The sequence below is a fragment of the Candidatus Magnetominusculus xianensis genome (assembly GCA_001541255.1).
Classification (GTDB): Bacteria; Nitrospirota; Thermodesulfovibrionia; order Thermodesulfovibrionales; family Magnetobacteriaceae; genus Magnetominusculus; species Magnetominusculus xianensis.
This window is the reverse complement of the sequence record LNQR01000031.1, coordinates 1-48,784: the sequence shown is the minus strand read 5'-3', so window position 1 is coordinate 48,784 and position 48,784 is coordinate 1. Positions and strand designations below refer to the sequence as shown.

45 protein-coding genes are annotated in these 48,784 nt (G+C 42.5%); 26 read left to right on the top strand and 19 right to left on the bottom strand.

Annotated features, from left to right (window positions below):
• Positions 1 to 205 precede the first annotated feature (205 nt).
• From ASN18_RS04365 to ASN18_RS04275, 19 genes are all read right to left on the bottom strand, one after another.
• Complete coding sequence (locus ASN18_RS04365; RefSeq protein WP_085051402.1) at positions 206 to 1,330, bottom strand: anti-sigma factor family protein; 1,125 nt, start codon at positions 1,328 to 1,330, stop codon at positions 206 to 208.
• The gene (locus tag ASN18_RS04360; RefSeq protein WP_085051400.1) at positions 1,327 to 1,920 is read right to left on the bottom strand and encodes an RNA polymerase sigma factor; all 594 of its coding nucleotides are present in this window, start codon (positions 1,918 to 1,920) and stop codon (positions 1,327 to 1,329) included. The genes ASN18_RS04365 and ASN18_RS04360 overlap by 4 nt, the downstream gene beginning before the upstream one ends.
• A gap of 47 nt (positions 1,921 to 1,967) precedes the next feature.
• On the bottom strand, positions 1,968 to 3,503 hold the full coding sequence (locus ASN18_RS04355) for a hypothetical protein (RefSeq protein ID WP_157072824.1): 1,536 nt from the start codon (positions 3,501 to 3,503) through the stop codon (positions 1,968 to 1,970).
• 15 nt (positions 3,504 to 3,518) lie between these two features.
• The gene (gene ftsY / locus ASN18_RS04350; RefSeq protein WP_236861508.1) at positions 3,519 to 4,424 is read right to left on the bottom strand and encodes a signal recognition particle-docking protein FtsY; all 906 of its coding nucleotides are present in this window, start codon (positions 4,422 to 4,424) and stop codon (positions 3,519 to 3,521) included.
• A 5-nt stretch (positions 4,425 to 4,429) separates the two neighbouring features.
• On the bottom strand, positions 4,430 to 5,515 hold the full coding sequence (gene aroB / locus ASN18_RS04345; protein WP_085051395.1) for a 3-dehydroquinate synthase: 1,086 nt from the start codon (positions 5,513 to 5,515) through the stop codon (positions 4,430 to 4,432).
• On the bottom strand, positions 5,515 to 6,024 hold the full coding sequence (locus tag ASN18_RS04340; RefSeq protein ID WP_085051393.1) for a shikimate kinase: 510 nt from the start codon (positions 6,022 to 6,024) through the stop codon (positions 5,515 to 5,517). Before ASN18_RS04340 ends, aroB begins: the two co-directional genes overlap by 1 nt.
• Before the next feature lie 29 nt (positions 6,025 to 6,053).
• Positions 6,054 to 7,253: a chorismate synthase gene (gene aroC / locus ASN18_RS04335; RefSeq protein ID WP_236861507.1), complete on the bottom strand. Its 1,200-nt coding sequence runs from the start codon at positions 7,251 to 7,253 to the stop codon at positions 6,054 to 6,056.
• Between the two features lie 113 nt (positions 7,254 to 7,366).
• Complete coding sequence (gene pilQ, locus ASN18_RS04330; RefSeq protein ID WP_236861506.1) at positions 7,367 to 9,820, bottom strand: type IV pilus secretin PilQ; 2,454 nt, start codon at positions 9,818 to 9,820, stop codon at positions 7,367 to 7,369.
• Between the two features lie 50 nt (positions 9,821 to 9,870).
• Positions 9,871 to 11,406 (bottom strand): AMIN domain-containing protein, encoded by a 1,536-nt coding sequence (locus ASN18_RS04325; RefSeq protein WP_236861511.1) that lies wholly within the window; start codon positions 11,404 to 11,406, stop codon positions 9,871 to 9,873.
• A gap of 5 nt (positions 11,407 to 11,411) precedes the next feature.
• The gene (locus ASN18_RS04320; protein WP_236861505.1) at positions 11,412 to 11,969 is read right to left on the bottom strand and encodes a pilus assembly protein PilP; all 558 of its coding nucleotides are present in this window, start codon (positions 11,967 to 11,969) and stop codon (positions 11,412 to 11,414) included.
• Positions 11,970 to 11,979: 10 nt separating this feature from the next.
• Positions 11,980 to 12,591: a type IV pilus inner membrane component PilO gene (locus ASN18_RS04315; protein WP_085051386.1), complete on the bottom strand. Its 612-nt coding sequence runs from the start codon at positions 12,589 to 12,591 to the stop codon at positions 11,980 to 11,982.
• Positions 12,591 to 13,178: a PilN domain-containing protein gene (locus tag ASN18_RS04310; RefSeq protein WP_085051383.1), complete on the bottom strand. Its 588-nt coding sequence runs from the start codon at positions 13,176 to 13,178 to the stop codon at positions 12,591 to 12,593. Before ASN18_RS04310 ends, ASN18_RS04315 begins: the two co-directional genes overlap by 1 nt.
• Positions 13,175 to 14,233, bottom strand: coding sequence for a type IV pilus assembly protein PilM (gene pilM, locus ASN18_RS04305; protein ID WP_085051382.1), 1,059 nt, complete (start codon positions 14,231 to 14,233; stop codon positions 13,175 to 13,177). Before pilM ends, ASN18_RS04310 begins: the two co-directional genes overlap by 4 nt.
• Before the next feature lie 87 nt (positions 14,234 to 14,320).
• Positions 14,321 to 15,196, bottom strand: coding sequence for a tRNA pseudouridine(55) synthase TruB (gene truB / locus ASN18_RS04300; protein WP_085051380.1), 876 nt, complete (start codon positions 15,194 to 15,196; stop codon positions 14,321 to 14,323).
• Positions 15,189 to 16,154: a DHH family phosphoesterase gene (locus ASN18_RS04295; protein WP_085051378.1), complete on the bottom strand. Its 966-nt coding sequence runs from the start codon at positions 16,152 to 16,154 to the stop codon at positions 15,189 to 15,191. The genes truB and ASN18_RS04295 overlap by 8 nt, the downstream gene beginning before the upstream one ends.
• Positions 16,151 to 16,522, bottom strand: coding sequence for a 30S ribosome-binding factor RbfA (rbfA, locus tag ASN18_RS04290; RefSeq protein ID WP_085051377.1), 372 nt, complete (start codon positions 16,520 to 16,522; stop codon positions 16,151 to 16,153). The genes ASN18_RS04295 and rbfA overlap by 4 nt, the downstream gene beginning before the upstream one ends.
• Positions 16,522 to 16,800, bottom strand: coding sequence for a DUF503 domain-containing protein (locus ASN18_RS04285; RefSeq protein ID WP_085051376.1), 279 nt, complete (start codon positions 16,798 to 16,800; stop codon positions 16,522 to 16,524). The genes rbfA and ASN18_RS04285 overlap by 1 nt, the downstream gene beginning before the upstream one ends.
• A gap of 45 nt (positions 16,801 to 16,845) precedes the next feature.
• On the bottom strand, positions 16,846 to 19,338 hold the full coding sequence (gene infB / locus ASN18_RS04280; protein WP_085051375.1) for a translation initiation factor IF-2: 2,493 nt from the start codon (positions 19,336 to 19,338) through the stop codon (positions 16,846 to 16,848).
• Positions 19,326 to 19,619 (bottom strand): YlxR family protein, encoded by a 294-nt coding sequence (locus ASN18_RS04275; protein ID WP_085051374.1) that lies wholly within the window; start codon positions 19,617 to 19,619, stop codon positions 19,326 to 19,328. Before ASN18_RS04275 ends, infB begins: the two co-directional genes overlap by 13 nt.
• A gap of 156 nt (positions 19,620 to 19,775) precedes the next feature.
• Between ASN18_RS04275 and tpx the strand changes: the two genes are divergently transcribed.
• The 26 genes from tpx (at position 19,776) to ASN18_RS04140 (ending at position 48,691) form a co-directional block, all read left to right on the top strand.
• On the top strand, positions 19,776 to 20,279 hold the full coding sequence (gene tpx / locus ASN18_RS04270; RefSeq protein WP_085051373.1) for a thiol peroxidase: 504 nt from the start codon (positions 19,776 to 19,778) through the stop codon (positions 20,277 to 20,279).
• Between the two features lie 1,015 nt (positions 20,280 to 21,294).
• On the top strand, positions 21,295 to 21,816 hold the full coding sequence (locus ASN18_RS04260) for a UpxY family transcription antiterminator (RefSeq protein WP_236861504.1): 522 nt from the start codon (positions 21,295 to 21,297) through the stop codon (positions 21,814 to 21,816).
• A 72-nt stretch (positions 21,817 to 21,888) separates the two neighbouring features.
• Complete coding sequence (locus ASN18_RS17765; RefSeq protein ID WP_085051370.1) at positions 21,889 to 23,451, top strand: Gfo/Idh/MocA family oxidoreductase; 1,563 nt, start codon at positions 21,889 to 21,891, stop codon at positions 23,449 to 23,451.
• A gap of 11 nt (positions 23,452 to 23,462) precedes the next feature.
• Positions 23,463 to 24,644: a DegT/DnrJ/EryC1/StrS family aminotransferase gene (locus ASN18_RS04250; RefSeq protein WP_236861503.1), complete on the top strand. Its 1,182-nt coding sequence runs from the start codon at positions 23,463 to 23,465 to the stop codon at positions 24,642 to 24,644.
• A 48-nt stretch (positions 24,645 to 24,692) separates the two neighbouring features.
• Positions 24,693 to 25,709: an NAD-dependent epimerase/dehydratase family protein gene (locus tag ASN18_RS04245; RefSeq protein ID WP_085051368.1), complete on the top strand. Its 1,017-nt coding sequence runs from the start codon at positions 24,693 to 24,695 to the stop codon at positions 25,707 to 25,709.
• Positions 25,710 to 25,737: 28 nt separating this feature from the next.
• Positions 25,738 to 27,660: an asparagine synthase (glutamine-hydrolyzing) gene (asnB, locus tag ASN18_RS04240; RefSeq protein WP_085051367.1), complete on the top strand. Its 1,923-nt coding sequence runs from the start codon at positions 25,738 to 25,740 to the stop codon at positions 27,658 to 27,660.
• Positions 27,657 to 28,496 carry an ABC transporter permease gene (locus ASN18_RS04235; protein WP_236861502.1) on the top strand — a complete coding sequence of 280 codons (840 nt, stop codon included), beginning with the start codon at positions 27,657 to 27,659 and terminating at the stop codon, positions 28,494 to 28,496. The genes asnB and ASN18_RS04235 overlap by 4 nt, the downstream gene beginning before the upstream one ends.
• An 8-nt stretch (positions 28,497 to 28,504) precedes the next feature.
• Positions 28,505 to 30,301: an ABC transporter ATP-binding protein gene (locus ASN18_RS04230; RefSeq protein ID WP_236861501.1), complete on the top strand. Its 1,797-nt coding sequence runs from the start codon at positions 28,505 to 28,507 to the stop codon at positions 30,299 to 30,301.
• Between the two features lie 21 nt (positions 30,302 to 30,322).
• On the top strand, positions 30,323 to 31,090 hold the full coding sequence (locus tag ASN18_RS04225; protein WP_157072823.1) for a class I SAM-dependent methyltransferase: 768 nt from the start codon (positions 30,323 to 30,325) through the stop codon (positions 31,088 to 31,090).
• Entirely contained in the window at positions 31,087 to 32,457 is a 1,371-nt protein-coding gene (locus tag ASN18_RS04220) for a polysaccharide deacetylase WbmS family protein (RefSeq protein ID WP_085051365.1), read from the top strand. The genes ASN18_RS04225 and ASN18_RS04220 overlap by 4 nt, the downstream gene beginning before the upstream one ends.
• Positions 32,390 to 33,250, top strand: coding sequence for an amidohydrolase family protein (locus ASN18_RS04215; RefSeq protein WP_085051364.1), 861 nt, complete (start codon positions 32,390 to 32,392; stop codon positions 33,248 to 33,250). The genes ASN18_RS04220 and ASN18_RS04215 overlap by 68 nt, the downstream gene beginning before the upstream one ends.
• A 45-nt stretch (positions 33,251 to 33,295) precedes the next feature.
• The gene (locus tag ASN18_RS04210) at positions 33,296 to 33,934 is read left to right on the top strand and encodes an RraA family protein (RefSeq protein WP_085051363.1); all 639 of its coding nucleotides are present in this window, start codon (positions 33,296 to 33,298) and stop codon (positions 33,932 to 33,934) included.
• 26 nt (positions 33,935 to 33,960) lie between these two features.
• On the top strand, positions 33,961 to 35,118 hold the full coding sequence (locus ASN18_RS04205; protein ID WP_236861500.1) for an ATP-grasp domain-containing protein: 1,158 nt from the start codon (positions 33,961 to 33,963) through the stop codon (positions 35,116 to 35,118).
• A gap of 18 nt (positions 35,119 to 35,136) precedes the next feature.
• Positions 35,137 to 36,321 (top strand): radical SAM protein, encoded by a 1,185-nt coding sequence (locus tag ASN18_RS04200; RefSeq protein WP_085051361.1) that lies wholly within the window; start codon positions 35,137 to 35,139, stop codon positions 36,319 to 36,321.
• A gap of 3 nt (positions 36,322 to 36,324) precedes the next feature.
• On the top strand, positions 36,325 to 37,509 hold the full coding sequence (locus ASN18_RS04195; RefSeq protein WP_085051360.1) for a radical SAM protein: 1,185 nt from the start codon (positions 36,325 to 36,327) through the stop codon (positions 37,507 to 37,509).
• Positions 37,493 to 38,953: a B12-binding domain-containing radical SAM protein gene (locus tag ASN18_RS04190; RefSeq protein WP_085051359.1), complete on the top strand. Its 1,461-nt coding sequence runs from the start codon at positions 37,493 to 37,495 to the stop codon at positions 38,951 to 38,953. The genes ASN18_RS04195 and ASN18_RS04190 overlap by 17 nt, the downstream gene beginning before the upstream one ends.
• A gap of 46 nt (positions 38,954 to 38,999) precedes the next feature.
• The gene (locus tag ASN18_RS04185; protein WP_085051358.1) at positions 39,000 to 39,722 is read left to right on the top strand and encodes a class I SAM-dependent methyltransferase; all 723 of its coding nucleotides are present in this window, start codon (positions 39,000 to 39,002) and stop codon (positions 39,720 to 39,722) included.
• A 14-nt stretch (positions 39,723 to 39,736) separates the two neighbouring features.
• Positions 39,737 to 41,359, top strand: coding sequence for a glycosyltransferase (locus tag ASN18_RS04180; protein WP_085051357.1), 1,623 nt, complete (start codon positions 39,737 to 39,739; stop codon positions 41,357 to 41,359).
• A gap of 47 nt (positions 41,360 to 41,406) precedes the next feature.
• Complete coding sequence (locus ASN18_RS04175; protein ID WP_085051356.1) at positions 41,407 to 42,534, top strand: DegT/DnrJ/EryC1/StrS family aminotransferase; 1,128 nt, start codon at positions 41,407 to 41,409, stop codon at positions 42,532 to 42,534.
• A gap of 88 nt (positions 42,535 to 42,622) precedes the next feature.
• Positions 42,623 to 43,192, top strand: a complete 570-nt coding sequence (locus ASN18_RS04170; RefSeq protein WP_085051355.1) for a hypothetical protein — start codon at positions 42,623 to 42,625, stop codon at positions 43,190 to 43,192.
• A gap of 128 nt (positions 43,193 to 43,320) precedes the next feature.
• Positions 43,321 to 44,298 carry an SGNH/GDSL hydrolase family protein gene (locus ASN18_RS04165; RefSeq protein ID WP_157072822.1) on the top strand — a complete coding sequence of 326 codons (978 nt, stop codon included), beginning with the start codon at positions 43,321 to 43,323 and terminating at the stop codon, positions 44,296 to 44,298.
• A 38-nt stretch (positions 44,299 to 44,336) separates the two neighbouring features.
• A complete protein-coding gene (locus ASN18_RS04160) occupies positions 44,337 to 46,160 on the top strand; it encodes an HAD-IIIC family phosphatase (RefSeq protein WP_236861499.1) in 1,824 nt (607 codons plus the stop codon).
• Positions 46,144 to 47,055 carry a class I SAM-dependent methyltransferase gene (locus tag ASN18_RS04155; RefSeq protein ID WP_236861498.1) on the top strand — a complete coding sequence of 304 codons (912 nt, stop codon included), beginning with the start codon at positions 46,144 to 46,146 and terminating at the stop codon, positions 47,053 to 47,055. Before ASN18_RS04160 ends, ASN18_RS04155 begins: the two co-directional genes overlap by 17 nt.
• A gap of 4 nt (positions 47,056 to 47,059) precedes the next feature.
• On the top strand, positions 47,060 to 47,302 hold the full coding sequence (locus ASN18_RS04150; RefSeq protein ID WP_085051352.1) for an acyl carrier protein: 243 nt from the start codon (positions 47,060 to 47,062) through the stop codon (positions 47,300 to 47,302).
• Positions 47,295 to 47,711: a MaoC/PaaZ C-terminal domain-containing protein gene (locus ASN18_RS04145; protein WP_085051351.1), complete on the top strand. Its 417-nt coding sequence runs from the start codon at positions 47,295 to 47,297 to the stop codon at positions 47,709 to 47,711. Before ASN18_RS04150 ends, ASN18_RS04145 begins: the two co-directional genes overlap by 8 nt.
• Positions 47,712 to 47,731: 20 nt before the next feature.
• Positions 47,732 to 48,691, top strand: a complete 960-nt coding sequence (locus tag ASN18_RS04140) for an MBOAT family O-acyltransferase (RefSeq protein WP_085051350.1) — start codon at positions 47,732 to 47,734, stop codon at positions 48,689 to 48,691.
• The last annotated feature ends 93 nt before the right edge of the window (positions 48,692 to 48,784 follow it).

Here is a 48,784-nt window from a genome sequence, read left to right as displayed (position 1 = left end):
CGTTAGGTTACATTAAAATCTCGATATCCCTCATTGCCGCGTATTATTCCGCCAAGCAATTTCTATACCGGACAGTATTGGGACACATCCAATACTGTCCGGTATGATAATTGCGTAGAAATTGCCAGTGGTCGTGGAGGGCAGAGGGGAAACAACAGAGAAAATGTATTCATCGGACCTAAATAGGAAGTGTCACTATTTAAAACTAATTGGCAGTTAACTGAATCTGTACCCTGATGGTCTTATCGCCTTGTGGTCTGGGCAGCGGTTCATTATATACACCTATCGACTGAAGTTTTCTGAGAAAAGAATCATAGTTTTCTGCTGGTATATCAATTAATAGTCTATGACCGGTCTGTGGGGCTGCCACTTTTGCGCCGAGGGCGGGAAGGAGATCGACTATTTTCGATAGCGCTGCATCTAACGGGTTAATAGTTTCATTATTCACTATCATTTCGGGCCGACGGGCGCGTCCAGGTTCATGAGTATCAGAAATATCTGCAGATTTTTCTAATGTGTCCTTAGATTGCGAGCTTTTGGCGTCTGCCTCTTTCTTTTGTTCATCACTAACGCTGCCAACACTAACTGATGCGTCAGACTTTGCAGCAGTCTCTGGCATAGGGCTTACAGCTTTTGGGCGAGGTGCTGGCGCTCCCGCTGCGGCTGTTGTGTGGGACTCTGCCAGGGCCGGAGCTGGTGCTGATGCTGCCGGAGACGGTGGCTTTATCAGCAGTGCTATAAGTACTGGCCCCTTGTCTTGTCGTTCCTGTTTTAGTTTTTCCTCTTTTAGTTTATCTTCTTTTAATTTTTCGTCTTTTATTTTTTCTTCAGGGCGTTTGACCTGTGCTTGTAACTGGACTTTGGCCGCCTTCTTTTTTACTGCCGGAGCAGCCGGGACCTCAGGTTCGGCAGGCACAATCAACTTGTCTGTATGTAGTTCGTTTGTCGAAGGTACTGTTGCAATTTCAGCCTTTTTTTCCATCATACTAAGAGGTGGAAGCACTTGCTCTGACTTAAACACATAGATTGCTATAACCGCTGCTATGGCAAGCGCTGTAACACCAGCCGGTATTTTAAACGACAATGGAATGAAATCGAAAAAAGACCCAGGACGAGCGTCTATGCGTTCTTTAAGCCGCTTTGCAAAATCCGCAGGGGCATTCACCGGATCAAGCCCCCTCAGAGCCTCAGCCGCTGCCTGTAACGACCTAAACTCCATGTCACACACCCCGCACCCGGCTATATGCCCTTTAACTGCCCGCAGCGCTGTCTCGTCCAACTGGCCGTCTATATACGCCGACATCGACTCTCTCACCGCCTTACAGTTCATCCCACCACACCCTGTAGTTTATCTCTGAGGGCCTGCCTCGCCCTCGATATTTTTGATTTAACCGTGCCGGGGTTAAATCCCGTTATGGTTGAAATTTCCTCATATGAAAGCCCTTCTATGTCACGCAGTACGACAACCAGTCTTTGCGCCACAGGCAGCGCTGCTATTGCCTTTTCTACCGCCCTGGTAAGCTGAGCCTTTTCCATCTGCATATCAGGCAAAGGTCTGCTGTCTGTAATCTCAGGAAGCTCCTCGTCCGTAATACCGGCTTTAAAAGAGAAAAAATTCCTCCAAGTATATGATTTAAGCCTGTTTTTACAAGTATTTACGGCTATCCGGTAAAGCCACGTAGAGAACGACGCCTGAAATTTGAACTGGTTTATCGATGTATATACCTTCATAAAAACATCCTGCGCTGCGTCCTCAGCCTCAGCGTGAACGCCGAGAAAGCGATAGCATAGATTGTATATCTTATCTTTATACATAAGGACAAGCCTGTCAAATGCGTCGGAGTCCCCGCGCGAAGCACCAGCAGCAAGCGATTCTGCATCGTGTACAGCATTAGCCGTCTCATTTTCACCTCTATTCATTTAGACAATCCAAACCGATAGAAAGTTCCATTTGCATATTCCGCTGCTCATCTATTAATGATTTGCCTGAACTTGCCCTCATAAAGCTGAACCGGCAATAAAAACATTAAACTGAAATCAAACGCATACCACATCCACAGGAACAGGTACCAGAATCGCTCATGTGCATTAATTGATAGCGAGATAACTATATTAAGGCACAAGTTGTTCACAAATATGACAAATAAAAAAAACCACTCAGCCCTCCCAAATCTAAATCGCTTCAACATGGCTACAAAGGCAAGCACAATGCCAGCCATTAGAAAACACACCGAATATCCATTATCAAAAAACCACTCTAGCGGGTGTGAGAGTTTTTGTGGAAATACTAATAGCTCCTCCTTCGACATTGGGAGGCCGTATATCCTGGCAAAGTTAATGTACACGATTTTAAAATATTTTAATGGGTTATTATTCAGCACTTCCATGACTATGTCTTTTGCCACCATGTCACTTAAAACTATTTCCGGGATATTATTTGTGTCGTTTTGTTTGTATCTTGCCGCTACCACAGACTCAATTACACGGTAGTAGTAACTTGTCGTAAAGTAGTGGAACCAGAACAGTTTCCTGTTTTCGGTGATGCAAAAGGGATATTCCCTGTTTGACAGGCATGAGACAGATAAAACCTCGCGAGTGTCATGGACTTCCTGAATGAATCGTGTAGTAGTGTTAAAATCCTCGTATGGGTTGATATTGGTTTTTACGATTTCAAGTATTTCAGATTTAATGTCGCCAATAAAGGTACCTTTTTCAATATCTTTACCGTTGTAATATGGCATAACAAGTGTTGCCGTATTGTGCCAGCCATAGTTTGCATATGCCGCTTTTTGATTTGTCCGCAGCCCCTGATATCCCATCCATGAAAAAAGCACCCCGAAGATAACCGCAGAGGGCAATAACAGGTGCGTGATGAATTTTGCCCTTTTATCATATAAATTTCGATTTTGAATTACAAATATACCCAATAACAAGATATTTATCAATAAGGCTATAAAATTACCCCTCAGCAGAAGCGCCATAGACGTTAGAATCGAAAATGTAATGACAGATAATATGTCCCTCTTGTACAAATACCTCAGTATAAATGCAAAAACAAGGACTATTAACCCATAAGCAAGCCCTTCAGTAAGGATTTGATTAGGGAATTTGCTGTACTGATAAATAAAGAACAGGTAAAAGAGCGCCAGGGCCTTGTTGATGTACTCTCCTATGAAACAGGCAAGAATGAAAAATGAAACTATGTACAACAACTTTTGAATAAGAAACACTAACTCAAGCCTTTTGTCTATCATCGAGCAAAAAAGCAGAAATACTGGATATAAGGGCAGCTTATAGTCTTTTAAAACAATTTGGCCGCTTTTCTGGTATTGTTCGGCAACGCTGTAATATTCCTGGGCGTCTGCCTGTAAATATTTGCTTCGGTCAGCAGGGTGATTAAATGAGCGAATTATGTCCCACACGCGCAGCGAACTCATTGAGTAAACAAGCAAAAAGGACATTGCTGCCCAATAAAAAACATACCTTAAAGTCTTGGGTGTCATGCCCGGCACCACCGGTTAGTCAAAGAGCGCCGAGGTGAATTCCTCTGGAATGAAGTCGCGGCAGTCTTCAATCCCTTCTCCTACTCCTATCAGGCGTATTGGGATATTTAGTTCTTTCTTTATTGACAGGACAATGCCGCCTTTGGCTGTGCCGTCCATCTTAGTAAGGGCTATACCCGTTATGCCCACGGCCTCGTTGAATATTTTAGCCTGATGGAGCGCATTTTGACCGTTTGTGGCGTCAACAACGAGCAGTGTCTCATGCGGGGCGCCTGGGATAGATTTATTTATCACCCTCTTGATTTTTTTCAACTCTTCCATCAATGGACTTTTTGTGTGAAGCCGCCCGGCAGTATCTACGATGACAAGGTCCAGCGACCGCGCCTTTGCTGCTTCAATAGCGTCAAAGGCAACTGCTGCAGGGTCTGAGCCATGCTGGTGTTTTACTATTTGCGCGTGGCTTCTCGATGCCCATATGTCAAGCTGCTCTATGGCCGCAGCCCGAAACGTATCAGCAGCGGCAAGGATGACAGAATGGCCTTCTGAGACTGCCTTGCTTGCTATTTTCCCGATTGTCGTGGTCTTGCCAACCCCATTTACACCGACGCACAATACTACAAACGGCCTCTCCTGGTATAAGACAAACGGCTGCGGCAGTCCCAGGATGTCCACAATGCTTTGTCTTAGGAATGCCTTCACGTGTTCCACCGTTTTTATTGAGCCGCTTTCGTATTTTCCCCTCAGTCCTTCGACTATCTCAGTTGTTGCCTTAATGCCCATGTCGGAGGCAAGCAGCATTTCCTCGAACTCTTCTATTGTTGTGTCGTCTATTGCCTTGCCTTTAAATATGGTCTCAACATCCATGAGGAGGACTTCTTTAGTCTTTTTCAGACCGGACTTAAGTCTATCGGCAAATCCCATTGTTTTTATATCTCCGCGCTCAGGACAGAGAGGATTAACTCCTTTTCTATCCCTTTTAGTATTTTCACGCTGCCAATTCCTGTTGGCAGGACGAATTTTATTGCTCCGGCTACGGTCTTTTTGTCGTAATTCATGGCCTCAATGACAGATACAGGCGCTATGTCCTTTGGCATTGACACTGGCAGTGCATACCCCTCTATAAGTGCCTTAATCTCATCAAGTATCCCCAGTGGCAGCAGCGACAACGCCTCTGCAATCCTCGCCTCCACGTACATGCCCCAGGCTACTGCCTCACCGTGCAGGTATTTTTTGTATTGAGTAACAGTCTCAAGCGCGTGCCCTGCCGTGTGCCCATAGTTTAAGATTTCACGCAGGCCAGACTCTCTCTCGTCCTTTGAGACAATGTCTGCCTTGATGCGGCACGATGTATGGATTATATGTCTCAGTGCGGCGCTGTCTTGTGAGAGGATTTTTTCACGGTTGTCCTTTAAATATGTAAAGAGCTCAGGGTCCTGTATTATGCCGTACTTGATTACCTCGGCGATGCCGGCATTTAGTTCCCGCCCTGGAAGGGTACGTAGTGTGTCTATGTCAATGCAGACAAAACGCGGTTGATAAAACGTGCCTATCATATTTTTTCCAACAGGGTGGTTGACGCCTGTCTTTCCCCCAACAGAGCTGTCAACCTGAGAAAGAAGTGTCGTTGGCACCTGAATAAAACCTATTCCGCGCATATATATTGACGCGGCAAAACCGGCCAAATCACCCACAACACCTCCACCAAGTGCTACGAGGGCTGATTTCCTGTCAAGACCGATTTTAAACATCTCGCCAAGTACGATTTCCACATGTCTGAGGTCTTTATGTTCCTCTGCATCGGGGACAATGATGGGAAATACCTTAAATCCTGCCTTTTCAATGGATTCAGTCACGTGTGCCCCGTAAAGCGGGAAGACGGTCGTGTTGGAGACTAAGGCGATTTTCTTGTTAAATCCAAAGGATAAGAGACTTTCTCCAAGTGAATCGATTGCACCGTTTGCGATTGCGATTTCGTAGCTTCTTTCGCCCAGGTTTACTGTTAAATTATTCACTAGTTCATCAACTTCGCGGATTGAATGATTTCCTCTGCTGCGATAATCGGGGTCTTGTCCCCTGTGTCTATGATAATGTCAGCGTTTTGATAAAAAGGCCTCCTGAAATCAAGGAGTTCCATGATTTTAGCCAAAGGGTCTGCTACATTAAGAAGCGGCCTGTCATTGGCGCCAGAAAGACGTGCATATATAATCTCCGGGTCAGCCGTGAGATTTACGACAATGCCGTTTTTGCGAAGGAGTTCAATGTTTTCCTGTCTTAGGACAACGCCGCCGCCGGTAGATATGACTACGTTAGAGAGGGTGGAGATTTTATCAACCATTTCTGTCTCCATTGCTCTGAATGTGGCCTCGCCCATCGACTCAAATATTTCTGTGATTTTTATGCCCTTGTCTTTTTCAATTTCCGAGTCGATGTCTATCAGGTTTCTCCCCAGCGATTTTGCCAGCACCTTCCCTATCGTTGTCTTACCTGTTCCCATAAATCCGGTCAGTACTATGTTTTTCAATTATATTTTTCCTTGCAGCTTGGCTTTGATTATATGCCAGACAGATATTTCATATAATTATAATAGTTGGTCTTTATTTCGTCAATGGCGTCACCACCAAATTTATCTAAAAATGCGTCGGCAATAACAATTGCCATCATAGACTCGGCTATGATGGAACACGAAGGCACGGCGCAGGTGTCAGAGCGCTCATAGGCGGCCTCTATCGGTGATTTTGTTAGTAAATCTACTGATTTCAGAGGTTTTTTCCTCAGTGTTGGAATTGGTTTCATCGCGGCAGACAGCACTATGGGCATCCCGTTACTCATGCCGCCTTCTATGCCTCCAGCGTTGTTGGTCTTACGGTAGAAGCCGAATTGCGGCGTCTTAGGCTTTGTGTAGTATATCTCGTCCATAACCTGTGAACCATGAAGTGCAGCGGCATTAAACCCCATGCCTATCTCAACACCCTTGACTGCCTGTATGCTCATGATGGCCTGCGCTAGTCTGCCGTCAAGTTTTCTGTCCCACTGGATGTGTGAGCCTAACCCAACAGGGACATTTGTCGAAAACACTATGAACGTACCGCCCAGTGTATCACCAGCCTCTATTGCCTCATCAATGGCGCTGACCATTATCTGTGTATCGTGCGGTGCGCGCACGGGTGAGTCCTCCGCCATTTTGAATAACTCAATGAGGCCGCCGTTGTCTAACGAATAGGGTGAATCGGGCAGTGAGCTGGTTTTGACACTTCCAATGGAAGTAACGAAGCTGCCCGTAAAGATGTCGAATTCGCTTAGAAATCTTTTGCAAACTGCCCCAACCGCTACCCTTGTCGTAGTTTCGCGGGCTGAGGCACGCTCAAGTATATTTCTTATGTCCTTAAAGCCATACTTTGCCGCACCGGTAAGGTCTGCATGACCGGGGCGCGGCCTGGTTACTGCCTCGATTGAGCCTTCGTCCTCTGAGGATACGGACATCCCCTGTGACCAGTTGGCCCAGTCCTTGTTTGTAATCTTTATTGAGATAGGGCTTCCCAGAGTCTTACCCCATCTGACGCCGGAGAGGATTTCAGCCTTATCGGACTCTATTTTCATCCTGCCGCCCCTGCCGTAGCCCATTTGCCTGCGCTTGAGTTCTTTGTCTATGTCCTCCTGAGAAAGCGGCAGATTAGAGGGCAGCCCTTCTACAACACCAACAAGTGCCTGTCCGTGTGACTCACCTGCGGTTATTATTTTTATGCCTGACACTTATTTCCCTCGCTGGGGGTGGCGCTGCCTCCCCCATTATTCAGATGGGTGGCGCTGCCTCCCCCATTATTCAGATGGGTGGCGCTGCCTCCCCCATTCATACAGATATTATTCTACTGTACTTCCTCTGCTTCCCTGTTAACAATTCGTGGCGTTATGAAAATCAGATACTCGCTTAAAGATCTCTGCGTAGATTCAGTCTTAAACATCCATCCAAGAATCGGGATATCTTTCAGAAGGGGAAGACCCTCATCGCCCGTTGTCTCCTTCCATTTGAAAACGCCGCCCAGTACTAAGGTTTCGCCATCTTTTACCAATACCTTTGTATCTTCTGCAATCTTCGATGTCTGAGGGGCTGAACTGCCTCCGATTGTGACTGAACTCTCGAAATCCTCCTTGTTGATGGCCAACTGCAATATAACCGAATTGTCGGGGGTAATCTGTGGCGTGACGTCTATCTTTATCGTAACATCTTTAAAGTCTGCCGAGATTTCACCCTGCGCGTTCATCTTTGGATATGGAATGCTCTGACCCTGAGATATAGTGGCCTTCTGGAGATTCAACGTAAGAAGGCGTGGGTTTGTTAGGATTTTCCCCTGATTAGTTGACTCCAGTGCAGTGAGTTTCATGTCAAGACCAGCCGTCTGAGCGGCATTCATAAAACCAAGCGCCACGCCGCCAGCCAGCGAAGATACTACTGTTGGCAATGTAGCCAGATATGTATTACCAGACAGCGAACCCTCGGTTGCACCAATGCCAAGCCCGCTCCTTCTGCCTGTGTCTACTGCTGACTTATTATAGGTCAGCAAGCCCCAGTTTATGCCCAGAGAATCGTTGATGCCCTTAGATACTTCAACTATTCTCGCCTCTATCAACACCTGTTGCGGCGGCTTGTCCAACTGTTTGATCATTTTATCGATATTGTCCATAACGCGCGCAATGTCTACTACAATAATAGAGCTGGTCCTCTTGTCAACAGTCATCGAGCCGCGCGGAGAAAGTAATCCTCCAAATGCCGTAGGGGTGTACTTCGCTTCACTAGTTTTGTATGCTGCATCTCTCGTAGCATCTTTGGCAGACTGGTCCATAGATGGCGGGGCGATTGTGGTGAGAAGGGCCTTTATCTCATCTACTGTTGCGTAATTTATTCTAAATATTCTAGTTATGAGGGGCTCTAGTAGTTCCTGCGTATTTTTTATGCTGCTGTCTGTAGTTATCCTTTTGAGGTCTTCATCTCTCTCCTGAGCAAGTTTTATGGCTGGGGCAATTCTTATTATATTTCCATTGATGTCACAGCCCAGAGAATGAATCTTCATTATCAGGTCAACTATCTGAAACCACGGAGCTTCCTTTATTTGCATGGTTATCTGCCCCTGAACAGTTGGGTCAACAACTATGTTACAGCCGCTTTCCTCTGCCAGTACCTTGAAAACCGACACTATACCCGCGCTTTGAAAGTCAAGACTGAGCAGTTTATTGTTTGTGCCGCATGGTACTGTTTTACCGCAGAGAGAGCCCTTTAGTTCGGGAGCCTGAGGTTTCACCTCTGCTGCGTTTGCTGCGCTACTGGCTGCCTCATCTGTTGATACCGGCACGGTTGGTGAAACTTTCGGCGCTTGTGCCGGAAGTGGAGGGCGTGTACCTTGCGGGTTTGCCTTCGCTTCAGCTTGTTTTCCCTCTGCGATGGCTTCCTTATTTTTAGCAACTATGGCAGCCTTTTTCTTTGATAACGAATCGGCCATATCTGTCGTTGTCAGAGATACAATTATTGTGTCACTTACGGTTAACACCTTCGATGAGGTATCATTATCCAGCGTCATAATAATTCGAATCCCTGAGGGTCTGTCCTCCCAGTGGAGTTCCTTTACCGGGTAAATTAACTCTGTTGGCACAGCCGCTGCAAAGCGCACACCAGGTATGTCCATAGAAAAAGTCTCTCTCAGCGTCGAGTAGTTTGGTTTCATAGTGCCGTCGCCCTGGATTACTATATTTACTGCGCCGTCTTCTTTTTTGAATGTTACCCCAGTTATTGTCCTTGCATCAGATTTATATGAGGGAGGGGTGTTTTCCGCTGTTTCTGTCTCTGGCATTACAAATCCATCTCCGTCTGAGGGGATGCCTTGTGTCTGCTGCTGGTTGGACAGAGTATCTCCTAACCTATTGATATTAACTGCCAGTACGTTACCATTAATAAAATGGGCGACATCCAGTGGAGCAGATAAGGTTAGCTCCACGAGGGTTGCCTTTACGGGCAGGGTCTTACTCATAAATACAACTTCGCTGATGCCTTCTTTCTTAGGGATGATTCGTTCTGTAAAAACCCCCTGGCTGACCCCTTTTAGTTCGATATATATCTTAAACGGGTCTGAAGTTTTTGAAACTGAATACACAAAGTTTTCGTCTGCTGTGATTTTCAGGGAATAGTCCTCGATGCTGACTGTTTTTATCACGTTATCGACTACAGGGCGTACTGGTTCGTCACCCATTGTGGTGTTTGTGGTCGCACATCCCGAAATTAATAATACGGCTAATATGAACGAAGCCATCATGTTACTTCTTTTGATCATAACCTTTCCTCCAAGGTTCCTCCATGGGAGACTGCCCTTTATGAAATATGTCATCTTTTCTTTACCTTCTTCTTAAGAGAGCTTTTCGTTTTAGCAGGCTTTTTTTGAGCTGCTGCCGACTTTTGAGTTACCACTGGCTTTTGAGCCGCTTGAGGTGTTACGGCTGTTTGTACCTCTGCGGAAGCTAAATCCAGACATATGCTGCCGCTGCCTATCGCTATGTTCGCACGTTTGATAGTCTTAACTGCACCACCAGCGTCCGTGAATGTTATGATTAGGTCATGTGGCTGGCTGGACTTGACGTTGGCAGTTGAGTGAATCTCATCGCCCTGTATGATTTTTATTACGTCACCTTCAATGTGCTTCTTTAACTTATTGGATTCTATGACTAAATCCAGAGCCTTTTCCCATGGCATATCAGTGACATGAATTGTCACCTTGCCGCTTACGCGCGGGTCAACCACTATATTATAGTTGCTTACATAGGCTATGAGCTTTAGAACCGCCATGATATCAACATTATTATAGTCCAGCGTTATGAGGCCGTCTTTCTTTGGAGTTCCAGATTTGTCCGGCTTATTCGGCGAAACAGGGGCAGAAGTGAGGGGTTTGTCTTCGACATCTGAAGCTGCTGAAGTAACTTGGGCAGCAGGGGCGGCGGCAGGCTGTTTTTTCGCGGCAGGGACAGTCGTGCCAGCTTCAGCTATTAAGACAACGACTTTATCGCCTTGCGTATCAACTTGATATACCGCGTTTTTAGATAAATCCAACACTACGCGCACCTTATCCTTATGTTGTCCACCCCGGATTAATCTGATAGGCGGCACAGCATCTTTAGGCAGCGCAGCCGTTAACTTTAGTCCCCGAAAATCCACTATAACCTTGCCACTGAGAGTGGATACGTCTGGTGTCAACTGCCCGTCTCCTGTTATCTCTACTCTGGCAGATTTATCCTCGTCTTTGAAAAACTGAATACCTGTTATGGTTTGCCCAACGGGTAGTGGTCCTTTTTTCTGCTGAGGAACTGCCTCACCTGGCAAAGAATTTGTCTCCGGCGCTGGTTTACTAAACGACAGAGTCAGCGTGTTTTCTGTGTACTTATCCTTTATATCAACAACTGAAGCAAGCGTTAATACTACAACAGAGCCTGCCTTCTGAGCGTCAGCCGACTTCACATTTATATCAGCAACCTTTGTGCTTCCAGGCAGTATGATATCCTCGAAGCGCCCGGGGGAAACATCGAATAAATCAATCACCTTTTTGTATGGGTCGCTGGTGTCTGTAATTCTGTATACAAAGGGTTTGGATGCGGTAATGTTTATAAAGTCATTTGCTACCTCTATTGCTGTAACGGCATTGCCTGTCTGCCTATTTTTAGCTGATGTGTCAGCAGGTTTGGGCGGTGCCACAGGTTCCTTTGCCAAGTCTACGGCTGTGACGGACTCATCAGCAGGGGTATTTTTTGTGGTTTCAAGCGGTATTGTGCAACTGCAAAGAAACATAAGACACACTGCTGTTAGAATGAATCTTCCACTGTTCATATTCCTGCCTGTTTTCAGTCCTGTCAATCCTTTCAGTCCAGTCACTCTTTTCAATCTTGGCCCTCTTTCCTTAGCCGCAGCGAGTGATAAGATTTGTTCTCCACATCGTTTTCATCATACATAATCAGTTCTACAATTAGGTTGTCACTATTTATTTTGACAACCCTGCCGCCTTCTCTGCCCAGATACATCCTCTCGTAGATTACAAATGTCTTTCCGTCTACTTCAACAACTGCGTATTTTTTCTTTGCATCAATAATAATCCCCTTTAATACTATAGCCCTTAGCTCAGGAATTTCAAGAGGTGAAACTGCACGGGGCGGTTTGTTTGCCTTTTCAGCAGGCGCCGCCGACATCTTCTTTTTCTTTATTTCAACCAGTGACAGGAAAGGGTCTTTCCTGCCGCTTGACTCATATATGTACCGCTCAATTATAATGGGTGTTAGTGCCGCTGCAGTCTCGTTATCCATTTGAGCCGGTGGTGCGGGCGCCGGTGGTGGAGGAGCGGGCGCAGCCGGGGCAGCCTCCGCCGAACAGTGGTTTGGCTGACATGCTGCATAACATATTGCCCCAGTCAGCGCTGCCACAAGGCATATTTTCTTAATCATATAGTCCATGTCATTTACCCGGTTCTTTGCCCTGTGCGTTGTCAGGGGTTTCAGGTATAGCAGAAAAGGTTCGGGCCTCAAGGGTTATTGTCAGAACAGCCTCATCACCGGCTGGCTTTGGTTCGGTCAGGTCGATTTTCGATGTATTGACTATCCTGTCCAGTGCGGTTATCCTGCTCAGGAAATCGCCAAGTTTGTGGTATGAACCATTTACCTGCACCCTAACAGGAATCTCATATAGTATATTACTGGCATGGTTTTTCCGTGGCTGCGGTTCCCACAGGGCAACCTTCAATCCGGCATTTATCGCATTGTCCGACACCTGTTTAAGAAGACTTGTTATCTCATGTTCCTCGGGGAGATGCTTTCTGATTTTTTTGTACTCCTCTTCAGCCGCAGCCTGTTGTGCCTGTAAAGCTGGCAGTTTTGCCACCTTTTTTTCGGCTATGGCAATTTCGTCGTCCAGTTTTTTTACTTCAAGTATCAATTTATCGATTTGTTCGGTAGTTGGGCTATATACCAAAAAATAAAAAGGGATGGCTATTATGATAGCAGGCAATAGCGCTATCAATGCCTTAAGGCCAGGGTGCAGCTTGTTCAAGTCAGGAAGAACAAGTGCCACTACGCCGCCTTAGCCACTATTGTTATGGTCATTTTCATCTCAAAATTATACACAGCTAAGTCAGCCCGTCCTGCTCCCATACTTATGGCGCCGCTTTGGGATTTGCTCAGGTAGACGTTAGCAAACAGTTTTGAACTCTTCAAATTATTTACGAATGAGACTACATCGTCGTTCTTCTCGGCAGTACCGCTTAACGCCAGGTCTTGTTCATTTATGCTCATCTTTATAAGCCAGACATTGTCAGGCAGGAGTTTACTGATCTCATCAAGGACCTTTACAGGTGTGCTTTGATTGTTCTTCAACTGCTCGATTACCTTTTTATTGTCGTTGATAGTCTTGATTTTCGCCTCAAGGGTTTCAACTTCCTTTATCTTTTTCTTCAATGCCTCGATTTGTTTGGTTTTCTCCGCCTTTTCCTTTTGCATCATATCCAGTTTGTTTGACAACATCTTATAAAAAACGCCAGCAGCCCCTAAAGATAGTATCAGCACTAATACGACCGCAAGGTAAAGGAGTGGGATCGCCGTGGGTGGTTTTTTTCTCTTTTTCGCCTTTCCATCTGAGGGAAGGAGATTTATTTTGATCATCTGTCCCCAAGCCTTCTTGTTGCAAGCCCTACCGCTATCGCAGCAATCGGCGCGATGAACTTTATATGGTCAGCATCGATACCCTTAGGTATCTTTATGTTTTTAAACGGGTCTAACATCGTCACCGGATAGCCCGTCATTTCTGACAACTTTTCCTTTAATCCTCTCACCATCGCTCCACCGCCACCGAGCCACAAGCCTTCTATTGCCTCCATCTCCGGTGAATCACTAAAGAAATCCAGAGAATGATTTATCTCCATTACAATTTCCTCTGATACCCCGGTAATCACGGCATCTGCCTGTTCAGGGGTAATTCCCTTCACTGTCATGCCAAACTTTATCTGCTCCGCCTCATCGTAATTCAAAGAGAACTCCCTCATCAGGGCCTCCGTGTGATGCTTGCTTCCAATGGAGCTGTCTCTTGTAAAGGCTGACACCCCGTTTTTTAATATATTTATTGTAGTGTTCGATGCACCTACGTTGAGCAGCGCCACGCTTTTAGCGCCCTCGGACTTATAGTTTATCTCATACATGTTCTCAAGTGTAAACGCATCAACATCCACGATAACCGGATTCAATCCTGCATCTTTGACTGCACCGATGTAGCTGTTTAGTGCATCTTTTTTTACCGCCACCAGTATCACTTCAATCTGCCCGGGCTCCTCGGCAGGGCCAAGTATCTGATAATCAAGATTTACATCGTCTATGCCGAATGGCACATACTGCTCTGCCTCATAACGTATATTTTCGTTTAGCACATCTTCTGACATCTCTGGCAGCGTGATGCGTTTGATTATTACAGAGGAATGACCGGAGATAGATATTACCGTGTTTTTGGCCTTTATCTTTGCCTTTTTAACCAGCGCTTTTATTGCCTCTGAGAGCTTTTGCTGGTTTGCTACCACATTATCAACTATCATGTCCGATTGAATCGGCAGGTAATCGAACAACTCTAATTCGTAACCCGTCTTTATATCCTTTAGCTGCACAGCTTTTATACTGGACGACCCTATGTCCAGCCCAAGCAGCGATTTAGGCCCAAATATATCTAACACAGTATATTTTTAACATAATCTAAAATTCTTGTCAAGTGTATTTTTCCAATTTTTTAGCTACTTAAGAATTTATTATAAAATTCTGCTTTAACTATTACGCTGGCTTTTTCCCAAAAAAGCAGCCATTTTTATTTTATTGCCGCCATAGGTGCCAATCGCGAACAAATTCCCACGTATATCCTTTAATCTCAGGGCTGCCCCATCTTGGCGTCCTTCTGCGTAATCATCAAGCATAGAACCGTTTAGTATCTTCCTTTGTTCATCAGTGGTAAGGGTTCTTTCACCGAGGTGGCTCAGTGTCTCGTCCATCGATATAATCCGCGCGCTCTGAAGTGTATCCAGGCCGCATGATTCTGATATGTCAAATCTTCCGACGCCTGTTCGCTTGAGCGCGTGTACATGACCGCATGTGCCCATAGCTTCGGCAAGGTCGCTGCACAGGGTTCTGACGTATGTCCCCTTTGAGCAGTGTATGTCGAGTGTTATGTAAGGCAAATCAAATGCTGCAAGGTTGATTGCAAATATGGTAATGCTGCGCTGTTTACGCTCTACCTCAAGCCCCTTACGGGCGAGTTTATAGAGCGGGGTGCCGTTTATCTTCAGGGCAGAGTACATTGGCGGGGTTTGAGAGATTTCACCTGTGAACGACTTTAATGCCTCAACAACTCCATCGGCGGTTATCTCTGACACAGGGGCTGTCCTGATAACCTTCCCTTCTCTGTCTAGAGTGTCGGTGTGCTGCCCAAGTCTTACTACGGCAGTGTACTTCTTGTCAAGCGTTGCAAGGTATGGTGTGAGCTTTGTGGCCTGCCCGCAGAGCACTATCAGCACCCCCTCGGCCAGCGGGTCAAGCGTACCGGCGTGCCCGGCCTTGCCGATTTTTAAAACAGACTTTACTTGCTGCACCGCTGTATGTGAGGATATCCCCTCCGGCTTGTTAAAATTTATGGCGCGGCTAATCACCCCCGGAGGACTCTCCGATGCCGTCCAAAGACTCTAGCAAGGCCTTTTTCGCCGTCTCTATGTCTGCCGTTATTCTGAAGCCGGCTGCGTTTTTATGTCCGCCGCCGCCTAATTTCTCCGCAATTTTCGCCACGTTTACATCTCCGCGTGAGCGCAGGGAGGCCTTCCAGAAATTATTGCCCGTCTCTTTAAACAGGGCAGCTACCTTTATCGTATTAATCATTATGGGGAAGTTGACAAAGTTGTCTGTGTCTTCTGGTTTTGCACCGGTTTTCTTTAACATATCGTTTGTTATAAAGCATATGGCCGTATTTTTTTGTATCTCTATGCTGTTGAGCATATGCTTAAGGAGCATGAACTTGGCCTCTGTCCAGTTGTTGTGCAGGCGGTCAGCTACAAACGACGGTCTGACACCTTTTGAGATGAGGTCTGAGGCCACTGAAAGAGACTCCGCAGTAGTGTTTGAGTACCTGAATATCCCCGTATCAACGGCAAGTGCCGCGTAAATATTTAAGGCCATTGAGCTGCTAATATCAACGCCTAGTGATTTAATGAGGAAATATATCATCAGGCCGGTTGCCGGGGACTTGGGCAGTACCCATCTGATGTCGCCGAAATCTGATTCCGTCTCATGGTGGTCTATGACAATTGTGTATTTAAACTTTACCCGTTCTATGTCTGCCCTATTGGGGGCATTACAATCTATAAGCAATAAAGTGGCGTCTTCCGGCGAGGTTAAGTCGCTCATAGGCGCTATCCTGCCTGACTCGGGCAGGAAGTCAAACATATCCGGCACGGAGTCACGCGAGAAGACTATTGCCTTTTTACCAAGACTACATAGGGCGCTCTCAAGCGCAAGGGCTGACCCCAGGGCGTCGCCATCTGGAAATATGTGCGGCACGATGTAGAATTTGTCGTTTTCTTTTATGTGTGAGAGCAGTGTTTCAGGGGGATTCATTGTTCACCTTTTTCCTTGTTTTTTATCTCATTTTTTATTTCATTTAACAGGCCGTCGATTTTCATTCCGTATTCAATGGACTTATCCTCGGCAAATACTATGTTTGGAATCTGCCTGAGCTTAACACACTTTGCGGCCTCATGGCGAATAAACCCTGCCGCTGCGTTTAATATCTTCAGGGTCTGCGCTATTTTATCTTTTTTCAGGACGCTTACATACACATGAGACGTTTTAAGGTCGTCGCTTAACTCTACCTCTGTAATAGTGATAAATCCAAGCCGCGGGTCTTTTATCCTGTTTAGGACAATCTCCGATATCTCCTGCCTCAGCAGGTCGCTTACACGCTGGGAGCGCTTATAGGGCAGCATCAGGACAGCTCCAGCGAATAATCAAGTATTTCTATCTGCGGGTCCTTGTCTATCATATTTTTTACGTTTTCAAGCGTACTGTTTACGTGCTGCGTGTCAGTGGATATACAGGCTGCGTAGAGTTCGACGCGCTGCCACAGGTCACTGGCCTCTTCTGCCAATGAGACGTTGAATTTATTTTTTATCTTGTCTTTCACCGATTTAATGACAAAGCGCTTGGCCTTCAGCGAACCCGCCTCCGGTATATATATGCTGATTCGCATTACCCCTAAGATCATAAGCTGCCATCATAATATTTGACCGGCATTTGATCTGACATCGGGCTACAATTTACCGGCAACCTTTTCTATCTTATAGTTCTCCAGAATGTCGCCAACTTTCAGGTCATTGAAGTTCTCAACGAGAATACCGCACTCGTAGCCCTTCTGGGCCTCCTTTACGTCGTCTTTAAACCTGCGCAGCGTGGCAATTTTACCGTCATATATAACTATATTGTCCCTGATTACCCTGATGCCGTCGCTCCCTCTTTGAATAACCCCTTCGGTTACCTGGCAGCCCGCTATTGTGCCTATCTTTGAGATAGTAAACAACTTCTGCACCTCAGCAGTGCCAAGTATAGTCTCTTTCAGGGTTGGCTCAAGCAGACCCTCAAGGGCCTTTTTAACGTCGTCAATGGCGTCGTATATGACGTTATAAAACCTGATATCAACGCCTTCCCTGTCTGCAAGCTTCATGCTCTTTGCATCTGCCCGGACGTTAAAGCCGATGATTATAGCATTAGAAGCCGATGCCAGCATAACGTCTGATTCATTGATGCCGCCCATAGAGGTATGTATCACCTTTACCTTTACCTCTTCGTGCTTTATACCCTCCAGAGAAGACCTGAGGGCCTCGGCAGAGCCTTGCACGTCGGCCTTTATAATAATGTTCAGTTCCTTTATTTCAAGCTCTTTGATTCTGGCGTAGAGTTCGTCGAGATTGAGCTTTTTTGCGTGAGCTACGGTAAGTGACTGAGCCTTTTGCTTTCTGGACAGTGTTATCTGACGAGCCTTTTTTTCGTCGTCCACTACCATGAACATCTCACCGGCGTTTGGCACGTCTGAAAATCCTATGACCTCAACGGGGGTTGACGGTGTGGCTGCAATGGTCTTAACGCCGACATCGTCTATGAGTGCCCTGACACGGCCAAAATTGACCCCGGCCACGAATATGTCTCCAACCTTAAGTGTCCCGGACTGAATGAGTACGGTTGCTATAGCACCGCGGCCTTTGTCCAGCCTCGATTCGATTATAACGCCGCGTGCTGGCTTATTGGGATTGGCCTTTAACTCCATCATCTCAGCCTGAAGAATAATCATCTCAAGCAGGTCTTCAATACCAATTTTCTTCTTTGCCGATACCTCGACAAATATATTCTTACCGCCCCATGCCTCAGGTATCACCTCGTGTGTGGCGAGTTCCTTTTTAACCCTGTCGGTGTCGGCGTTGGGTTTATCTATTTTATTTACAGCCGCTACTATGGGCACTGCGGCGGCTCTGGCGTGGTCTATGGCCTCTATAGTCTGGGGCATTACGCCGTCATCGGCGGCGACTACAAGCACAACAATGTCCGTTACTTTTGCCCCGCGCGCCCTCATTGTGGTGAATGCCTCGTGACCTGGGGTGTCCAGGAACACAATCTCCTTGCCCTTGAGTGTAACCTTATATGCACCGATGTGCTGGGTTATGCCTCCGGCCTCGGACTCCGTTACCTTGGTCTTTCTGATGGCGTCAAGCAGTGAGGTCTTACCGTGGTCAACGTGTCCCATAATTGTGACAACAGGGGGGCGGTGAATCAGCGCTTCAGAGTCTTCTTGCACCTCAGCCATCTCGAAATCCTCTGCCTCGGCTACTTCTATTTTCACGCCGAAGGCCTCGGCCACTATGGAGGCAGCCTCAATATCTATGGGCTGATTTATAGTGGGCATAGTGCCCAGTTCCATGAATTTCTTTATTACCTCTGAGATTTTCTGCCCAATGGCCTTTGCGAATTCGCTTACGGTAGTGCCTTCCTGGATTTTCATTACCTTTTTACGGGGGACGGTTGCTGGGATCTGTTGTTTTTGGGGTATTGCCCTCGAAGATGATGACCGTGAACGCATCCCCTTTTTGTTGGAGCGCGAGTCAAATATCTTTTTCTGTTCAACTTTTCTTATCGACTGGAAGGCGCGCTGCATACTTACCTTTGGTTTGGCCTTCTCTGCTTTTTCAACTTCGACCTTCTTTTTAAATCTATCGGGAATGGTTATCTCATCTTCTTCCTCTGCGGTTTTAGCAATAACCACACCACCTGCAACGGGTAAGAGCTTTGCTTTATCTTTTTCCGGCTCTTTTTCCAGCTCTTTTCCCGGCTGAACTAGTGGAGAAGCCGGTTTAGTGGCAGCGTGGTGCGGCCTTGCCTGTGAGGGTGGCGATTGTTTTTTTGGATGGGATGACGGCTTTGAGGCCGACGAGTACCTTTTTTCGTGCTGGGGGACTTGCTTTGCCGGTGCTGAGTCTTGTCTGGCTGCCGGTGGTGTAGGCCTTGCCTGTGGGGGTGCTGAGGGCGGCCTTGCCGGAGGCGTATATGGCGGCCTTGATTGCGGCGCTTGTGATGATTTTACGGGTTCCTGAACTCCCTTTCCCTTAACTGCTGCCTTAAGTCTGTCTGCCAGTTCCTGCGATATGCCCGAGGAGTGAGTTTTGCCTTCGATGCCCATCTTTTTAATCAAATCAAGCAGTACCTTGTTGGTTACGTTTAATTCCTTGGCAATTTCGTTTATCCTTATTGTGTGCATGAAGCCTCAACCTCCATTTTCAATAACTCCCTCGATGCTGGCAACGCGGTTATTTTCCTTTTTAAGATTTTATTTATTTTTTTCTCATCCATAAATTTATCTATACATTTTTTATCCGGGCACAAGTAGTATCCCCTGCCCGGCATTTTCTGGACTTTGTCGAATACTGGGGTGTCTTCGGGTACTACTATCCTTAAAAGTCCGCTTTTTGCGTCCTTTTTCCTGCAACAAACACACGTCCTTTCCGGCACCCGCAACATCACTATATTGCATGTTATCATAAATTCATAGCTTTGTGCAAGATGTTCCTCAGAAGTCTGGCAGGCGTCAGGTAAAAATGTATTTTTGTCACAAAACTCTTTACAAAGGAATTGATTTATTGTACAATCATAGCGGTCAGTAATACGCTGGCATAATCTATTCTGAGGAGGTCTGCGATGGAAAGGACAGGGGTTATTACATTTCAGGGCGGCGGACTAACGCTGCTTGGCACAGAGGTAAAAGTTGGGGATAAGGCGCCGGGGTTCACGGTTTTAGACAACGGTTTGGGAGCCGTTGCCTTGAAGGACTTCGCAGGCAAGACTGTAGTAATCAGCGTAACACCGTCACTGGACACACCGGTTTGCGACACACAGTTAAGAAAGTTCAATGAATCAGCAGCCAGCTTAGGCACTGATACCGTAGTGTTAAATCTCAGCATGGATTTACCGTTTGCCAATGCAAGATTTTGTACAACTGCCGGTATTGATAAGGTAAAAACCCTTTCAGACTATAAAGACGCCGAATTTGGAATGGCCTACGGCCTCTTGATTAAGGAACTGCGTCTCTTGACACGTGCCATAGTAATCATTGACAAATCCGGCACAATCAAATACGTAGAGGTAGTACCGGAAGTCACAAATCAGCCGAACTATGACAAGGCACTTGCCGCTCTAAAGTAACTGTAACTGCGCCGGCAGTTACGGCTGCCGGCGTCATGCAGCTTACACCTCTTGTTTTGAAGTATCAATTAACGGTTTAATTTTGTACAATAAAAGGGATATTTTATATTGACGGAGGTTCGACCTTCCAGATAGTAAAATGAAGACTGCCAGAGCAAATCTTGCGCCGTCTAAATCCCTGGCTATAAGATGATACACTAAGAACACGACTCCTATTACAGAGCTCATGATGCTGAAAATAAAGAAATATTTCTTTCTTTTTAACAGCCGATTGTAAAACAATATGTCTTTATCATTTAAATCCATACCTGTAGAGTCATTGAGTGGACGGCAGGGGATTCGCCCCTCTGAACACCCGCGCGTGTTTGTGGTATGTGTCGTACAGGAATGAGTGTGGCCGGAATAAGAGTGGATTGACACATTCACCAACAATCTTTTCTATCGCCAAATGCTGCATAGGTGCAGTATAACATAACTCCTGTGGTGTCTTCTATATCCCTGGCGGAACAACCTGTTACTTTGTAACTTGACATAGGGTATTATATAATGCTAATATTCATATGTGGTGTGGAAGATATCGAAACCAAAATACCCGAATCGGCAGTACTTGTACCGCCGACAGAGAGGTTGGCGTGTCCAAAGCTTGCTACAAAGGCAGAGCCGGATGTCTGGTGGAAAGGTTTTTGAAGAGGATATTTTTTGTTGAAATCCCCATAGGGGATGTCTTTGACTATGTCGTATATGTTTAAAAAACCTGTTACCAGGCAATATCCTAAAGAAAAAAGGGAGTCAACGCCTGGACTCAGTAGTATGCACACCCTTGTCAGAAAGCCGCTTACGCGCAGGGCGCGATGTGAGTGAGTATCTGTGAAAATATATGCCGGAGATGTGGAGCCTGTAGAAGAGAGATATAGCTGTCTATGCTGAAGTTAGAACTTGCTGAGGTTAAGACGGAAAGATATATGTTAAAAAAAGAGGCTACGTACTTTGCGAAAGAGTCGCAGCGAGGTACGCGGTGATACAATCTGACGTAAGCAGCGGATGGTGTGCTGTGTATGTAAAAAGCAGGTGTGAGTTCAAAGTCTCAGGGTTGTTGGCGAAAAAAAATATAGAATGTTTTTTGCCAACGATTGAACGTCTTCAAAGATGGAAGAACGTGAAGAAACTAAAAGAATTTCCAATTTTCAATGGATATGTGTTTGCAAACATTGCTAACCGTTATGCTGAAATCCTCTCTATTCTAAGGACGCAGGGTGTTGTTCGAATCCTCGGTTCGACTCAATGTCAACCGTCGTATATATCGCAGAATGAGATTTTATCGCTTAAGAAAATTGTAGAATGCAAACAATCGACAGATGTTTATCCGTATTTAAAGGAAGGCCAAAAAGTCAGGATAAAAAAAGGCCCGCTTTTGGGAGCAGAAGGCTTTCTTGTTAAAAAGTTGAGTAATTACAAATTAGTTGTTTCAATAGACATTCTTCAACGGGCACTGTCTATCACAATAGACCCCTTAGATGTAGATTATAATATAAACTAGATTTTGTATTTCGTTAGCTATATCAGTTATTTTCGCCGGAGATGGGGAATGTAGCTGAAAGGGCGGAGCTTTGTGAAATTCAATGAAAGAAATATCCTCCATATCGGACTAGTTGGACTTGGCTACTGGGGGAAGAATACCCTGCGTAATTTGCATGAATTAGGTGTGATTCATACAGCGTGCGATATAGACCCTAATCTTGTGAGCGAGTTAAAAGGGAATATGCCGGACATTCGCTTTACCACATCGTTTGAAGATGTGTTAAGAAATAAGGATATAAAGGCTGTTGCTATTTCTACACCGGCTGTTTCCCATTATGAACTCGTGAGGAGTTGCTTGTTAGCCAACAAGGATGTATTTGTAGAAAAACCATTGTCTTTAAGATCTGTAGAGGCAGTGGAACTGACAGAGATTGCTGCACGAAAAAATAAAATATTGATGGTTGGTCATATACTTCACTACCATCCTGCAATAATAAAGTTGAAGGAACTTATATCGATGGGTACAATAGGTAAAATCAGGTATATTTATTCAAATCGCCTTAATATAGGGAAACTCAGAATGGAAGAAAATATTTTGTGGAGTTTTGCGCCTCACGATATTTCGGTTATTCTCATGATTGTCGGCGAGGAACCGTTGAAGGTATCTGCTACCGGCGGTGCTTATCTTAATAAAGGTATATATGATACGACGTTAACGACTCTTCAGTTCAGCAATGACGTAAAGGGTCATGTTTTTGTAAGCTGGCTGCATCCATATAAAGAGCAAAAACTCATTGTCGTTGGGTCAAAGTCTATGATAGTATTCGATGACGTCGCAAAAGATAAGCTGCAACTGTATAACCACAAAATAAACTGGAAAGACGGAAAAGTACCTGTAGCCGAAAAATCTGAATATCAAACAGTCGATTTTGACAGTAAAGAACCGCTAAAAGAAGAGTTAAGGCATTTTATAGAATGTATTAACTTAGGAAGCAGGCCGAGAACTGATGGCTATGAGGCCATAAGGGTTTTAAAGGTATTGGAGTCTGCAGAGGCCAGCCTTGCCTCTAATGTGGTTAATCACCGTTCAGCTGACACTTCTTATTTTGTCCACGAAAGTGCCTATATCGATGAAGGGGTGGAGGTTGGCAGTGGGACCGCAATATGGCATTTTTCCCATATTCTTAGAAGTTCGAAGATTGGAAGCAAATGTGTGATAGGGCAGAACGTTATGATAGGACCGGATGTTGAAATTGGAAATGGGTGTAAGGTTCAGAACAATGTATCGATTTATAAAGGCGTGTTATTGGAAGATGATGTCTTCTGCGGCCCATCCTGTGTGTTTACTAATGTGTATAACCCGCGGGCGTTTATGGAAAGAAAGCATGAATTCAGACAGACAATAGTTAAGCGAGGGGCTACAATCGGGGCTAATTCAACGATTGTCTGCGGGGTTACTATAGGACGGTATGCTATGATAGGAGCTGGCGCTGTAGTGAAATCTGATGTGCCTGATTTTGCTGTTGTGGCAGGTGTGCCGGCAAAACAGATTAACTGGATATGCAAGTGTGGCGTCATATTGAAATATAGTTATTCCTGTAACCTCTGCAACAGTGAATACTTGTTAGAGGATAAAGGATTAAGACAGATATGAGACATATCCCAATGCTTTCTCTAAGGCTTGAATATGAATATATGAAAGACGAAATCGACTCCGCAATCAGGAGGTGTCTTGAGCATCAACATTGGATTTTTGGGCCAGAGGTAGGACAACTGGAAGATACAATCTCATCATATCTTGGCGTCAAACATTGTATAGGCGTTTCATCCGGTACAGAGGCACTGGTTCTTTCCCTGCGGGCACTGTCAATAAAGACTAAAGGAAAGGAGTATTTCGATAGATCCGATGGAATAATTACAACTCCGCTAACATTTACTGCCACGGCAGATGCGATATTAAGGGCAGGGGCCACACCAGTCTTTATCGATATTGACCCCGATACTTATAATATAGACCCGGTTAAAATCAGGGAGTATCTAAACTCCCATGATGGTGGTTCAGCGTCTGGCAATGTGGTAGGAATAATTCCAGTTCATCTCTACGGCAGGCCATGCGATATGGATGAGATTATGGGCATAGCGCAAACCTACAATCTCTTTGTAGTGGAGGATGCCGCTCAAGCGTTCGGTGGTATGTGGGATAATAAAAAACTTGGTTCGCTAGGGACATGTGGGGCGTTTAGTTTTTTCCCCTCAAAAAATCTCGGTGGATTTGGAGACGGCGGTATGGTATCAACTAATGACGATGAAATTGCAGATATTATCAGAATGCTTTTAAAACACGGCGGTACTGATAAATACAACGCTAAACATATCGGGTATAACGCGCGGATTGATACATTACAGGCAGCCGTTGTCCTTGCGAAGTTTAAATACATTGACACTCTCAATGAAAAGAGAAGGGCTATTGCACAGCTATATAACGCTGCACTATATGACTTAAGTTGTTTAACTTTATCTGCCGCTAAACTTTCGGCTGAGAATGGGGATTATCATGTGTATAATCAATACACAATCATGGTTAAAGACGGAAAAAGGGATCAACTGCAGGCATATCTAAAAAAAAACAATATCTCCAGCATGGTCTATTACCCTCGTCCGCTTCATAGGATGGAAGTTTTCAAAAATTTTGCTGCAGAAGCGTTCAGCATTCCTATTCACGCCGAAGATGCGTGCGATAGTGTTTTAAGTCTGCCAATAGAACCGCTTCAAAGACAAGAGGATACACTTTACATAGCGGAACAAGCGAGGAAGTTTGATACGTATATTTCGACAATCAACCCCTGATAGGATATATCGGACAGAACAATTGTCATGACACAATAGGAGAAAACTTTGGATATACGTGGTAAGAAATTGTTGATTATAGGTGGAGCCGGCCTTATAGGTTCGCACACTGTGGACAAGCTATTAGAGGAAGATGTGGCGCAGATAAGGATTTATGACAACTTTACCAGAGGAAGAGAAGAAAACCTCACTGAGGCCTTAAAAGACCCTCGAGTCAATATATTCAGCGCTGGCGGCGATATACTTCATACCGACACTCTCAATATGGCGATGAAGGGCATTGATGGGGTATTCCATTTTGCCGCGCTTTGGCTTCTGCACTGCCATGAATATCCTCGTTCCGCATTTGAAGTAAACATTGGCGGTACATTCAACGTAATTGAAGCCTGTCTGAACAATGGGGTCAAACGAATTGTTTATTCCTCGTCGGCATCAGTCTATGGTAACGCCATAGAGGAACCAATGACGGAAAATCACCAGTACAACAATACTAATTTCTATGGGGCGACAAAGATAGCAGGGGAACATATGTTCAGGTCACTGTATAATCGTTACATGAACAGCGATAAGCGCTTTGAGTATGTAGGACTGCGTTATATGAATGTTTACGGTGCAAGGCAGGACTATCATGGCGCATATATAGCCGTCATAATGAAGATTCTTGACCGCCTCGACAATGGCCTTCCCCCTGTGGTTTACGGTGACGGTTCTCAGGCTTATGACTTCATATATGTGACAGATTGTGCAAAAGCCAACATCTGCGCTATGAAGGCGGACACAACAGATACTTTTTATAATGTTGGAATGGGTAAAAAAACTACGATAAAGGAACTTGCAGAGATAATATTAAAAATTGTAGGTTCTGACCTAACAATAAAGTATGAGCCAGATGGCATAACATTTGTAAATAATCGAGTAGGTTGTCCAAAGAAAGCAGAAAAGGAAATAGGTTTTCGCGCTGGTGTCGATCTGCCAACAGGACTGCAAATGCTGATTGACTGGCGCAGTACGCATAAGGAAGATGTTGCCCGTAGACGCCGTGAGGCAGGACTTCCAGACAAATAGCCCGGACAAATAGCCCGGACAAATAGCTATGTGTGGACTTGCAGGCATTCTTAATCTAAATGGACAACTGGTATCACCAGAAGTGCTGCGCGGCATGACGGACAGCATAGCCCACAGGGGCCCTGATGGAGAAGGTCTTTACTTGGACAAATTTATAGGCCTGGGCCACAGGCGGCTTGCCATAATCGATCTGTCAGCAGCAGGACACCAGCCAATGACAACCGCTGACAAGCGCTACGCTATTGTGTATAATGGCGAGGTCTATAATTTTTTATCGATTCGCAAGGAGCTGGAATCACTAGGATATTCTTTCCACTCAAAGACCGACTCCGAGGTGGTACTAAACGCATATGTACACTGGGGGCAGGACTGTGTAAAGCATTTCAACGGGATGTTTGCCTTTGCCGTATGGGACAAAAACCGCCAGGATCTTTTCCTTGCGCGAGACCGCTATGGCATAAAGCCCCTGTACTACAAGTTCTCTGGCAGCACATTTATATTTGCATCTGAACAGAAGGCCATCCTTGTGCATCCGTCTGTCGGCAGGGAGATTGACCTTGAGGCCCTGCTTGAGTACTTCACATTTCAAAACATATTCACCGACAAGACACTGCTTAAAGGGATAACCATGTTTCCTCCGGGCTGTTATGCCAACTTGCCAGTGGGATGTGACAGCAATCGGCTTAAAATCGTTCGTTATTGGGACTATGATTTTGCAGAGCCAGAGACTGCCGATGATGAGAATGCGTATATTGAAGAGCTTGACAGGCTCTTTTGCCAGGCTGTAAGCAGGCAGCTTGTAAGCGATGTCGATATTGGTTCTTATCTAAGCGGTGGTGTTGACTCCGGCTCTATAACGGCTATAGCCGCCAGGCATTTGCCATATATAAAGACCTTTACCTGTGGGTTTGATTTGCGTTCGGCCTCTGGTATAGAGCTTAATTTCGATGAGCGCAGAAGTGCCGAATACCTGTCCTATATTTACAAAACCGAGCACTACGAGATGGTTCTCAAGTCCGGGGACATGGAGAGGATATTACCACTGTTTACATGGCATCTTGAGGAGCCACGGGTAGGACAAAGCTACCCGAACTTTTACATATCCGGTCTTGCCTCCAAGTTTGTAAAAGTGGTGCTTTCCGGTGTCGGTGGGGATGAACTATTTGGAGGTTATCCATGGCGCTATTACAGGGCGGCTGACAACAGCACCTTTGAGCACTACATTGACAACCATTATGCCTTCTGGCAGCGGCTCATACCAAATAAATTGATAAAGGAAGTCTTCAGACCCATATGGAATGAAGTAAAGCACGTATGGACACGTGACATATTCAGGAATGTCTTTTACAAACGTGCTGAAGAGTTAACCAGGCCAGAAGATTATATCAACCACTCACTTTATCTTGAGGCAAAGACCTTTCTCCACGGACTCCTTGTTGTTGAGGACAAACTAAGCATGGGACATAGTCTTGAGACAAGGGTACCATTTCTTGATAACGACTTAGTTGATTTCGCGATGAAAATCCCTGTCAGCATGAAACTAAAAAATCTGAATGAAGTTGTAAAGATAGACGAAAACGAACCAGCCCCTAAAAACGAGAAATATTTTCTGAAAACAAGGGATGGCAAACTGATTTTAAGAAAAGTAATGGAGAAATATATCCCAAAAGAAATGGCAGGCGCAATAAAGCAGGGTTTTTCCGCCCCTGATGCGAGTTGGTTTAAGGGCGAGAGCATAGATTATGTTAAGCGTATGCTGTTCAACGATAAGGCCAGCATCTATAATTACTTTGACAGAAACACTATAAAGGGCCTTATAACAGAACACCTGGAAGGAAAAAAAAACAGACGGCTTCTGATTTGGTCGTTGTTGAACTTTGAAAACTGGTGTAAGATATTTCTTAATGGGGATGTTGCGGGTTTGATCAATTGCAATGAGGCTGCCCGATGATACAAGCGCTGTTTAACGTAAGCGGACATTTCCAGGCCTTTCGTGAGCTTTACGGCCTGGTGACACGCCATCGCCGTGTGACAATAGAAATGGCAAGGCGAGAGGTCAGAGACAGGTCTATTGGTAAAGTATTTGGGAACTTCTGGGCATTTGGACACCCTTTAGTTATGATAGGGATATATGTCTTTGTCTTTACATTCGTTTTCAAAATGAAAATGGGTGGTACAGTTGACATGCCTCTTGATTACACTACTTACATACTTTCAGGGCTTATTCCGTGGATAAGCTTTCAGGAATCCATGGCCAAAAGCACCACAGTAATCATAAACAATGCAAATTTGGTCAAACAGGTCGTGTTTCCAGTAGAAATACTCCCGCTCAAAGGTGTTATCGTATCCCTGCTGAGTATGTTCATATCTCTGACCATACTAATAGTATATGTACTCAGTACCCACCATAAATTACTTTGGACATATATGTTGCTGCCGTTTTTAATATTTTTTCAGATGCTGGCCATGTCAGGGGTATGCTATATGCTTTCCTCTGTTGGAGTATTTTTCAGGGATGTCAGGGATTTCATTCAGGTTTTCAGCATCGTAGGTCTTTATATTACGCCGGTTTTTTACCAGCCGGATCAGGTTCCCGCGATTTTCAGGCCGCTGCTTTATTTGAATCCATTCAGCTATCTTACGTGGTGTTACCAGGATGCGCTGTATTACGGACGTTTTGAGCATAAGTGGGCATGGCTTGGCTTTTTTGTATTGAGTTCAGGGATTTTTTATTTTGGTTACCGCGTGTTCAGGAAATTAAAGATTTGGTTTGGACATGTGTTATGATAAAGCGAATGGATACTGCAGAAAATAACACAGACGTTAAGACAGTAATTTCAGTCAGGAATCTAAGCAAGGCATTCCCCGTATATAATACACCCAAGGATGTGATACTGGAGTTTTTGACCGGTAAAAACCGAAATGATCTTTTCTGGGCATTAAGAGATATCTCCTTCACGGTAAAAGAAAAACAACGGGTTGGAATAGTAGGCCTAAATGGTTCAGGCAAGAGTACGTTACTGAAGATACTGACAGGAAATCTGCCGCCGACTTCCGGTAAAGTTATTATAGATGGAAGAATATCGGCATTGTTGAGCCTTAACTCCTTGTTGAACCTGCAAGAGACAGGGATAGAAAACATCCGTTTTAACCTTATTATTAACGGTTGTAAGCAGTCAGAGATTGCTGAAATCACGGAAGATATTATCGATTTCACCGAACTTGGACATTTTATATACAAACCCTTAATAACATACAGTTCAGGGATGTACACACGGCTTTCATTTGCCATAGCTACCGCATTAAAACCTGATATATTAGTCATTGATGAGATATTAAGTGTTGGAGATGCCTTTTTTGCAGGCAAAGCGATGAAAAGGATGTTAGACCTTTGTAATCGCGGCAATGCACTGATATTCGTTAGCCATTCAACAAGCGCAGTTCGAATGTTATGCGATACGGTTATATGGCTTGAAAATGGAAATATTCGCAATATGGGCAGTACTGAAGATATGCTGCGACTCTATGAAGAGGACAATTATAACAAGGAGGACATAGAAATTAGAGACGGAGGTAGAAGACAGAAGTACTTAGCATCCAATATATTGTATGTGTCAGAAATAGAGACTGGCGATATTTATCGAGTACGGCTCCAGCCTGATAACAACAAGCTCCTTTTTAAAGATATTCATTATGTCCGTAAAATAATATTGTCTTATGAAGGAATCGATGAGCAAAATATAGACCTTGGGATATCAGATATGAACAAAACTGACGTATATGCCTGTTTGGACGTTGTTTATTCCGAATGGGGTACATTTTATACAAAAGAGACTCATAACAGTCGTATTCTATGTAATAACTCTGGAAAGAACAAGGGTGGACAAATATTGATAAAATACCATCAGAAAAATATAAACGAATTAAACATAAAGATGAGAATCGAGGTATCGTCGCTTTCCAACAAGGAAAAGCTGACAATTGCGTTTGCAGATAAATCAACTGGCACATGGAAGAAGGTGGACAATGTATTTTACGAAGTAATGGAAGATGGATGGGTTTCTATTACTTCTGATATAAAGCTCCCTATAGTTTCTAAAGAATTACAGATTTGTACTGCTAATAAAATATCTAATGAAAACAAACCGGCCGTAGAAATACAGAGTGCTGAAGTTATTGTCAACGGACGTGTGCTCAATATTGTTAAAGAACGACAGCCGTTTATAATAAGAATACAAATATGTGCACATAAAAATGTTCCTTCTGTTAATGTCTCAATAAAGATAACGCGCTCTGATGGAGTGTATATGTTCTGGCAGTCAACCGGCATGAACGAAGAGGAAGGCATTAAAGACCTTACAGGTTATTTGAGTATCAGTTTTTTGTTTGATAATAATTATTTTCCTGGTGGTGAGTACAGCGTAACTGTAGCATGTTCAGATGGATGGGATTATAAAAACAACTATCCATATAAAATGGTTTATGATAGAAAAATATCCTGTTTAATGTTTACAGTTATAAGAGAACTAGAAAGGCTTGACTTCGGAGCTATAAATATGCTTGTACCAGTCAGGTATTCGAAAACAGTTTGATGAGGTTTAAATAATGCTGTTATGTTAAAAAAAATCCTTCATAAAATCCTTAATAAAATACGATATACAATGCTATGGGGACAAATACATAAATCACAAGATACCCTCCTTAAGAAGTTTATTTATGATGAGACATTTACCGCCAAAATGTCTTATCATGATTACCATTCATGTATTAGTAAATGGATTAAGCCTAAACCAGGTAAGAATGAGAAAATTATAGAGATAGGATGCGGTCCGGGAAAATATGTAGCAATGTTAAGTACACTCGGATTTCAGGTTGTTGGTGTGGATCCCCTCAATTTTACAACATGGGATATAATAAAAGAAAAGACTTCAGCTCAATTAATAGATAGTGTTCACGCTGAAAATCTACCGTTTCCAGACCAATACTTTGATCATGCAGTGTGCCTTGGAGCGCTGCTTTATTTCGATGACCCTGTCAAAGCACTTCATGAGATATATAGAGTATTGAAACCAGGTGGCAGGGTAATAATAAAAACCGTTAATAAAAACAATTTATTTACTCGTCGAACAGGTAAGCCGTTAGACCCGGCGACGAAGAATTTATATACAATAGAAGAACTTGAACAACTTATAAGAGATAGCGGCCTGGTCGTCGTAAAAAGTTTCACTTATTTTTTTGTTCCACCTATTTGTCCCAATCTATGGTGGTATCTTACATGTGTATGGATTCCGTTACCGCTTCATGATGTGCTGTCGGCTATGACCAGATATGAAAATCGCAGTGCTATCACTGTGTTTGCCGAATCTCCTGGGAGGAGATGATTTTGTTTGTTTCCGATTTGTTAGTTATCCTCAGGACATATGGTTTCATTAATGCCGGAATAGTTACGGAGATACTCGATGGTGAGGTCGTAATATCTGCTAAGATGGAGTCTTTCGAACAGTTTGATTTGAAAACATATAGAGAAAATGGAAAGATATTGTATTATTTCAGAAAGGGTGGCCTTATTTCTTTCTTCCGTCGCAGGCCTGTATACCACGCGCTGTTACCACATATTACTTTCACTGGTAAATGCCTTAACCCTTTATGGGTAAACAATGAGGGCCGCTCTGTGATAGCATGGTATATGGACGGAAAAAAGAAAAAATTACTTGTGGGATTGGATGTTGTGGAAGAAATCATTCGTCATAGACAGGGGAATCCTTATAGCATCAGACAAACTGATACTAATAATCCAGATGGAATAGACATAGAGAGGCCTTACTACCTATTCAACGAACAATTAGTGCAAGGGTTTTATATGGAGCGATGGGCTGATAATCTCGGGGTTTTTATATCCGAGGAATTTTCGAGAATAAGCAATTGCCCGCTTGTTGAACCTTTGCCGGATGGGGCAAAAGGTTTGTTATGCCTGACAGGGGATGACGATCAGGCAGAACTTAAAAAGTACGAAAAACAACTGAAAATTATAAAAGGTATGCCAATTACATATATGCTGCTGCCGGGAACCAGACATACATCTGAAACTATATCTAAGATGTCACCAAATGTGGAGTTTGGGCTTCATCCCGATGCACTTGAAAACCCTAAGAATTATGATAACATTTGTAAAGAACAGGCTGAATATATCAGAAAATTGACGATGAAACCAATCCGTACTGTTCGTAACCACTGTGTTCTTAACAACGGTTACTTAGGCCATCTAAAGGCTTGGGAAGAAAACGGTTTGAAACTGGATGTGAATTATCCCGGCGGGGATGGGAAAATGCTGAACGCATCTCTAATGCCAATGAAAGTACGCAATCTGGATGGAACATGGAGTGATCACTACAGTCTTTTATCTCTTTTTGGAGATGGAATGAAATACGCCTTCAATTTAAGGATTGGTACGATAATCAAAAAGATTAGAGAGGCTGTGTCTAAGGTTGAGAATAATTTCCCAGGGGTCTTGGTTTTTAATTTTCATCCACAGAATATTGATGGCACAAAAAGGCTCCATCGGGAAGTATTGTCTATTTCAAAACGCAATGGTTGGCTGGCATTTGGTCTGGAGAGTTATTTGCAGTGGTTGGATGCACTTGAAGGGCTTGAGATGACAAAGGAAGGTAGTTTTACTGCACATGAAATTAAAGGATGTGTTTTGCGTTATCCTTGCGAAAGAGGCTGGCGCAGAGAAAGGTTTAGCTAAAGCTATTGATGACAAAATGATTATAGACGCGCATGTCAACATAACCCATAACGGCAAGTGGTTTAATACCAGCTACGACGCATCGCTTGAAAGGCTGCTCAGAGAAATGGATGAGGCCGACGTTGGCAAATGTTTACTGATTTCTATGCCGTTTGCAACGACCAACAAGTATATTGCATCGGTAATCGAAAGGTATCCTGAGCGATTTAGGGGCTTTGGACATATAGATTTCTCGGGAAATTTAAGACATGAAGTCGATGAAATCCTCTCCATGGGGCTATCAGGGGTTAAGATACATCCAAGAATGCAGGGGATAAATTGTAATGCCACCGAATTTGAGACACTGTTTAAATATTTAGACGAGAAGGGATTGACGATTATGATTGACGGATACTATCAAAATAGGAACGACAGGGTGTATCTTTCAGAGCTGACTCCATTTAACTATGACAGATTGGCAAAAAAATATACGAATATAAATATTATATTAAGCCACATGGGTGGGCACAGGGTACTCGACGCATATTTCCTGGCAAAGTCTAACGGCAACGTATCTCTGGATGTTTCCCATGTGTTGAAGTATTTTGATGGGACCTCTCTAATCAGTGATTTTTTATGGGTTATTGATAAGCTTGACGAAAAAATATTATATGGGTCGGATTTTCCTGAGTATCCTATAAAAAGTTATTTGTCGCATTTTGAGGGTATCATAAGCCAGAGACTGGGGATACGCAAAGAAATGATTTATAGAAATGCTGGCATATTCTGGGATAAACATCTGTATGAGTTATGACTAAAAAATATATACCGCGTAAAATCATTAAAGGGGGGCTTGACTATGAATATTACAGATATTATTATAGATAAAATCAAGCGTAACCGTATTTCTTCCACCGAGGTGGCCGATTGCCTTAATAAGACTGGTGTTATTGATGAGGTATTTCCTTTAAATCCAAGGCATTTTCGTGTAGGAAGGGTATTTTGGGCTTATGCTTATAATGAGAGCAATTGGGAAGTACATGAGCAGATAAGAAATGTAACAGAAGGAGATATCGTCCTGGTGGAGGCGTTCAATTGTGCAGGGAGGGCTATTTTTGGGGATCTTGTCTCAAAATATCTTATACTATACAAGCAGGTGTCAGGGATCGTCGTTAAAGGTAAATTAAGAGATATTCCACGCCTCATAAAGGAAAACTGGCCAATATGGTACGAGGGGGCCACACCAATAGGATGTTTTAACAATAAAAACGAGCTTCCTTTCAATCCAGAAATAATTGAAGACAGAGAGAGGTTGTACAAGGGAGCGATTGCGGTATGTGACGACAGCGGCGTTGTTATAATCCCGAATGAAGTCCAAAACGATGATTTCCTAAAGAAGCTTGATTGGATTGAGGAACAGGAGGATATGTGGTATGAGTGTATCGACAGGCGCAAATGGGACACATTTGATACGGTTTGTTTAAAAAAATATTTATGAGGAAAGTATTGGTACTGGGAGCCGGCATGTATTATGCGAAGTCGATAAGAAAAATAAGAGAGGGCGGTTTTCACACTATTGCACTCGATAGAGACCCGCAGGCTCAAGGCTCTGTAGAAGCGGACGAATTTTACCATATAGACATTATTGACGTAGAAAAGGTAATGAGATGTGCGATTGACAACGGAATTGACGGTATAATGCCATTAAACGAATTTGGTATGAGGACTCATGCTTATATAGCCAATGAGTTGGGATTGCCTGGCGTGCATTTAGATTGTGTCGAGGCAGTTGTCGATAAAAGTATAATGCGGCAGTGTTGGCGGAATGAGAGATTAAATCAACCAGATTTTTTAGTTTTTACCACAAAAGGAGATGCTTATTGCGCTGCAGAGACAATTGGTTTTCCCTGTATAATAAAACCTGCCGACAGCGGCGGCTCTGGACGTGGGGTTATTATAGCAGATAACCGTTCAGATGTTGACAATGCCTATGATTTTGCCAAACAGTATGCCAGGAATGGAAAGATAATAGCAGAGACCTTCATAGAAGGTATCGAGGTTACCGTAGAGGGTTTATGCCAGCGGGGCGAACACAAGGTTCTTTCGATTTCAGACAAGTACAAGCCAGATATTAAGACACGCGTTGCCACGAGTCTCAATTATCCTGCCGCTTTGTCGGAAACCATACTTAATGCGATTAAGGCCCTTGTAACCCGGGCTGTAAAGGCATTAGGTCTTACTGACTGTGCTACACATACTGAATTGATTGTATCACCGGAGGGAGTGCCCTACTTGATAGAGATTGGCGCAAGAGGAGGAGGGGGGCATATTTTTTCCACAATAGTAGAGGCGGTTACCGGTATTAATATGCCTCTGGAGTTGGCAAAAATATTGACAGGGCTGCAACCTGATTGGATACCAAGAGTTCAAAGAGGCGCCTGCTATCGATTTTTCAATCCACCGAAAGGGACTATTGTTGGCATTGAAGGTCTCGATGAGGCAAAAAATATCGAGGGAGTACTCGACATTGGTGTGACTAAGAAGATAGGAGATAAGATAGGCGAACTTCTGAACAGTCAGGAAAGGGTTGGTTTCATAGTTACGAGTGCCAATGACAGAAACGGCGCATGGGAGCTGGCCAATTACATAGAGAGAATCGTTAATATAAAGGTGCAGCCATAAATAAGGAAAGAAAGATATATGAAATTTGAAGATATGGCGGAGTTTGAACTAAGGATACAACTCGATAGACTGAGCTATATAGACGCGCTCCTTAAAAGAAAGACATATTGCGACTTTCCACCCCGCAAGATATACATAGAGCCAACCAACATCTGCAACCTTAAATGCGTACACTGTGTACACAATGGGGCTTTAACCAGGCCTGCCGGACATATGAGCCTTGGATCGTATAAAGGGATGATCGAACAGATTAAACCTCTGAGATTGCACACAAAAATCCAGTTTACCGGAGTTGGTGAACCTTTTATTAATAAAAATCTTTTTGACATGATAAAATACGCGTCAGACTACGGTTTTTTTACTCTCATGAACACCAATGCCACTATTTTAACTAAGGAGAGAGCCGAAAAACTGATAGACAGCGGACTTGATTACCTGCATGTATCGATTGACGGCATCACAAGAGAAAGTTATGAAAGCATAAGGATAGGTGGAGACTTTTATAAGGTAATAGAGAATATATTTACATTGTTTGAAGCCAGATATGAAAAGAAAGGATACCATCTTGCAGTTATTCTGGGCATAATCAATCAGAGAAGAAACCAAAAAGAAGTGCAGCTGTTTACTGAGTATTTCGAACGGTTCCCTTTTCATCACGTAGTCGTTGGAGAGCTTTTCAATCATATGGGGGCAATAGATGAGGCTAATATAGCATATATGGGTAAAAAAGCAATTCAACAAAAAGATTATCCGGCCTGCAATACTCCATGGGATTTGCTTTCGTTCAACTGTGACGGTAGCGCTGTCGGATGTAATTATGACTTTGATAACAGGTACGTAATTGGGAATTTTACAGAGGATAAGGTTCTTGACATATGGAATAGCGAAAAGATGCAATATTTTAGGAAATGTGTGCTTGAAAGGGAATATGGAGAAATAGAAAAAAACGGTCCATTATGCTCTACATGTACAATAAAATGGCAGAAAACATACCAAATACCTACAGGGTTTCATGAGGAAGTGGCCAGAATGGAAGACTACCTTGTGAGGGCAGTTAAGAGAACGGCCTTTCATAGAACCCGCAATGAAGAATTTAGAGGGAAAGAGGAATATATTTTAAGTAACCGTGATAGTTTAATAAAAGAACTGAATAATTTAGATAATGCCTGTAAGACTTTGCAGCCGCTGAATTTAAATGGATGAATTATGAGTAAAATAGTTCAAAGAAATAAAGAGGAATGGAATCGTATTCAGAAAATGTCTGAACAGAGGTTGGAATATTATTTCAAAGACGATTATACAGGGGAGTCAATGCCCCATACAATCAATCTTTCGTTAAATAATTATTGTTTCATGAAATGCAGGATGTGCGATATCGGGCAATCAAGAGCCAATCGCAAGGACAAGGACATGTTCTTTAATAACCGTGCAGCTGGGGGGGGCAAGGCATATACTTTACCGCTTGAGATAGTAAAAAAATTAATAGATGACGTTGCGCCTTACAAGACAATCATAAGGCCGAATTTTGTAGAGCCGCTTTTACGTGCAGATATTGATGAAATTGCAGGTTATGTAACCTCGAAAGGCCTTGATTTTTATATTATTACCAACGGTTATCTTCTGTCAAAAAAAGCTAAGACATTGGTTGAGGCAGGTATGCGTGTTTTGCGTGTGTCAATAGATGGAACTAAAGACAGGCATAATGAAATTCGAGGCCTGCCGGATAGTTTTCAAAGATCTATTAAGGGGATTGAGATAGTAATAGAAGAAAAAAAGAGATTAGGCTTAGAATATCCGCTCATAGGCATTTGTTTCACTATTTCGGACCACAACTATGATAACCTTCTGGATTTTTATAGGGAACTGGATAGTCTTGGTATCGCTAAGGAGATTTACATAGCTTTCAATTTTCTACGATACAGTACGATGGAAGAAGCCCAAACGCAAAATGCTTTATTTCCCCAGTTCTTTCCTCTTACACAGAGCAGTATAAGTTGTATTGATGTTGAGGATATTGACACAGAAGAATTATGCAGACAAATCAAAGCAGTCAGAGATGAATTCGCACCGGACAGCTATAAATATCATTTTAATCCACATCTTAATGATGATGAAATAAAAAAATGGTTTGATAAAAAGACTTATCTGCATCCTGAAATACCGTGCTTTGCACCATGGACTGTGGCACAAGTATTTTATGATGGTACTGTTGGCGTTAATGGACGCTGCGTAAGCCCGTCTTTTGGCAATATCATTGATAAGCCTTTCCATGAAATATGGAACTCTGAACAAGCAAGAGATTTTCGCATGAAACTGAGAAAAACTCCCATTATGCCTGTATGTAATCGTTGTTGCAGGACATTTAAGGTGGACGATGAGAAAAAAGATTAACAAAATCTGCCTTGTTCAGCCATCTTGTATAATGGCATATGGGAATTCGAAAAGCGTATGGCCTCCAATTGGAATCCTTAGTCTGTCATCATCCCTGCTTGCAAGAGGGTACGATGTATCCATAGTTGATGGTATTCTTGAGGGTTATGAACAGGACTCTCCGATAGATGATAATACATTTTTAATGGGTCTGCGACCTGAAGAGTTAGCAGGTATCATTCTTAAACATACGCCTGATGTTGTTGGATTTTCTATACTATTTGTTAATCAGATAGAAAATGCTCTGCATACGGCCAGAATAGTGCGTAAATATAATTCTGATATCTTTCTATTGTGGGGTGGACCAATAGTAACATTAAAGTCTCAATATTTTATACTTATTCCAGAAGTTGACGGTATTATTCTAGGTGAATCTGACATTTCAGGGCCTGAGTTTATTGATAAACTTCAGAGTAAAAAGGCAAGGCCTATTCCTGGAACTGGAATACGCTGTTCAAAAGGATTTGAGCTTGATATAGCTTTTCAACCAGTACATGATCTGGATATATTGCCTTTACCAGCAAGAGATCTAATCGATATGAGATGCTATATGGATAAAGTACAGTACTTTAAGGTATTGCCAAAGCAGTTGCCCGCTACAACAATAATGACCTCAAGAGGATGTCCTTTCAAATGCATTTTTTGTTCAGCGCCAGTGTTATATAATAATAGCTATAGATACCGGTCTCCTAAAAACGTATTAGATGAAATAGATTTATTAGTAAATAAGTATGGGATTAAGGAGTTCATAATATTAGATGAAAATTTTTGTGTGAACAGAGAAAGGACAGAGAAACTAATTGATCTTATTATTGAAAGGGATTATGGAATAACTTGGTATGCTGCATCGGGTATGCATGTAATGACTTTAACAGAGAAGATACTGGAGAAGATGGTCAGTTCTGGCCTTTATAAACTTAAAGTAAGTTTTGAGTCAGGAAACGAACGTGTGCTGAAAGAGATTATTCACAAAAATATAGACTTAAAATATGGAGAAACAATAATTAAGAAGGCAAAAGAGCTAGGCCTGGCAGTCGGTGCTAACTTTATATTGGGTTTTCCATGGGAGACTCGATTAGAAATACTGGATTCTTTCGAATATGCAAAACAATTAGACCTTGATTTTACTCTTTGGACGCTTGCGACTCCTTATCCTCATACGCATTTAACGGAAAGAGCTATAAAAGAAGGATTGCTGCCTAATGATTTCGATTTTACTGACTTGATACCAGGGAGGGCATACTTCGATCTTGTCGATGTTTCACGTGCAGAGTTGGAGAAGTGGAGAGAGGAGTTCTGGGAAAAGTTAAATTTTTGCAACGCTGAAAAATCACGGCGTTACTATCAATACGCTCTGGTTAACCCTAATTATAGACCTCCGATTAAACCTGATAAAAGCATTTGACTTAAAATATATGGAAATAAATAATTGTAGATGGTATATTTAATTTATGATTAATAGTAATCCTAAAAACACCGTAAAATTATTTGAGGAATATTATAGAGGTGAAAGGAGCAAGCAAAATGAAGGGAGAATCACGTCTCCTGGAAACCAATACCTTATACATCTCATTAAGGGAGGCTATTTATGTGACTATTCTAACTGTAATCAACTGAAGGTGTTGGATGTAGGATGTGGCTCAGGTTTTAACCTTGTAAGCTTTGCTATGATGGGCTGGCAAGTATATGGTTGTGAAATATCTGAAGGTGTTGTTGACCATGCAAAAACGAGTATACAGCAATATGGCTACCATGCAGAGATTAAAGTCGGAGATAATCAAGATACACATTTTCCATCAAATTATTTTGATTTGCTGCTCTCTATGAACGTAATTCATTATGTTCCTTCAGAAGAAGGAATACAAAACACTATTAAAGAATATGCAAGAGTTTTAAAAAAATCCGGACGAGTTATAATGATGACTAACCACCCTGATAATTGGATATTAAGAAATGGCGAATTAGTGGGAAATAACCTTATAAGAATTAATAATTCAAATGACTACAGGCATGGTGAAATATTTTATGTTTTTAAAAATCGCAAAGAACTTAAGGAGAAATATTCCCATTATTTTTCAGATTTACAGATAGGAGAAAATCAACAAGAGTTTTTTACAAGGCGACTAAAACATTTTATATTAACAGGGATTAAGAAATGTCATGATTCAGTGTAAATTGTTAAAACAAAATGATAAATTATAAGGAAAAACTATGGAAGTTGTTAAAAAGCTCCATTAAGCGCACATTTCTTGCAGCCAATACAGAAATAATGCATATACTCTTCCCTGTAAAAACATCTTACAGTCGGGTAACGCTCTCTTCAGTTGACGAACATCCGTGGAAACATCCTTTTCTAACAGAAACAAATATAAAGAGGATGCGGCAGTATAGTGAGCAGGTCTGGGAATTTGCGCTTGATTATCAGAAGCATCATTCGAAACCATTAAAATGCGCATTTGTTTTGAATATAGCTCAAAACATGTATAAATGGGCGCGGCTTGCTCAAAAATACGGCGCTGAAACCGCTTTATTTCTCGATATTTGGGATAAAACGGCAATTTGTGCTCCTGAATGGGAAGAATTTGATGGAGAGTATCAAAATATTTTAGATGGTGAAACATTTTTGAAAAATAATCCAAATATAAAAGCAGAAGTTCCTGTGTATCCTATGTATTATACTCAAAAAGATGGCGGAGATTTGATAGCGGCGTACAAGCAGTTCTATAAAGGGAATCATAAGCCATTGTATCTACTGCAAAGAGAGTCATTGAGCTTGCGACATGAAATTCTATTGAGCTATAATGATGTATATCCATATTACCAATTGGCGAAGGCACTAACTGAATATGATGTGGTCTATGCAGCAGGTCCACCAATTGCTTCTTATGCAAGCGGGAGACCATACATTGCTTGTCCTTTTGGTGGTGATTTTGTATGGTATTGCGGGAGAGGGGATGATTATGGGAGGATTGCAGGCCTGTCATTTAATGCGGCTAAATTTATTACCTTTAGTTTAAATGCCCAAAATATGGGGCATGCCAGGCGGCTTGGTTTAGTCAATGGACTTTTCTTACCATATCCAATGGACAGCGAGCGCTATAGCCCTGGACAAGGGCACGCACGCAAGATATGGGAAGATGAATATGGTAAAGGTATATATGTTTTGATGACTGCAAGATTGGACAGGCAGTTTAAAGGGCAAGATGAGTCATTTGTCAAAGCGATATTTGATACAGCAAAAAATAATGCTTCTTTACGCTTTGTATTTTTGAAATGGGGAACTAATGCTGACAATTTTATGAATCAAGTTAACATGTTAGGGATGAGCAAACAATTTATATTTTTACCGACTGTTGGCAAAAGACGTCTGATTGATTATTATAGGTCGTGTGACATTGTTATAGATCAACTCGTCTGGGGCTATCATGGGGCAACCGCCTTGGAATCAGCCTCCATTGGCAAGCCGATAGTTACCTTTCTGAGGCTTGAACATTATAAACCGGCAACTAACAATGACGTTATGCCTGTTATAAACGTAACATCTCCATCAGAAATCAAGCAGGCATTGCTCGACCTTGCGGCCAATGACAATTACAGGCTGCAAAAAGGGGCTGAGACAAGGGATTGGCTGGTGCGCAATCATGGAGAAAACAAGACAATCCCGTTGTTGTTGGCGATACTAAAGATAACTGCGGACTTGGTATCGTTGCCAAAGGATATAAGTCAGTTAAATCCATTACTTGATCCAATACAGGAGGAAGAAAAGAAATATCATGAATCCTGTTTACAAAAGGTTTTACAAAAGGTTTAATCTTGATGTTTTATCGCTGTAAAATTGATATCTACGGTGGTTAACTATTGAAGATAACATCACCTCAATTCGACGAAGATGAAATCAAGCTGCTTAGACAATGCCTTGATTCAGGCTGGGTAACGCAAGGGGCATTAACAAGACAATTTGAGGAGTTATTCGGCAACAGGCATAGTGTGCGCTATGCCTTGGCCACTACCTCATGTACGGCCGCCCTTCACCTTGCCACAATGGCTTTGGGATTAGGCCCGGGGGACGAAGTGATAGTTCCAGCTTTTACGTGGATAACTTCTGCGCACAGCGTCGAGTACACAGGCGCAAGGGCAGTCTTTGTCGATATAGAACCAGAGACATTCAATATATGTCCGGAAAAATTAGAGATGGCGATTACTCCCAATTCAAAGGCAGTTGTTGTAGTGCATCTGTTTGGATTGTCGGCAAAGATGGATGAGATTCTGAATATAGCTCAACGCCACAACTTATTTGTGATTGAGGATGCCGCCTGTGCCGTAGGTTCTCATTATGATGGCAAACCGGTGGGGGGCATTGGACACATCGGTTGTTTCTCATTTCATCCAAGGAAGGTGATCACTACCGGCGAGGGTGGGATGGTTACAACAAACTCAGAGGATTATGCTAAAGCGATAAACTCTTTGAGAAACCATGGCGCTGCTGGTATGCCAAAATACTCTCAAAGACCATACACTATGGCTACATTTGACAAGATTGGATATAATTTGAGGCTTTCCGATATTCAGGCGGCGGTTGGGGTAGCACAGATGAGTAAATTGGATAGGTTACTAAACGAGAGAAAGCTCCTTGCTGAAAGATATAATCAGATTTTAGCAGATATTGATGAGATTGCCCTGCCGTATGTGCCAAATAAGTGTGCGCACACTTATCAGGCATATGTAATCCGTATATTGAGCGGTGGCATGAGCGAGAGAAACAAAATAATGGACTATCTTGAATCTCTGAACATAGAGACACGCCCAGGCACACATGCCGTACACAGGCTCGGATACTATGCTAAGAAATATAATATTAAGCCTGAACAATATCCAGTTGCAGCCCTTTGTGAAGACACCACTATAACGTTGCCCTTGTTTCCGGGAATGACACAAGAGCAGCAGCTATATGTTGCTGAAGGGATAAAAAAGACATTATTATTGTGAAATAGCCTGTTGAGAGAATGACGAATAAATGATTAAAAATAATTAGATTGGGGTTGCAGTTGTGCCTCAAATATGGAGTGAGGTTAATATGACATACAAAGTATTAATATTTATGAAAGTGATAGTGTTAACTGCGACTATGCTACTCTTTACAAATTCAGTTTTTGCAGAAACAATAAAAGAGGTCGAGAGAATCATACGGACTGAAATGCCATATCCAAGAGATGACAGGTATACTATTCCAGCTATATTGCCTGACAGCAAATCGACTGATAAAAAAAACCAACTATACCTTAAAATTGCTAATGCACTTGAAGGCAAAGGGCTGATAAAACTCATTACCCAGGGTAGTGTTACAAAAATACAGCCTGTGGAAAATACTTATGACATTGTGCATCAAAATCTTGACCAGAAATACGTTTTGCAAAGCGTTTCAATAATTTTAGGAGTTTTTAGAATGAAGGCCATTTCAATGCACACGCAGGGAGACAAAACAATAGTGTCAGGAGAGAGGCTCTTAATGAACAAAACCAGCGCCTGTGATATTCTTTTGAAACTATTACCCGAAGGAGAAGTTAAGGACTATTCGCCCTCACCTGTGCAATGGATAATTCAAAGAAGGAACGGACAGGTTAATGTCACCGAAAAAACACAATGAAACATACTGACATGGTACTTTCTCGGTATTATAGCAGATTCGCTATTGTGGTCATGGTGGGTTGTCTTTATTCCCTTGTAGCAAGCGAGATCATCTTCTATTTGTTTAAAGGGGGGTTTTATACAAAAATGAACAACCACAAAAGCACTCCCAACGGTGCGGATGAGATGAAAATATACAGAGAGTCGTTTTCCGTTCAGAAAGGAAAACGATTCCGCATTCTAGCTATTGGAGGAAGCACTACTTATGGCGTGGGAGTTAATACTGCCTTTACATGGCCGCATATGCTTCAGGAAAAACTGGATAGTAATTTCCCTGAGAAATATGAAGTAATCAATCTTGGCATAAAGGGAGGGCACATTGAGGAATTTATTCAGAACTATTATGCCTCGTTAACTGAATTCATATCAAAAGAAGACTGGGATAATAGTTTGCTCAATGGCACTTTTAAGATACCTCATGCCGATTGGGGCTGGAAAGACTTAAATCCTGATTTAATTATAATTGCCACTACTATTACGGACATGATGAACGATTTCATTTCTGAACGAAACCGTACAGCAGTGTTTGCCCAATACCTGCACCACATGCTTGAGAGAACATGGTTCTGCCAAAACATGGCACTTTGTTTTTATATGAAAAAGGAACTGGCCACTATAGATTTTAATAGCAGGACAAACCCCTTGGATGAATCCCGGAAACTCGACCTCATACAGAAGGATTATATGAGCCATTTTGAGCAATTCATTAATTTGTGGAGAAAAGATATTCCTATATATCTCGTCGGATTCCCAGTTCTTTTTAATGCATCAGACGGTAACAATGATGTTGAAAAAGCCGCACGTTACTGGAATATCCAGGACAAGTCCAATCTTTATAAAAATGTTGCCCTCTTGCCAAAGTTTGTAGCAATAGGGCAAAAGGTTGCATACACCATTGCCACTAAATATAACTATCACTATGAAGAATTAGGCGAAGAGATAAGAACGCTTCCCTTTAACGATAGATTGGAATATTATGTGGACAGCGTTCACATGAATTCAAAGGGTACCATAATATTGGCAGAACAAATCTATGATTATCTTGTTGATAATAAGTTTAAATAAATTCATATTAATCATTGCATATCAGGGAATGGCCTTACTTGTTTAAAAAGCTGACATATCCTTTTGATATGGAGTATATACTTCGAAAAAAACGCTCTATAAGAAGAGAGCTGAAGGCGGCTATTCAGCAATGCAGTCTCAACAATGAGCATATTGTTTCCATTAAGATAGCAATACTTGGCGGCTCTACGACATCGGAGATAAAGGACCTTTTGGAATTGTTTTTGCTTCAGGAAGGCATAGAGCCTGCCTTTTATGAATCCGAGTATAATAAGTACTATGAAGATGTAATGTTTGACAATGAAGAGCTTAGGCGTTTTGCGCCTCATATCATCTACGTTCATACAACGAACAGGAATATTCTCAGCTATCCTGACGTTACCGATTCTCCGAAAACCGTCGAGAATAAATTTTCTATGGCGCTACAACTGTATGAGTCCTTATGGCGGAAGATAGAGCAAACCTATCAGAGTATCATCATTCAAAACAATTTCGAACTACCCTCACACAGATTGCTTGGGAATCTCGACTGCTATGACTGCCGCGGCGCGGTATATTTCATTTCCAGGCTGAATTCAGCCTTTGCAGATTATGCGGCAAGGGCAAGGAATTTCTATATTAACGACATCAACTATCTCTCTTCCTGGATAGGGCTTAACAAATGGCATGATAAATCCTTCTGGTATGCTTATAAATATGCGTTAAGCTACGAGGCTATTCTCTGCCTGTCACATAACATTGCTGCAATTATCCTCTCCATATATGGCAAAAGCAAAAAGTGTCTGGTTGTGGATCTGGATAATACCCTCTGGGGTGGAGTAATAGCCGACGATGGAATCAACCATATACAAATAGGAACTGAAACGGCAGAAGCTGAGGCCTATACGGAGTTTCAAGAATATCTCAGGAAGTTAAAGGCACGAGGGGTACTGCTTGCCGTTTGTTCAAAAAATGACGAACATGTTGCCAGAGAGGGATTAAATCACAGAGACGGCATACTGCGACCGGACGATTTTGTGGTGATTAAAGCAAATTGGCAGCCTAAAGACACAAACATTTGTGAGATTGTAAAAGAAATAAATATTACTCTGGACAGCGTAGTCTTTCTCGACGACAATCCTATCGAACGGGACTTTGTCCGTTCACAGCTTCCTGTGGTTGAGGTGCCCGATACTTTAATGAACGATGTAAGCAGATATATTGAGTGTATTGACCGTGCGTGCTATTTTGAACCTGTTACTTTATCTGAGGATGACATAAGAAGGACAGAGTTTTATCAGGAGACGCAGCAGCGCTGCACACTGCAAAGCAAGTTTGCAACTTATAATGATTTTTTAATCTCACTGGAAATGGTCGTAGAAATACATCCTTTTAAGCCATTGTATCTCGAAAGAATAGCACAGCTTATAAATAAGACGAATCAATTCAACCTCACAACTAAAAGATATACTTTAGCTGAAGTAGAGGGTATCTCAAAAGATGAGAATTTCATAACCCTCTATGGCAGATTGAAGGATAAGTTTGGTGACAACGGATTGGTATCCATAATCGTAGCGTCAATCAAAGATAGAGGGCTGTTTATTGATCTCTGGCTGATGAGCTGCCGTGTGCTTAAGCGGGGTATGGAATTCGCGATGTATGACGAATTAATAAGGCGTTGCAGAATGAGAGATATAAAACACATCACCGGCTATTACAATAAGACAAAGAAAAACGCCCTGGTCTCAAATCACTATGGGCTTATGGGTTTTGAGTTAAGCGATAAAAACGATAACGGGGATACTGTGTGGAGTTTTAAGGTGCCTGATGATTATCGTAACAAAAATTGTGTTATGGAGATTGTCTATGACAGGGAAGGCTGATATTTTGAAATATATTTACCATAAGTCTCCGCAGCAGCAAAAGAAAATTGAGAAAAACTTCGCGGAAATTAAAGGTATGGAATCAGCGTTAGAGGAATTTATACAGACTTATGAATATTTTCTGAAGGCCAACTCACTCACTCATGAGGATTTGGCTAATGCGTATTTATGGATGGTCAATCAAATGCTTTACTCCAGGAAAGTATTTGTACAAACAGGCAAATACCCTCTTCATTGCGGTGAAGATGAAATAAAAGGAGTGTATGATAACAAAGACATCATGATGAAATATCTTCTGGGACTGGCGCTTTCTCAATTCTTATGGAGGCAGCATTACCTACTTATTGAGTTCTATCGCAATGAAGTTAAAATGCTTGAATCTCATACGCGTTTGCTGGAAATTGGCAGCGGACATGGACTCTTTTCTCTGGAAATACTGAAAAATCCCGGCATTGTCAAATCTTTTGACATTATAGATATTAGCGACACCTCCCTGGAGATATCAAAGAGTATAATAAAGACATTAAAACCAGAGGCGTTGAACATAATTAACTTCTACAAACAAGACGTAAACTTATTTGCACCGTCAACAAGTTATGATTTCATCATTATGGGTGAAGTTCTCGAACATATAGAAGACCCTCTGACTATCCTGATGAACCTCTATAAGCTATTGGTTAGCGGTGGAAAACTCTTTATCACAACATGTGTAAACTGTCCTACTATAGACCATAGGTATCATTTTGAAAGCATTGAATCTATTCAGGAAATGATTACCACTGCTGGCTTTGAGGTCTTAAGAGAAATCGTAGTACCCTCAGAAAACATAAGCCGTGAGAAGTTGATAAAATACAAAGTTGACTTGTCTTATGCTGCAACACTAAAAAGGAGGTAATACAATGTCCATGCTTGAAAAACTACAGCCTATATTCAGGGAGATTTTTGATGACGAATCAATTATTATCACGAAGCAGACCACTGCTAACGACATTGAAGACTGGGATTCGCTGACCCATATAAACCTTATAGTTGCCATTGAAAAGCATTTTAACATCAAGTTTGCCCTTGGTGAATTGCAATCCCTCCAAAATGTGGGGGAGATGCTTGCTCTCATAGAAGAGAAGGTTAAGAAAAATGAATGAATATAAACTCAAAGATATGATCGTAGGACTTACACAATCATTTTCAGTAGATATTACCAATGAGATGATGGACTTATTTCTGAGATTAAGCGGCGATAATAATCCATTACATATTCAGAGGGAGTTCGCCAAAGGTATGGGCTTTTCTGACAGAGTCGTCTACGGAATGCTTACCTCGTCTTTTTACTCAACGTTGGCTGGAGTGTACTTACCGGGGAAATATTGTCTGCTGACAGGTATTGATGTTTCGTTTCATAAGCCGGTCTATGTTGGAGATAGATTGACCATTACTGGAGAAATAGAGTTTATCAGCGAATCCACCGGTCAGGTTGAAATGAAAGCAAGAATACTAAATCAAAAGAATGAAAAAGTATCCAAGTCAAAAATCAAATTTTCCTTACTGGAGTAGACGTTACAGGATAGATTTATATGCTATTTAACTCTTTTACCTATATGTTTGCTTTCTTGCCAGTTAGTGTGCTGGGGTATTTTATTCTCAACAGACTGCGCCTTACTCTATTGTCACGAGTTTGGCTTGTTGTTACATCCCTGTTGTTTTACTCATGTTGGAATATAAATTATCTTCCTTTACTTATGGGTAGTATTTTATTTAACTATTTGGTACTATCTTTATTGTCAAATAAATCCTATACAAACACGATAGTAACGAGAAAGAGATTGCTTATTATTGGCATTGCCGCCAATGTTTCGTTGCTTGGTTATTATAAATATACCAATTTTTTTATCTCATCCTTTAACCAACTTGCCAATTCAGATATAGCGCTACTATCTCTGATATTACCACTTGGAATAAGTTTTTTCACTATAACACAAATAACTTTTCTTGTTGATTGCTATGAGGGACTTGTGAAAAGAACAAGTCTCCTCAATTATTTTCTGTTTGTCACCTTTTTCCCACATCTTATCATGGGTCCCATACTCCACCACAAGGATATGATGCCGCAATTCGATAGTCTTCGAGCCAAGATATTCAGCAAACAGAACCTCGTTAGCGGACTATTTCTCTTCTCCATAGGGTTAATCAAGAAAGTTGGCATTGCAGATATGTTTGCAATATGGGCAAACGATGGCTTTGATACTGCCAGAACACTGCAACTGGTCGAAGCGTGGAAAACAAGCCTAAGTTACAGCCTTCAATTATATTTTGACTTCAGTGGTTATTCAGACATGGCTTTAGGTTCATCACTGATGTTCAACATAAAGCTTCCTGTCAATTTTAACAGTCCGTACAAGGCCAGCAACTTTATAGAATTCTGGCAAAAATGGCATATCTCTTTAACTAATTTTATAACTACGTATCTCTACTCTCCAATACTAAAATATTCTGCAAATATAACATTTAAGCGTGCAATGCTTTCTACTTATTAATACGTGTATAAGTAAGTAGACATAAAATTAAGCAAAATGTTAAGATAAAAGATGAGAGAATTAGACGGTAGGAAATTAGATCATAAAACATTA

Coding starts and splice junctions, on each gene's coding strand:
- ASN18_RS04195 (WP_085051360.1), top strand. CDS start 36,325: ATGAGTAAAATAGTTCAAAGAAATAAAGAGGAATGGAATCGTATTCAG.
- ASN18_RS04360 (WP_085051400.1), bottom strand. CDS start 1,920: ATGAATAGAGGTGAAAATGAGACGGCTAATGCTGTACACGATGCAGAA.
- ASN18_RS04190 (WP_085051359.1), top strand. CDS start 37,493: ATGAGAAAAAAGATTAACAAAATCTGCCTTGTTCAGCCATCTTGTATA.
- tpx (WP_085051373.1), top strand. CDS start 19,776: ATGGAAAGGACAGGGGTTATTACATTTCAGGGCGGCGGACTAACGCTG.
- ASN18_RS04250 (WP_236861503.1), top strand. CDS start 23,463: ATGCTTTCTCTAAGGCTTGAATATGAATATATGAAAGACGAAATCGAC.
- rbfA (WP_085051377.1), bottom strand. CDS start 16,522: ATGCTGCCCTATAAGCGCTCCCAGCGTGTAAGCGACCTGCTGAGGCAG.
- ASN18_RS04155 (WP_236861498.1), top strand. CDS start 46,144: ATGACAGGGAAGGCTGATATTTTGAAATATATTTACCATAAGTCTCCG.
- ASN18_RS04225 (WP_157072823.1), top strand. CDS start 30,323: ATGTTAAAAAAAATCCTTCATAAAATCCTTAATAAAATACGATATACA.
- ASN18_RS04145 (WP_085051351.1), top strand. CDS start 47,295: ATGAATGAATATAAACTCAAAGATATGATCGTAGGACTTACACAATCA.
- pilQ (WP_236861506.1), bottom strand. CDS start 9,820: ATGATCAAAAGAAGTAACATGATGGCTTCGTTCATATTAGCCGTATTA.
- ASN18_RS04365 (WP_085051402.1), bottom strand. CDS start 1,330: ATGAACTGTAAGGCGGTGAGAGAGTCGATGTCGGCGTATATAGACGGC.
- ASN18_RS04140 (WP_085051350.1), top strand. CDS start 47,732: ATGCTATTTAACTCTTTTACCTATATGTTTGCTTTCTTGCCAGTTAGT.
- ASN18_RS04220 (WP_085051365.1), top strand. CDS start 31,087: ATGATTTTGTTTGTTTCCGATTTGTTAGTTATCCTCAGGACATATGGT.
- ASN18_RS04230 (WP_236861501.1), top strand. CDS start 28,505: ATGGATACTGCAGAAAATAACACAGACGTTAAGACAGTAATTTCAGTC.
- ASN18_RS04200 (WP_085051361.1), top strand. CDS start 35,137: ATGAAATTTGAAGATATGGCGGAGTTTGAACTAAGGATACAACTCGAT.
- ASN18_RS04285 (WP_085051376.1), bottom strand. CDS start 16,800: ATGATCTTAGGGGTAATGCGAATCAGCATATATATACCGGAGGCGGGT.
- ASN18_RS04210 (WP_085051363.1), top strand. CDS start 33,296: ATGAATATTACAGATATTATTATAGATAAAATCAAGCGTAACCGTATT.
- ASN18_RS04180 (WP_085051357.1), top strand. CDS start 39,737: ATGATAAATTATAAGGAAAAACTATGGAAGTTGTTAAAAAGCTCCATT.
- ASN18_RS04235 (WP_236861502.1), top strand. CDS start 27,657: ATGATACAAGCGCTGTTTAACGTAAGCGGACATTTCCAGGCCTTTCGT.
- ASN18_RS04170 (WP_085051355.1), top strand. CDS start 42,623: ATGACATACAAAGTATTAATATTTATGAAAGTGATAGTGTTAACTGCG.
- ASN18_RS04165 (WP_157072822.1), top strand. CDS start 43,321: ATGAACAACCACAAAAGCACTCCCAACGGTGCGGATGAGATGAAAATA.
- ASN18_RS04320 (WP_236861505.1), bottom strand. CDS start 11,969: ATGATTAAGAAAATATGCCTTGTGGCAGCGCTGACTGGGGCAATATGT.
- ASN18_RS04205 (WP_236861500.1), top strand. CDS start 33,961: ATGTATTATGCGAAGTCGATAAGAAAAATAAGAGAGGGCGGTTTTCAC.
- ASN18_RS04215 (WP_085051364.1), top strand. CDS start 32,390: ATGAAATTAAAGGATGTGTTTTGCGTTATCCTTGCGAAAGAGGCTGGC.
- ASN18_RS04310 (WP_085051383.1), bottom strand. CDS start 13,178: ATGATCAAAATAAATCTCCTTCCCTCAGATGGAAAGGCGAAAAAGAGA.
- infB (WP_085051375.1), bottom strand. CDS start 19,338: ATGCACACAATAAGGATAAACGAAATTGCCAAGGAATTAAACGTAACC.
- ASN18_RS04275 (WP_085051374.1), bottom strand. CDS start 19,619: ATGATAACATGCAATATAGTGATGTTGCGGGTGCCGGAAAGGACGTGT.
- ASN18_RS04185 (WP_085051358.1), top strand. CDS start 39,000: ATGATTAATAGTAATCCTAAAAACACCGTAAAATTATTTGAGGAATAT.
- ftsY (WP_236861508.1), bottom strand. CDS start 4,424: ATGGGATTTGCCGATAGACTTAAGTCCGGTCTGAAAAAGACTAAAGAA.
- ASN18_RS04150 (WP_085051352.1), top strand. CDS start 47,060: ATGTCCATGCTTGAAAAACTACAGCCTATATTCAGGGAGATTTTTGAT.
- asnB (WP_085051367.1), top strand. CDS start 25,738: ATGTGTGGACTTGCAGGCATTCTTAATCTAAATGGACAACTGGTATCA.
- ASN18_RS04295 (WP_085051378.1), bottom strand. CDS start 16,154: ATGAATCCCCCTGAAACACTGCTCTCACACATAAAAGAAAACGACAAA.
- ASN18_RS04355 (WP_157072824.1), bottom strand. CDS start 3,503: ATGACACCCAAGACTTTAAGGTATGTTTTTTATTGGGCAGCAATGTCC.